The 50,701-nt window shown below is 27.2% G+C and carries 41 protein-coding genes, 7 tRNA genes, 1 other RNA gene and 2 pseudogenes (1 of these 51 running past the window's edge); 13 read left to right on the forward strand and 38 right to left on the reverse strand.

The window, feature by feature from the left end:
* Nucleotides 1-420 carry the 5' portion of a transcriptional regulator Spx gene (gene spx / locus AACP42_RS01775; protein WP_212509188.1) on the reverse strand. Its footprint begins 33 nt before the window's first position, so the window shows 420 of its 453 coding nt (coding positions 1-420); the start codon lies at nucleotides 418-420; its stop codon lies off the left edge, out of view.
* Between the two features lie 614 nt (nucleotides 421-1,034).
* Nucleotides 1,035-2,726 carry a ribonuclease J gene (locus tag AACP42_RS01780; RefSeq protein ID WP_212509187.1) on the reverse strand — a complete coding sequence of 564 codons (1,692 nt, stop codon included), beginning with the start codon at nucleotides 2,724-2,726 and terminating at the stop codon, nucleotides 1,035-1,037.
* Between the two features lie 192 nt (nucleotides 2,727-2,918).
* Here AACP42_RS01780 and AACP42_RS01785 point away from each other — a divergent pair, with 192 nt between their 5' ends.
* The gene (locus AACP42_RS01785; protein ID WP_212509186.1) at nucleotides 2,919-3,725 is read left to right on the forward strand and encodes an HAD-IIB family hydrolase; all 807 of its coding nucleotides are present in this window, start codon (nucleotides 2,919-2,921) and stop codon (nucleotides 3,723-3,725) included.
* A gap of 147 nt (nucleotides 3,726-3,872) precedes the next feature.
* On the opposite strand, the gene AACP42_RS01790 is transcribed toward AACP42_RS01785, so the two are convergent.
* The 11 genes and pseudogenes from AACP42_RS01790 to AACP42_RS01840 form a co-directional block, all read right to left on the reverse strand.
* A tRNA-Gly gene (locus AACP42_RS01790) sits at nucleotides 3,873-3,947 on the reverse strand.
* Nucleotides 3,948-3,967: 20 nt separating this feature from the next.
* Nucleotides 3,968-4,044: transfer RNA gene (locus tag AACP42_RS01795), tRNA-Pro, on the reverse strand.
* A gap of 24 nt (nucleotides 4,045-4,068) precedes the next feature.
* Nucleotides 4,069-4,145, reverse strand: a tRNA-Arg gene (locus AACP42_RS01800).
* 14 nt (nucleotides 4,146-4,159) lie between these two features.
* Nucleotides 4,160-4,235, reverse strand: a tRNA-Glu gene (locus AACP42_RS01805).
* A gap of 322 nt (nucleotides 4,236-4,557) precedes the next feature.
* A complete protein-coding gene (locus AACP42_RS01810) occupies nucleotides 4,558-5,421 on the reverse strand; it encodes a DegV family protein (protein WP_212775274.1) in 864 nt (287 codons plus the stop codon).
* Between the two features lie 351 nt (nucleotides 5,422-5,772).
* A complete protein-coding gene (locus AACP42_RS01815) occupies nucleotides 5,773-7,461 on the reverse strand; it encodes a ribonuclease J (protein WP_249402800.1) in 1,689 nt (562 codons plus the stop codon).
* Nucleotides 7,462-8,761: 1,300 nt separating this feature from the next.
* Nucleotides 8,762-9,529, reverse strand: coding sequence for an ABC transporter permease subunit (locus AACP42_RS01820; RefSeq protein ID WP_212775276.1), 768 nt, complete (start codon nucleotides 9,527-9,529; stop codon nucleotides 8,762-8,764).
* A gap of 38 nt (nucleotides 9,530-9,567) precedes the next feature.
* Entirely contained in the window at nucleotides 9,568-9,783 is a 216-nt protein-coding gene (locus tag AACP42_RS01825) for a hypothetical protein (protein WP_212775277.1), read from the reverse strand.
* Nucleotides 9,784-9,975: 192 nt separating this feature from the next.
* Nucleotides 9,976-10,635, reverse strand: a pseudogene (locus AACP42_RS01830) (substrate-binding periplasmic protein); the annotation flags it as partial.
* 12 nt (nucleotides 10,636-10,647) lie between these two features.
* Nucleotides 10,648-10,989, reverse strand: a complete 342-nt coding sequence (locus tag AACP42_RS01835; protein ID WP_212775278.1) for a hypothetical protein — start codon at nucleotides 10,987-10,989, stop codon at nucleotides 10,648-10,650.
* Nucleotides 10,990-12,099: 1,110 nt separating this feature from the next.
* Nucleotides 12,100-13,863: an AAA family ATPase gene (locus AACP42_RS01840; RefSeq protein ID WP_212775279.1), complete on the reverse strand. Its 1,764-nt coding sequence runs from the start codon at nucleotides 13,861-13,863 to the stop codon at nucleotides 12,100-12,102.
* A gap of 649 nt (nucleotides 13,864-14,512) precedes the next feature.
* Between AACP42_RS01840 and AACP42_RS01845 the strand changes: the two genes are divergently transcribed.
* Genes AACP42_RS01845 through AACP42_RS01860 form a run of 4 tightly spaced genes read left to right on the forward strand, consistent with a single transcriptional unit; the run spans nucleotide 14,513 to nucleotide 18,825 of the window.
* Complete coding sequence (locus AACP42_RS01845) at nucleotides 14,513-15,766, forward strand: ABC transporter ATP-binding protein (RefSeq protein WP_071345666.1); 1,254 nt, start codon at nucleotides 14,513-14,515, stop codon at nucleotides 15,764-15,766.
* The gene (locus AACP42_RS01850) at nucleotides 15,760-16,608 is read left to right on the forward strand and encodes an ABC transporter permease (RefSeq protein ID WP_212775280.1); all 849 of its coding nucleotides are present in this window, start codon (nucleotides 15,760-15,762) and stop codon (nucleotides 16,606-16,608) included. The genes AACP42_RS01845 and AACP42_RS01850 overlap by 7 nt, the downstream gene beginning before the upstream one ends.
* A complete protein-coding gene (locus AACP42_RS01855; protein WP_212775281.1) occupies nucleotides 16,598-17,602 on the forward strand; it encodes an ABC transporter permease in 1,005 nt (334 codons plus the stop codon). The genes AACP42_RS01850 and AACP42_RS01855 overlap by 11 nt, the downstream gene beginning before the upstream one ends.
* The gene (locus AACP42_RS01860; RefSeq protein WP_212775282.1) at nucleotides 17,599-18,825 is read left to right on the forward strand and encodes an ABC transporter substrate-binding protein; all 1,227 of its coding nucleotides are present in this window, start codon (nucleotides 17,599-17,601) and stop codon (nucleotides 18,823-18,825) included. Before AACP42_RS01855 ends, AACP42_RS01860 begins: the two co-directional genes overlap by 4 nt.
* Nucleotides 18,826-18,928: 103 nt before the next feature.
* Here the strand turns inward: AACP42_RS01860 and AACP42_RS01865 are convergent, their stop codons facing one another.
* The 4 genes from AACP42_RS01865 to AACP42_RS01880 form a co-directional block, all read right to left on the reverse strand.
* The gene (locus AACP42_RS01865) at nucleotides 18,929-20,032 is read right to left on the reverse strand and encodes a hypothetical protein (RefSeq protein WP_212775283.1); all 1,104 of its coding nucleotides are present in this window, start codon (nucleotides 20,030-20,032) and stop codon (nucleotides 18,929-18,931) included.
* 286 nt (nucleotides 20,033-20,318) lie between these two features.
* Entirely contained in the window at nucleotides 20,319-20,495 is a 177-nt protein-coding gene (locus AACP42_RS01870) for a hypothetical protein (RefSeq protein WP_212775284.1), read from the reverse strand.
* Nucleotides 20,492-21,031 (reverse strand): AAA family ATPase, encoded by a 540-nt coding sequence (locus tag AACP42_RS01875; RefSeq protein ID WP_212775285.1) that lies wholly within the window; start codon nucleotides 21,029-21,031, stop codon nucleotides 20,492-20,494. The genes AACP42_RS01870 and AACP42_RS01875 overlap by 4 nt, the downstream gene beginning before the upstream one ends.
* A 171-nt stretch (nucleotides 21,032-21,202) precedes the next feature.
* Entirely contained in the window at nucleotides 21,203-21,328 is a 126-nt protein-coding gene (locus AACP42_RS01880; protein WP_265332882.1) for a hypothetical protein, read from the reverse strand.
* A 504-nt stretch (nucleotides 21,329-21,832) separates the two neighbouring features.
* Here AACP42_RS01880 and AACP42_RS01885 point away from each other — a divergent pair.
* Together AACP42_RS01885 and AACP42_RS01890 are read left to right on the forward strand one after the other, a co-directional pair.
* Nucleotides 21,833-23,548, forward strand: coding sequence for a DAK2 domain-containing protein (locus tag AACP42_RS01885; RefSeq protein ID WP_212775286.1), 1,716 nt, complete (start codon nucleotides 21,833-21,835; stop codon nucleotides 23,546-23,548).
* A 28-nt stretch (nucleotides 23,549-23,576) separates the two neighbouring features.
* Nucleotides 23,577-23,662 (forward strand) — tRNA-Leu (locus AACP42_RS01890).
* A gap of 395 nt (nucleotides 23,663-24,057) precedes the next feature.
* On the opposite strand, the gene AACP42_RS01895 is transcribed toward AACP42_RS01890, so the two are convergent.
* The 8 genes from AACP42_RS01895 to AACP42_RS01930 form a co-directional block, all read right to left on the reverse strand.
* Nucleotides 24,058-24,483 (reverse strand): hypothetical protein, encoded by a 426-nt coding sequence (locus AACP42_RS01895; RefSeq protein ID WP_212775287.1) that lies wholly within the window; start codon nucleotides 24,481-24,483, stop codon nucleotides 24,058-24,060.
* A 106-nt stretch (nucleotides 24,484-24,589) separates the two neighbouring features.
* Entirely contained in the window at nucleotides 24,590-24,742 is a 153-nt protein-coding gene (locus AACP42_RS01900) for a hypothetical protein (RefSeq protein ID WP_212775288.1), read from the reverse strand.
* Between the two features lie 569 nt (nucleotides 24,743-25,311).
* Nucleotides 25,312-26,556, reverse strand: a complete 1,245-nt coding sequence (locus AACP42_RS01905; RefSeq protein WP_212775289.1) for an AAA family ATPase — start codon at nucleotides 26,554-26,556, stop codon at nucleotides 25,312-25,314.
* A gap of 70 nt (nucleotides 26,557-26,626) precedes the next feature.
* Complete coding sequence (locus AACP42_RS01910; protein WP_339332263.1) at nucleotides 26,627-27,988, reverse strand: hypothetical protein; 1,362 nt, start codon at nucleotides 27,986-27,988, stop codon at nucleotides 26,627-26,629.
* Nucleotides 27,989-28,117: 129 nt separating this feature from the next.
* On the reverse strand, nucleotides 28,118-29,134 hold the full coding sequence (locus AACP42_RS01915; RefSeq protein ID WP_212775291.1) for a hypothetical protein: 1,017 nt from the start codon (nucleotides 29,132-29,134) through the stop codon (nucleotides 28,118-28,120).
* Between the two features lie 390 nt (nucleotides 29,135-29,524).
* On the reverse strand, nucleotides 29,525-29,779 hold the full coding sequence (locus AACP42_RS01920; protein WP_212775292.1) for a hypothetical protein: 255 nt from the start codon (nucleotides 29,777-29,779) through the stop codon (nucleotides 29,525-29,527).
* Nucleotides 29,745-29,819: transfer RNA gene (locus AACP42_RS01925), tRNA-Gly, on the reverse strand. The genes AACP42_RS01920 and AACP42_RS01925 overlap by 35 nt, the downstream gene beginning before the upstream one ends.
* Before the next feature lie 19 nt (nucleotides 29,820-29,838).
* Nucleotides 29,839-29,912 (reverse strand) — tRNA-Thr (locus tag AACP42_RS01930).
* 190 nt (nucleotides 29,913-30,102) lie between these two features.
* Between AACP42_RS01930 and AACP42_RS01935 the strand changes: the two genes are divergently transcribed.
* Both AACP42_RS01935 and ssrA read left to right on the forward strand, forming a co-directional pair.
* Nucleotides 30,103-30,327, forward strand: coding sequence for a cold-shock protein (locus AACP42_RS01935; RefSeq protein WP_212775293.1), 225 nt, complete (start codon nucleotides 30,103-30,105; stop codon nucleotides 30,325-30,327).
* 276 nt (nucleotides 30,328-30,603) lie between these two features.
* Nucleotides 30,604-31,028, forward strand: a transfer-messenger RNA (tmRNA) gene (gene ssrA / locus AACP42_RS01940).
* Nucleotides 31,029-31,114: 86 nt separating this feature from the next.
* Here ssrA and AACP42_RS01945 read toward each other — a convergent pair.
* The 13 genes and pseudogenes from AACP42_RS01945 to hrcA form a co-directional block, all read right to left on the reverse strand.
* Nucleotides 31,115-31,933 carry an ATP-binding protein gene (locus AACP42_RS01945; protein ID WP_212509227.1) on the reverse strand — a complete coding sequence of 273 codons (819 nt, stop codon included), beginning with the start codon at nucleotides 31,931-31,933 and terminating at the stop codon, nucleotides 31,115-31,117.
* A gap of 82 nt (nucleotides 31,934-32,015) precedes the next feature.
* Nucleotides 32,016-33,209, reverse strand: a complete 1,194-nt coding sequence (locus AACP42_RS01950; RefSeq protein WP_212775294.1) for a DnaD domain protein — start codon at nucleotides 33,207-33,209, stop codon at nucleotides 32,016-32,018.
* 53 nt (nucleotides 33,210-33,262) lie between these two features.
* The gene (gene mutM, locus AACP42_RS01955; protein ID WP_212775295.1) at nucleotides 33,263-34,093 is read right to left on the reverse strand and encodes a DNA-formamidopyrimidine glycosylase; all 831 of its coding nucleotides are present in this window, start codon (nucleotides 34,091-34,093) and stop codon (nucleotides 33,263-33,265) included.
* 131 nt (nucleotides 34,094-34,224) lie between these two features.
* On the reverse strand, nucleotides 34,225-36,732 hold the full coding sequence (locus AACP42_RS01960; RefSeq protein ID WP_249402801.1) for a 5'-3' exonuclease H3TH domain-containing protein: 2,508 nt from the start codon (nucleotides 36,730-36,732) through the stop codon (nucleotides 34,225-34,227).
* A 228-nt stretch (nucleotides 36,733-36,960) separates the two neighbouring features.
* Nucleotides 36,961-37,707: pseudogene (locus tag AACP42_RS01965) on the reverse strand (AAA family ATPase).
* A 534-nt stretch (nucleotides 37,708-38,241) separates the two neighbouring features.
* Nucleotides 38,242-39,609, reverse strand: a complete 1,368-nt coding sequence (gene ffh, locus AACP42_RS01970) for a signal recognition particle protein (RefSeq protein WP_212775297.1) — start codon at nucleotides 39,607-39,609, stop codon at nucleotides 38,242-38,244.
* Between the two features lie 175 nt (nucleotides 39,610-39,784).
* A complete protein-coding gene (ftsY, locus tag AACP42_RS01975; RefSeq protein ID WP_212509221.1) occupies nucleotides 39,785-40,840 on the reverse strand; it encodes a signal recognition particle-docking protein FtsY in 1,056 nt (351 codons plus the stop codon).
* Nucleotides 40,841-41,157: 317 nt separating this feature from the next.
* Nucleotides 41,158-41,799: a hypothetical protein gene (locus tag AACP42_RS01980; RefSeq protein WP_339332558.1), complete on the reverse strand. Its 642-nt coding sequence runs from the start codon at nucleotides 41,797-41,799 to the stop codon at nucleotides 41,158-41,160.
* A 27-nt stretch (nucleotides 41,800-41,826) separates the two neighbouring features.
* Nucleotides 41,827-42,021, reverse strand: a complete 195-nt coding sequence (locus AACP42_RS01985; protein WP_212509219.1) for a hypothetical protein — start codon at nucleotides 42,019-42,021, stop codon at nucleotides 41,827-41,829.
* A gap of 454 nt (nucleotides 42,022-42,475) precedes the next feature.
* The gene (dnaJ, locus tag AACP42_RS01990) at nucleotides 42,476-43,543 is read right to left on the reverse strand and encodes a molecular chaperone DnaJ (protein WP_212775299.1); all 1,068 of its coding nucleotides are present in this window, start codon (nucleotides 43,541-43,543) and stop codon (nucleotides 42,476-42,478) included.
* A 163-nt stretch (nucleotides 43,544-43,706) separates the two neighbouring features.
* On the reverse strand, nucleotides 43,707-45,551 hold the full coding sequence (dnaK, locus tag AACP42_RS01995; protein WP_212775300.1) for a molecular chaperone DnaK: 1,845 nt from the start codon (nucleotides 45,549-45,551) through the stop codon (nucleotides 43,707-43,709).
* Nucleotides 45,535-46,269 (reverse strand): nucleotide exchange factor GrpE, encoded by a 735-nt coding sequence (locus tag AACP42_RS02000; RefSeq protein ID WP_212775301.1) that lies wholly within the window; start codon nucleotides 46,267-46,269, stop codon nucleotides 45,535-45,537. Before AACP42_RS02000 ends, dnaK begins: the two co-directional genes overlap by 17 nt.
* A 195-nt stretch (nucleotides 46,270-46,464) precedes the next feature.
* On the reverse strand, nucleotides 46,465-47,499 hold the full coding sequence (gene hrcA / locus AACP42_RS02005) for a heat-inducible transcriptional repressor HrcA (protein ID WP_212775302.1): 1,035 nt from the start codon (nucleotides 47,497-47,499) through the stop codon (nucleotides 46,465-46,467).
* Nucleotides 47,500-47,924: 425 nt separating this feature from the next.
* On the opposite strand from hrcA, the gene AACP42_RS02010 reads away from it, so the two are divergent.
* The 4 genes from AACP42_RS02010 to AACP42_RS02025 all read left to right on the forward strand — a co-directional run bounded on the left by AACP42_RS02010 (nucleotide 47,925) and on the right by AACP42_RS02025 (nucleotide 50,417).
* Nucleotides 47,925-48,092, forward strand: a complete 168-nt coding sequence (locus AACP42_RS02010; protein ID WP_212775303.1) for a hypothetical protein — start codon at nucleotides 47,925-47,927, stop codon at nucleotides 48,090-48,092.
* 515 nt (nucleotides 48,093-48,607) lie between these two features.
* Nucleotides 48,608-49,129, forward strand: coding sequence for a hypothetical protein (locus AACP42_RS02015; RefSeq protein ID WP_339332559.1), 522 nt, complete (start codon nucleotides 48,608-48,610; stop codon nucleotides 49,127-49,129).
* Nucleotides 49,130-49,281: 152 nt separating this feature from the next.
* Nucleotides 49,282-49,935, forward strand: a complete 654-nt coding sequence (locus AACP42_RS02020; RefSeq protein WP_212775305.1) for a hypothetical protein — start codon at nucleotides 49,282-49,284, stop codon at nucleotides 49,933-49,935.
* Nucleotides 49,936-50,120: 185 nt separating this feature from the next.
* Nucleotides 50,121-50,417, forward strand: a complete 297-nt coding sequence (locus tag AACP42_RS02025) for a hypothetical protein (RefSeq protein ID WP_212775306.1) — start codon at nucleotides 50,121-50,123, stop codon at nucleotides 50,415-50,417.
* Nucleotides 50,418-50,701 lie beyond the last annotated feature (284 nt).

The raw sequence follows: 50,701 nt of genomic DNA on the forward strand, positions 1-50,701 counted from the left end.
TGTTTCATATTGATTATTTTCTTTATCTTTATAAAAATTAACATTATTTTCCATCAAGTAATAACGCAGTTTTTTGGGAATAAAAATACGAATTTTTTCTTCATTATACCCAATTTGAATTTTTTGATCTTTAATAATGATAGGTCTTTTTAAAATTTCAGGATTTTCAATAATAATTTTTTTGATGTTATCGGTGTTGATAGTTTCCAAATCTATTTGTTTTTCTTTAAAAATTTTGGAACGTCGCGAAATAATATCATTAAACCCATAATCACAATTTTTTAAAATTAAATCCAGATCTTGTGGTTGCATTTTATAATTTAACAAATTACGCTCTTCGTATCTTACCCCATGAGCTTTTAACCATTTTTTAACTTTTTTACAAGAAACAAAACTAAAACTCGTATAAACAATTACCATAATTATTTATGTAATTCTCCTTTGATAAAATAAATTAATGAATGAATTTTGGCGTGCAAAAATGCGATATTCATATATTAAAAATATTATATTTTATTTTTAAAATGTAATAGTGCTATTAAAAATTTTAAATTATAATTAATTTGAGTTATAAAATGTAGAAGGTTTTTTATTTTTAGTTAAATAATGGTTAATTTTGAAAAATAATTAAAATCCTAAGGCAAATCCAAAGGCAAAATGTTTTTTACAACATCTGCATATCCTAAAAGGAAAAACAAAAGGAAAAACAAAAGGAAAATCAATGCAAGAAAAGAAAAAAGAATAAAAAGGGTAAAAAGTTATTAAAATGATCACAAAATATTTAAAAAAAAGGTTGTTTTATTTTTTAAAAAAGTTATTTATTGTGGTTCAATAAAAAATTTTAATATTAAAAACGGTGTTAATATAAAAATCGAAATAAATTTTGAATAAAAAAATAATTCGATAAATAATAAAATAAATTTGGTGCACTATTTGCAAAAAAAGATATCATTGTAAAAAATCAAATAGTTTTGAAAATGGTTTTTTAAAATAATGGAAATAAGAAAATAATGAAAAAATGCTATAAACTACTTTTAAACTGTCAAAATAATAGGAATAATAATTGGATTTCTCAAAGTAATTCCGTATATTTTAGAGGCAAGATAATCAACGATAATTTTGTTTAAAGTCTCTTTTTGCACTTCATCTTGTTTAATAGCAGTTTCAATACTATTTTTAATATCATAAGAAATTTGTTTAATCATTTCTTGATTATCTTTCATATAAATAAAGCCACGAGAAACAATTGTTGGTAAATTAAGGACTTTTTTTCTTTTTAAATCAATACTCATAACAACAGAAAATAAGCCTTTTTCACTCAGACTACGACGTTCTTTTAGGATGGCATTGCCCACATCGTCTATTCCAGAAGCATCGATAAAGACGTTGCCTACATTCGTTTTTTGGGTAATGGCAGCTTTTTCAGGAGCTAAGTTTACCATTTGTCCGTTTTCCAAAATAAAAATATTACTTTCTGGAATACCACATTCTAGAGCTAAATTTTTGTGTGCAATTAACATGCGATGTTCGCCGTGAACTGGAATAAAATATTTAGGCTTGGTAAGCGAAAGCATCAATTTCAGGTCATTTTGGTTACCGTGTCCTGATACGTGAGTGTTAATTAAAGGTCCGTGAGTGATGACGTTGACATTTTTTTTGAAAAGTAAATCAAAAATTTTATTAATGTTTTCTTGGTTGCCAGGAATGGGAGAAGAAGAAAAAATGATAGTATCTTTGGGACTTAACTTAATTTGTCTGTGAGTGTTGTTAGCAATTCTGCTTAAAGCTGCTAAGGGCTCTCCTTGTGAGCCGGTGCAAAGCAAGATAATATCGCGATATTTGTGAATGTTATTACTTGTGACAAGGGTGCCTTCAGGAATGTTAAGATAGCCATGTTTTTTGCCAATTTCCAAAGCTTTTTCCATGCTGCGCCCAAACACTGCAACTTTTCTTTTAGTCTGAATAGCAGCTTCTACAATTTGTTTGATGCGGTAAAAATTAGAAGCAAAAGTAACAATAATGATGCGGTCTGCAATATTTACAAAAAGTTCATTAATGGAAGCCCCAATAGTACTTTCGGATTGGACCAACCCAGATTGCTCGGCATTAGTAGAATCAGAAAGCAGGCACAAAACGCCTTCTTGTTTAATCTTGATTAATTTATCATATTGCGCTTCTGGACCTACTGGAGTATAATCAATTTTAAAATCCCCAGTATAAAAAATATTGCCGTATTTGGTGTTAAAAACGATCCCAAAAGTGTCAGGAATAGAGTGGTTAAGTCTGATGAAAGACACATTTACTTGATGGCTAAATTCGTATTTGGTATCATGGCTGTATTTTTCTATTTTGGGCAGGGCGCCAATTTCTTTATGCTCTGCTAATTTATGTTCTAACAAATAATATGCAATCCCTGAGACAAAAATTTTAGGAATACGCACTTTTTTAAGCAAATAAGGAATGCCTCCAATATGATCTTCATGTCCGTGAGTAACAAAAAGCCCTACAATACGCGATTCGTTTTTCAATAAATAATCATAATCGGGAATGACGTAATTGACTCCTAACAAAAAATCATCTGAAAACAAAATCCCTGAATCTACAATAAAAATTTGCTTGTGAATTTCAAAAACATACATGTTTTTCCCAACTTCACCAAGCCCTCCCAAAGCAAAGAAAGAAACATCGGAATTATAGTTATTAATCTTTGGGTCTAAATTATTCATAAAAATTATTCTCCTTTAAATCTCATTAAAATCAATAAAAAACTGTTAAGGTTTCCTATTTTAACGATTATTACTACCTATATTATAGTATAATATAAGCAACAATTGTAATTAATTATTGTATAAAATTAATATTTTTAGCAAAAAAGACATTATAAATTATATTCATAAAGAAAATAGGTAATAAAGTTTATGAAAAAACTAATTTTTTTTGATATTGACGGCACTTTAAGAAGTAATAAAAATAAAGCTATTTTGCCTCAGACAAAAGCGTTAATCAAAGAGCTTTCACAAAGTCCTAATGTAGTTTTAGGAATTGCTACAGGCAGAAGTTATGCTAGATTAGGAGTTTTAAAAGAATTAAGACCTTTATTTAAATATTTAGTTTTGTGCAACGGCGCTCTTACAATGCAAGCACAAAAGACGCAAGAAGAAAAAGTCCTTAATGAGGTTTGTTTTGACCAAAAAGATGTTATGCAAGTTAAAAAAGCAGCTGCTACAAATGGAATTGCTTTAACTCTTTTTACCTTAGACCAAATTTTTGCCATAGATTTACAAAACAACCAAACACTCAACAATATTAGCAGTTTTAAAGGGGAACAAAAACTAGTTCTAAATGATGCTTTTTTTGAGCAACAAAAAGTTTATCAAATGGTATTATTACATGAAAAAGAAAACGATAAAGAAAAGATACAACAATTTTTAAAAGATATGCCCCAATTAAAAGCTTACTTTTGGGATAGTGGTTTTGTTGATATAATGTATCAAAAAATAGACAAATCATACGGAATTAAGCAAATTAAGACTCTTTATCCCGATCATCAATTAATTTGTATGGGAGACGGTCCCAACGACTTTGAAATGCTTAAATTAGCTGATGTGGCAATTACTATGGGAAATACCAAAATAGAAGATTTAAAAAATATTGCTAATTTTGTAAGCCCTCATATTGATGAAGACCGCATGTATGATTTTTTTAAGACTAAAAAAATAATTTAATAGTTTGAAAGAAAAGTTGTAACAATTTGTTGCAGCTTTTTTTGTTGTGTTAATATATAATAAAAGTTAAACCGCTTATTGATGAGATAAGCGGTTTAACTTTTTAGTTTATAGTTTTATTTTATATTTATTATGGGGAATAATAAATGGAGCGGGCGATGGGAATCGAACCCACGTCTTTAGCTTGGAAGGCTAAGGTAATGGCCATTATACGACGCCCGCATAGATAGTTAATTAAGGAATGGTCGGGAAGGCAGGATTTGAACCCGCGACCTCCTGGTCCCAAACCAGGCGCTATACCAAGCTAAGCTACTTCCCGTTAATTGCATTTATGATGTTTTAATGGCACACCCAAGAGGATTTGAACCCCTAGCCTTCTGATCCGTAGTCAGATGCTCTATCCAATTGAGCTATGGGTGCTTTTTTTATCAAATTGGTGACCCGTACGGGATTTGAACCCGTGAATGCATGCGTGAAAGGCATGTGAGTTAACCGTTTCTCCAACGGGCCTAATATTTTTTATTTATACCTTGGAATAAATCATAAAGCACAAATAAAAATAATCTCTTAAAGTGGCATCAAAATAAAATAAGTTATTCAAAAGTTTTTTTAATTTTAACCAATAATTATTATACCAACATTTAGCCAAAAAGTCAAATAATAAAATTGTTTTATGACAAATATTTGCAAAATATGTATTATTGCGATATTTTGGTGTAGAAATACAGTCGTGCAGGAACCCAAAAAATACATTTTGCAAGAATTAAGGAGCAAGAATTAATATTTATACTATTTTTCAATTTTGCAAAAACTATAATAATGGAAAATGGTACTATTTTTGAAATTTAGGTTTTCTAATAATTCCTACTCCAATAGCGCTGTCTCCTACATGACACCCAACAACAGGAGTTAAAGGGATTTGTACTAAATTTTTTAAGCCTAATTGGGTTTCTAAAACTTGTTGAAACTCGTTTTTTAATTCAGGGTGACCTGTAAAAATTAAATGGATTTGATAATCATGATTTTGGATATATTCTTTGATTTTAGAAGTTATGGCTAAAAGTGCTTTGTGGGAACTTAAAGTCTTTTTAATTAAGGCAATTTTGCCATCTTGTTGAACTTGCAAAATGGGATTTATTCTCAAAAGGCGCCCCAAAAAACTTTTTACTCCTACTAAACGTCCATTTTTAATTAATTGTGTAAGCTTTTTGGTCATAAAAAAAATGGTATTATTTTCTTTAATGAAATCTAAATGCTTAACAACTTGTTCTAGGGATTTGCCTTCTGCAAATAAACGATAAGCTTCTAGGGCAAAAAAACCTTCACAAAAACAGACAGTTTTAGTGTCATAACAGTGTACCTCAATTTTATCTGATACCATTTTTCCTGCTTGAATAATAGCATTATAAGTGCCGCTTAAAGCAGAAGATAGCGTAGTTACAAAAACTTTTTGATAACCTTGTAAAGCTAACTTTTCAAAATAAACTACCATTTCGCCAACCGATACTTGCGAAGTTTTAGGCATAAAATCAGGGTTGTTTTTAAACATTTGATAAAATTTATCGTATTTCATGGTTTTACCATCAATATATTCTTGATCGTCGATTAAAATTTTGATTCTAAGAATGTCAATATCACAAGAATGCGAGTAATAATCGAGACAACTAGTAGAAGTGGTTGCAACTTTTATTTTCACATCATTCTCCTTTAATTTGCTTTAGGGATGCCAATTATTTGCCATATAAAGGTTTTTGGTAATGAAAAATATTTGGAATATAATTAAAATATCAAAAGAAATTAGTATTAAAAATAGATGTTAGTGGGTTGTAATTAGGGTTTATTTGGGGTGAAGTAGTGCAAAAATGAAAAATACAAAAATTAAATTGTCAGATTGGTCAAATTGGAAAAACAAAAGAGCAAAAAACAAAAGAGCAAAAAACAAAAGGAAGGCACAACAACAATAAATTAACTTTTTTATATTGAATTATTGTTTTTTGACAACTTTCTTATTATTTTGTATCGTATTTATTTGTATTTATTATTCGTTTTATTCACTTTTAACACTAATGAAAATAGGAATAACAATAGGTCTTTTTTTAGTTTCTTTGAATAAAAATTTAACTAATGATTCTCTAATATTTTTTTTGAAATCATTCCATTTAAGATACTTTTTTTTCAAAAAAATTTCACTTTTTTCATCAAAAATAGCTTTTAACTTAGGAAAAATATGACTAGTTTCAGAATCTGCCAAAAAGCCTTTACTTACTAATTGTGGAGCACCTACTATTTTTTTGTGTTTAGCATTAACATTGGCAACAACAATTACAACTCCATCCGCTGCTAAAAATTCACGGTCTTTCATAATAAAATCTTGCCCACCAATAACGGGAGTACCATCAATTAAAATTTCTGTAAGAACACCAGTATTAGATTCGGCAAAGGCATCTTTTTGTGGGTCACAATGCCAAATACTGCCATTTTCTAACAAGAAAGTTTGGTTGAGTTTGAATCCTAAACTTTGGGCAATTTTTTGCACTTGATATTGATGACGATATTCGCCCATAACAGGAATAATGTATTGAGGTTTTAAAAAATTAAGCATCAATTTGAGGGTTTTTTCATAATCATTGGAACAAGCGTCTAGGTCTTTTACCAAAACATGGGCTTGAATATTGTGGCGTGACAAAAGATCTAGGGTTTGAGATTGCATTTTGGCAATTCCTGCCATTTCTTTGGACATTAACAACACTAAATCTTGGGGCGTTAAATGAATTAAAGTGTCTGTTTTTTGACACATTTTTTGCAAATGAAACAAAGATTCAAAATGTTTACCTAGCACAAAGACAACTAATTTTGGATGTTTTTTGGAGTCTTCTAGTGTTTTTAATTCCACTAAATTGAAGGAAGGCACTTTTAAAAAACCTTTTTTCAAAGCAATATCAATAATTTTTTCACTTTTTCTACCTAAAAAACTTATTTTAAAATTAAGTCTACATGCCAAATCCACTATGGATTGAATTTTTAACAAATCAGGCATCAAAGAAGGAATAACAATAATACCTTCGGATTTAAGCAAGTGATTGCTAAAATAGTTATTCAATTTGTGCTCAAAACTCGATGCATCATTATTATGCGCAGATGTGCTAAAAGCCCCACGACAAGAAGGCAAAAAGGCAAGTACTTTGGGTTGTGCTAATTGAGCTAATCTTGTAAAATTAGTTTGAAAAAATTTATTTTTAGAATGCAATAATTTAAGGTCGCCAGAGTAAACGATGCTACCTCGTTTAGTTTGAAAAACCATTCCCAATGTTTCAGGAATCAATTGCGATGTAGCAAAAAAAGCCACTGCCACATCATCAAAAATAAGTCTTTCATCGCTTTTAACGATTTGTAGATTAAAATTGCGGTAATTAATTTTATGACTTTGAAAATGCGCTTTTAGAACTTGCATCGTAAAATAAGAAGCATAAACAGGGATATCAAAATCTTTCATCAAGTAAGGCAAGGCACCCAAATTGGTTTCAAAAGCTGATGATAAAAAAACGCCTTTAATCTTGTCTTTGATATCTTGTAATTTGTAATAATCAGCAATCATAGAATCGATGCCATAAAGAGCGGTATTGGGATATTTTAGTCCAGCATCAAGTAAAAAATAAGATTCGTTAATTTGCAAGACGTAAAAATTTTTTCCACTTTCGCCCAGTCCTCCTAAAGCAAAAAATTTAATGTCATTCACTTGGAACCTCCAGTTTGTAATTTGAAAATTATTCATAATTAAAGATGAAAATAATTTCTTGAAATATTTTGAAAATTAAAAATTAAAAAAATAAAAATTGGGATTGAATTGGGATTGCAAATCCGGAATTGAGCATTGAAAAATATATTTAGGTTTGGTTTTTGGTTGTTGTTGGCATTGTTGAATTATTTAGTAAATATTTTTTCGTTTTGTCAATTTAGATGTTTTTGCAAAAGCGGGATTGGGATACGATAATGCCGCATTTATTTAATTTATCAATAAAAGACTTGCAAAATGCCCAAAATAAAAATCAAACAGCAATTGCAATTCAATAAATTAAATGCAATAAAAGACTTGCAACAAATGCACGAAAACTTTTAGGAAACTTGCTTGTATTTTATTGTAGCAAAAATGTTATTTATTAGGTTAAAAGTATTTTATAAGAGTCAAAATCAAATTTTGAATAATTAAAAATATTAGCCAGAAAGAAAAAAGAAAAGAAATATAATAAAAAATATTAGGTGGATTATTGATGGTTTTGGGCAATTTGATAATAATTTTAAATCATTAACAAAAAATATTTTTTCAGTTTTCTTTGGTTTTTTCAAATATTGCATTTTTTATTGGATATGAAAATCTCCAAAAGCAATTTTTTATTGATAAATATTTTTAATAATTTTCAAAATCATAAATAATTGAAAAAATAATTGACTTTGGGGTAAAACAGTTTTTTGAATTATTTATAATTTTTAAACTTGGCTTATATTTTTTTTGCCAAAGAAATTGATTTTGAGGCGGATTGTAAAAAATAAATTTTTTGCAAATATTTAGTTTTAGATTTAGATTTGATATTAAAATCTAGATTATAACTTTTTTACAAGTTAATTTTAATATTATTGTTAGTATTAATTTGGTTTTTAAAATAAGCTGAATTATTGCTTTTGATTTGAATCATTATTTTTGATTTAAAAATTTAAACACCCAATCAAAATACTAAATATTATCTAATATACCTATATTATACTAAAAAAATAATTTTTAAAAACGCATTTTTGCCTTAAAGTTGACAAAAGAAATTATTTATGTAGTAAAAACCTAAATAAAGTGCGTAATTACTATTTGGTTATTTGTTACAATTTTGACTCAAATAATGAAGACCCACTAAAAAGCGGGTCTATTTTTTGAAAATTGACAAAAATCTCAATTTTGTAATGATAAGAATAGTTGTTTTGCAACTTGTAATTTTAATATTATTAAATATTATATTTAATTTATAATTATTTTATCATCATTTAAAAATTTAAACACTAATCACAGGTTTAAAAGAAGGGTTTAATTTTTTTTCTAAATATTTAGCCAAAGCATTAGTACACTGAATTAAAACCAAATAAATTATGGAAAGAAGGACAAAAGGAGTTATGACATCAGCAGTAATTCCCATATTTCGGTTAGCAATCCAGCCCATTTCAACAAGCCCAATAAAAGCAAAAAAGGCACAATCTTTAATATTGGTAATAAATTTAGTTCCTTCGGAAGATACTTCTTTTAATGCTTGCGGAAAAATAATATTGTAAAAAGTTTGTCTTTGAGTCATTCCCAAAGAAAAAGCAGCCTCAATTTTTCCTTTATCAACAAATTTAATATTTTGCATTAAAATCATAGTAAGACTTGCACCAGCATTAAGAGTAATTACAAATAATGCAGCATGTATTTGGTTAATTTGGGGAAATCCATCAGGAAATAAATCAGGCATAAAGCCTTTACTAGGCCACCACAAACTAGTAGAAAACCATACTAACATTGCTTGAGCTGCAATTGGCACTCCTTTTAATAACCAAATATAAGTATCAACATATTTAGAAATCATTTTATAACATGTTTTTACAAAAGTGTTATTAGTTCTTGTATTTGTTACTTTAATCTTTGTGCCTACTAAAAATAAAGCTAATAAAAAACCTATTAATAAGGCATCAATACTAATTAATAAGGTATTATATAACCCTTTTTTATAAGATGGGAAATTATAATACATTTTTTGCCACAAACCTAAAATTTTAATATTTCTCATTTTATAAGTAGCATTATAAACTCTATCTTCAAATTCTTTTAATTTGTCTCTAATGCTATTAAGTTTTTTTCTAAACGAATTATTTCGCTTGTTTCTTTTGTATTTTCTTGTTCGTTGCTACTTCTTGTAGTTGTTGCTAAATTATTAAATTCTTTTTCTTCTTCTTGGGTTCTTGTGTTTTTTTCTTGTAATTTTGTGTATCTATCTTTAACATTTTGTAATTTGGTTTGGTCTTTGTCTAAACATTGTTCCAAAGTATCAAATTCTAATTTAATCTCTTTTAATGCATCAAATCTTTCTTGGGCTTCATCAATTTTTTGTAGATTTCCAAGAATAAATTTATCTAAAACTTTAAATAAAGTACTAAATTCTTTTTCTTCTTCTGGTTTTCTTGTATTTTTGCCTTTTAAATCTTTGTATCTAGTTTCTTGGTCATTTGTTCTTTTCTATTTCTTTAATTCATGCAATCTTGTAAGAATATATTTAAGATCTTCAATAACATCTGTATCTTTTCCATCTTTGTCTTTTACATATTCTAAATTAAATATTTTCCTCAAAGCATCATTAACTTCTTTTTGTCTTTTGGTATCGCCTTTTTTAACAACAACTCCTACACCATTAGGACCTGATTGCAATTGAGGATCAGTTGAATCAAGAATAAAATACTTTAAATCTTTGTCTCCTTCAGTATTATAATGTGCTATTACATCATCAACTACAAAAATATCTGCTTTATTATTTCTAATAAATTCTAAATTAGGTCCAATATCATCTGAAGAAGTTTCTTTTTTGATAATATCTCTATTGTTTAATAATTTTTTAATATAACCTTTACCTAAAAAATCTGTATCAGTAGCACTAGCAGTAACAGCTATAAAAGTAAATGATTTTTCTTTGCCTTCCTTTTTGGCATTTTCATATAAATTGTCTAAGTGAGCAAATAAATCTTTATCTTTGACTCTTGCGTTGTGTGCAAAAAGATTAGATTCAAAATCTTTATTGTCCCTTCTTACTACAAATCCATTCATAGGAACATTATATACAATACTAAAATCAACTTTGGCTTTTCTATCCTCAGTAATAGCAAGACATGAAGCAGTTATATCGGCTTTACCTGTTTAAATATCGCCTAATAATCCTGCAAAAGTATTAATTGTTAATTCTAATTCTTTACCTTTTTGTTTGGCAATTTCTTTCAATAACAAAACTTCAAATCCAGTTAAACGTTCATCTTCTAAAGTAAGATGGCTATCTGAAACCGAAGCATCCTCATCAGATTGCACACAAACAGGACCCATTCCTACAAAAATACCTCCTTTAAGAGCATGAGGATTGGAATGTTTCTTAGCAAAAACTTTAATATGCAACCACAATAACAAAAAAATACAAACAGCTACCAAAAAATAATTAAAATACCAAAATACCTTATTTTTAATTAAATATTGCTTTACTTTCGACAAAAAAGATTTTACCTTATTAAAAAAATTAATACAAATATCACTAATATCGCTAATCATAAGTCAAGTTAATTATCTCCTTTTATACGGTTTTATATGTTTTTTTATGTTTTGAAAATATCTTTATATTTTTAAATATACAATCATTTTAAATAACTATTAATAATTTTCTTTTTGCTATATTGCTATGTTGGTTTTCTTTTTTTCTTGTGTTTTTGGGTTGGTATTTATTTATAGATAAAAAAAATAGCATAACAACGACAACAAATAAATGGTTTTGTTAAATAGTTTTTAAAATAAAACTAAAATAGGCAAAATGAAAAATTGGAAAAATAAACAAAAAAGTAAGTTAGGACAAAATATAAAAAATAATTAAAAATCTAATAAATTAAAAATAAAACAGTTGTAAATATAAAAAAGATTGTGAAATGAAATAATAAATGAATAAATATTTAGCTTTCCCAAAATAAGTAAAAAAATGCAAATAATGAAAATCAACATTAAAATAAAAAAATTAAATAAAATAAATTGATATTATAAATAAATGTTATAAAAATAGCCAATTGATAAATGGCTTTTGGGCTTTATTAAAATAGTATCATAATTATAAATAATTACTTACTAAACAAATGAATTTATATAATTATCTAATAATTAATTTATAAGACCGTATAATCGATAATTAATCATTGATAAAAAGATTTTGAATATTAATGTTTTTACGCAATTTATTGCTCCCTAAAGCTTTTTAATATCATATAAGCGATTGTTGGGGGTTTTGTTGTCATAATTATTATAAATGTATCAAAAAAGATAAATATTTTTGAAATTGTTTTTAAAATAAATGATTATTGTTATTTCTACAAATCATCAAAGTATTTATTACTAGATATTATACAATAATTTTTGTCTTTTTGCAAATATTAATTAATTATGCAGTTTTAAGGGATATAAAAAAATAAAAAATATAAAGTAAACAAAATAAAAAACCCATCAATTAAGACGGGTTTATTAGGGTATTAAATTGTAAAAAAGTATATAAAAGATTTGTTTTTTGTAATGTAATTATTGATTATTATCCCTAGAGGAAGTTGGTTGTGGAGTTGAAGTTTCTTATTTAAATTCTAATTTTATTTTGTATTCTTTTTTCTTATTTGATTGTGTTTCTTTAACTTCATTAGTTTCTTTAACTTCATCAATTGAAATTGTTTTTGTATAAAAATATTTACTTTCTGCAACAACAAAAGCATCTTTTCCTAAATTTTGTGTAGCAAGTTTGCCACTTAAAGTTTGCCATTGTGAATTAGGATTTTTGTTATCTTTATCATTTGGTTTTTCTTTATATTTTTCAATAATTTCTTTAGCTGCATTATAACTAGCTTGAATAATTGCATTAATTTCTTTAGCTTGAGTATCATTATCCAAACTAAAATCCATACTTTCCGAACCTAATGACATTCCAAACTCTTTTACCATTTTAGTAGCAATAGTACGCACCTTTTTCAAATCATCACAACAACCAACACTAACGCTAGTTTCAAATACTTCTTCAGCTGCACGTCCTGCCAAAGTAGTAATCATTTGTTTTAATAAATCTTGTTTAGTTAAAAGTTGATCGGCTTGTTCGTCTTCATTACTAGCAGAAAAAAAGATAGTATATCCTGCTGCTTGTCCTCTTGGTTTAGCAGTTACACGATGCACATCAAACCCTAGAGCATGAGCTACTATGGCATGTCCTAATTCATGATTAATAACTCTTTTTTCATCTGCTTTAGAGATACTTTGTTTTAATTCAGGACCCATTAAAATTAAATCCATAGCATCATAGATATGCAAAGGTGTAATTTTGTTTGGGGAATTAGTATCTTTGGAGGCTATCTTTTTAGCTTCTTTCACTAAAGAATTAATATCTGCAGGAGTAAATTTAGATCCGTGCAAAGTTTTTGCCACTTGTTTTAATTCATCATATGAAGGATAATTTGTTTTTTCAATGTTTTCTCGTTTCATAAAAGCTATAAGTAAGGCTTCGGTTGTTGTTAAATCTGGAGTACCTAAATAAATGTGCTTCCCTAAACGCCCTTCTCTAATTAAGGCATCATCTAAAAAATCTTTACGATTAGTTGCTCCAATAACAATAGCTTGCGGAGTTTTTTCATCTGAATCTACTCCATCAAGTTGAGTTAACAAAGCATTAAGAGTACCTGAATGTTCTTGAGCGATTTTTTCTTTGCTTCTTTCAGCTCCAATAGCATCAATTTCATCAATAAAGATAAAATAATAACTCTGTCCACTTTGTTTGGCAGTTTCTTGAGCTACTTTAAACAATCCTCTTACACGAGCTGCTCCAACTCCTATATATTTTTCGACAAAATCAGAGCCAGTAGTAACAAAAAAAGGAGCTTTACCTTTAACAGAACCCGCTAAACATTTAGCTAAATAAGTTTTTCCTGTTCCTGGAGGACCGTACAATAAAACTCCTCTTGGTAAATCTTTACGAGGCAAAGGGTTCACTTTATTTGCATCATCATCATCTACTGCTGAAATATATTCTCTTAACTCGTTTTTGACTTCATCATATCCAGAAAAGCTATCAATATTAAGATTGCCTTTGGGCATGTATTCTTTTTCTTGTGCCCACATAGTATCTTCTTGGGTTTCTTTTCCCATAGTCTTAGAAAAATTTTCAGATCCTTTATCAGATCCTTTAATTAAAACAAACAGAAAGAAAATCACCATAATATTTACAATAATAGTGCTTAAATTAGTAGTAATTGCAAAATAATTTTTAGGTTTTTTGGGCGGAATTGGATAATTTGGCGGATTTTGCGGTTGATTATCTGGTTCAGGATATTCAAATCTTTGCGGTTCCCATTTCATAATATACCTTCCTTTATATTTTTATATATTAATTAGTTAGTTTAATTGGGTTTATTTTTTTAGTGCATTTTTTTAGTAAATTAATTTGAAATGATAAAAAAATTCCAACATAAAATTTTAATGACAATAAACAAATTGACAAATACCAAAAAATAAACATAATAAGAATCTTTATAAGCATTTATCCAACAATTTTTAATTATTTGAATCAATATTTGCAAAAAAATCATTTTACTATAATTTTCTTAACACATTTATTTTAACAAAATTTATAGATATTATAACAATATCAGCAAAAAAAGCACTTTTTATGATTGCAATTTATTAATTTTATGATAAGCTAAAATTAGCAATAAATAAATTTGAAATATTAAGAGATTTTGGTCCTTTTTGATTGTTTATTGTTGTAATTTTAATTACTCCTTTTTTATTTTGTTATAAGTTGATTATTTTGCTTTATAATTATTTTATTGACTAACTTATTACATTTAGTTTATCGACTATTTTTTTATATTTGATAATTGCTAATTAAACAACAATTTACAACTTAAACTTATAAATTATAAACTTAATTACAAATTACAATTGCAATTACGATTATAATTATAATTATTAACTTTATTTCTCCAAAAAAGATAGGTATCAAATCATGAAAACATTAATTATTTTAAAAGATTTAACCAAAGTATTTGACAATCAATTAATTTTAAGAGGCATAAATTTAGAAATTAAACAAAATGAATTTGTCACTTTATTAGGTCCTTCAGGTTGTGGAAAAACTACTATTTTACGTATTTTAGGCGGTTTTGAAAACCCTAGTAGTGGAGAGGTTTTATTTCAAGAAAAAAGCATTTTAAATGTAGCTGCTCACAAAAGACCAATTAATACTGTTTTTCAAAAATACGCTTTATTCCCTCATTTAAATGTCTTTGAAAATGTAGCTTTTGGTTTACGTTTAAAAGATTTTAACTCCAAGATTAAAGCTAATTTAGCTCTTAATAAAACTCATTATCAAACTAACAAAGCCAATTTATCAAAAACTTTTCATCAAGAATTAACCAAAGATTTAACGCAAGAAAAAACTACCCAAATTACACATAACTTTAACAATCAAATTGAAACTTTAACCAAAGATTTTGAAGCAAAACAAACTGCTCTTAAATGCAAAAAAATAAACAAGAAAGAGCAAGAAGAACAAATCCAAAAAGAAGTATTAAAATACCTTAAAATTATGGGTTTACAAGGACTTGAAAAAAGAACCATTGAACAATTATCAGGCGGACAACAACAACGAGTAGCAATTGCAAGAGCTTTAATTAACAAACCCCAAGTTTTATTACTTGATGAGCCTTTATCCAATCTAGATTTAAAATTAAAACAAGAAATGCAATACGAACTTAAAGAAATCCAAAAAAACTCAGGAATTACTTTTTTATTTGTTACTCACGACCAAGAAGAAGCATTTACTATGAGCGATAAAGTAGTTGTCATGAATCATGGCGAAATTCAACAAATAGGAAGTCCTGAAGATATTTACAACGAACCTGCTAATCGTTTTGTAGCTCAATTTGTAGGAGAATCCAACTTAATTAAAGGAGTGATGAAAGATGATTTTTTAGTTCATTTTGACAATCAAACTTTTAATTGTGTAGATAAGGGTTTCCGCAAAGAAGAAAATGTAGATATTGTTATTCGTCCCGAAGACATTGATATTGTCTCCCAAGGAAAAGGCTTAATTACAGGTATAGTACAATCAATTATTTTTAAAGGCGTTCACTGGGAAATTGATGTTAAAACTGCCCAAAGAACCTACACTATTCATACTACTGACCATGTTGAATTAAACAAACAAGTAGATATTACTTTTAATCCTGAAGATATTCATGTAATGGAGATTTGGTAATGAAAAAAACCTATACTTGCAAGGACAATCAAAAACTATACAGACTATTAATTTCGCCTTATTATATTATTTTATTAGGATTAATTATTTTACCTATGGGTTTTATTTTATTTGATTCTTTTCAAGATACTAACCAACAAAACGCATTTTTTGCAACCCGTTTTACTTTACAACACCATCAAGAATTTTTATCCAATCAATCATTTTTATACGTCCTTGCTAGATCAATTGCAATTTCTATTATTGTTACTTTTTGTGTCTTTATCATTGTCTATCCTCTATCCTATATGATTTCTCGCCTCAAAATGAAATGGCAAAGCTTTCTTGTCATTCTCATCAATGGCACTATGTGGATTAATATGATTATCAAAACCCAAGCATTAGTCCAAATATTTCATTTATTACAAAAAACTTTTAATATCAATCTTTTAGAAACTAATTTTGCTATGATTGTAGGACTTATTTATTTATTTTTACCATTTATGTTTTTGCCTATCTACACTGCAATTATCAAAATAAATCCCCAACTTATTCAAGCCTCCCAAGATCTAGGAGCAAACGAATGGCAAATATTGCAAAAAATTATTTGGCCCTTATCACTTTCAGGAGTACTTGCAGGCATTTGTCTTGTCTTTTTACAAACAGCAACTAATATTGTAGCTCCACGTTATCTCGGAGCAACTACCCAAATTACTATTGCTGAATTAATCGAAAACAAAGCTTTATTAAGTGGCGAAATCAAACAAGCTTGTGCAATTGCTATTCATCTTTCTTTAACAATGTTTTTGATTTTTCAAATGTTTAAAAAATTAAGTTTAGGAGAAAGCAAAGATGTCAATTAAATTATCTGGGGCAACCCCCCCCCAAACTGCTTCTACCAAAATCCCAAAAAAACCCAAAAAAACCATTACTAACACCTTATATATCATTTTAGTGTTAAGCTTTATTTATATTCCTATTTTATCTTTAATTATTTTTTCTTTTAACAAAAGCGAAGGCAGAATTGCATCTTTAGTTAATTGGCAAGGTTTTAGTTTTCAATGGTATTCTAAACTTTGGACTGACCAAACAGTTAAAACTGCTATCAAAATAACTTTATACATTGCTTGCCTAACTACTTTAATTTCTACTTTTTTAGGTACTTTTGCAGCTATTAGTCTTGCTCAAAGTCTTAACAAAAAATGGCGCAACATTGTTCTTAATGTAAGTAATTTTTCTATTGTTATTCCTGAAATTATTACTGCTTTAACATTATTTGTTGTCTTTGGTTTTATGGGTTTGGAATCTGGTTTTTGGAAAATGCTTTTAGCCCACATATCTTTTTGCACTCCTTTTGTAGTTATTACTGTCTATCCTAAAGTAATAAATCTTGACCCTCATTCTTTAGAAGCAGCCTATGATTTAGGAGCAACCCCACTCAAAGCTTTAACCAAAGTAATACTACCTCAACTTAAAGGAGCTATGCTTTTAGGATCCACTCTTGCTTTTAGTCTTTCTTTTGATGACTTTATGATTTCTTATTTTGTAGGTGGTTCTGAATGCCAAAATATTTCTGCTTATATCTACAGCCTCAAAGGAACTATTAACCCAACTGTAAATGCTTTATCTACTATTTTAATTATTATTGCTAGTTCTAAAATTATCCTTAATTTCATCAAATACAACAACCAAAAACAAAACCAAAGGAAAAATGCCAAAATAGAAGCAGAGGCAAATAACAATGAAAATGAAAGTACAAATGGAGCTACAACAATAACTACAAACAAAACCACAACCACTAACACAAAAACAAGCGCAAAGACAAACACCAATGAAAACGAATTTAATACCAAATGAAAAAGACAATTAAAACTGTAGCAACAACATTGCTTTTCATTTTAACAACAACTTTTGTTATTCTTATTATTCTTAATCTTAAAAACAAAAATATACTTCCCCAACACCAAGAAGAACAAACATTAACATTATTTAATTGGGGCGAATACTTAGAACCTAGCATTATTGAAAAGTTTGAAAAAGAAACTCACATCAAAGTTAAACAAGTTCTTTTTTCTTCTAACGAACTTGCAGTTACCAAAATTAAAAGTAAAAACCAATATGATCTAGCTATTTTAAGTGAATATGCAATTGATCAATTAAGACAAAGCAAAATGTTAGAAACAATAGATAATGGTAAATTAATAGAAGAGGATACACATTATTATGAATTAAACAAAGCCCTCCAAGACAAACTCCCTTCTGAATTTAACAATTACGCCGTTCCTTATTTTTGGGGCAAAGTAGTTATTCTTTATAATAAAAACAAAATAACTCAAGATCAAATTAATGAACTCAAAGATCCAAATAAAGGTTTTAAATATGTAAAAGACACCAATTTAAAAGTAGCTTTATGCAATAACGCTCGCGACGGTTTAATGGTAGGTCTAAAAGCTACTGAAGGAAAAATTGCAAACCCTTCCCCAGATGAATTAAATGAAGCCAAAAAATGGCTCTTAGAACTAAAAGAACAAAAACCTAACTTAGCTTTTATAAACGACCAATTAATGGACCGCATGAAAAATAAAAATAACGAATACTATAATATAGTTATTGCTTATTCAGGAGATGCTAATTTTTTAAAAGAACAAAATAATAATCTAGATTATTTTTCACCTACAGAAGGAACCAACGTTTGGGTTGATGCTTTGGTAATGCCTAAAGGAAGCAAAAAAACCCTAGCTTATAAGTTCATCAATTTTTTAAGACAAAAAGAAAATTACGAAAACAATTTAGCTTTTACTAAATATAATTCTCCTTATGTTGGATTAAAAACTTTTCCAGGAATTCCCAAAATAGAAATCAAAGATAACGATGAAGTTTACAAATACGACCAAACCACCCAAAAAACCATCAATACTTATTGGAACGACATTATTGCTTTTCCCAGCCAAAAAGATTATTGGCTATTTATCTTAAGTTTTTTCATTTTTTTAGCTATTTTTATCATATATTTCCATCATAAATTCAAAAATAAATTACGTTTAGACCAATTGCCCCAAAAAATAAAAACTTTAATATAATTTGTTCTAACCCCAAATATTAATCAATTAATATTCAAAAAACCAACTTTTAAGTTGGTTTTTCCTTTATAAATGAAACAATTAAAACTAATTTGGTATTCAATTAATTATTTTTTTCCATTTTTTTTATATAAAGATAAATTGCAATAATAAAAACAGCCAACAACAAAATAAATAATATATAGGCAAATATTTTTATATTGTAAATGTGTGTGTCATAAGTTTGAGATTGTAAATCACCCACATCAGCTACTTTATTATTGGTGTGGGGCAAATAAACTTTATTTTTTTGAGTATTTTTATCCACTAAAACATTTGTAAGAGGCAATATTGGTTCTACATTACTACTTTTACCCCAAGTATAACGATGTTGCCAATCAACTACTTTATTATTTTCGGTACTTGTTTCTAAATAATGTCTTTGGGATGTTTGTCTACCATTTTTATCATAAGTAGCATCCCAAGTATCATAATGTTGCCAATCAACTACTTTATTATTTTCGGTACTTGTTTCTAAATAATGTCTTTTAGAAGTTTGTCTACCATTTTTATCATAAGTAGCATCCCAAGTATCATTATTTTTCCAATCCACTAATTTATCTTTTTCAGTACTTCCTTGCAAATAATGCCTTTCTAATAATTGATTATCATTTTTATCATAGGTTTTATCCCAAGTATCATGATGTTTGTAATTAACTAATTTATTATTTTCGGTGCTTTGAGCTAAAAAATATCTTTTAGATGTTTGTCTGCCATTTTTATCATAAGTAGCATCCCAAGTATCAGGATTTTGCCAATCAACTAATTTATTATTTTCGGTGCTTTGAGCTAAAAAATATCTTTTAGATGTTTGTCTACCATTTTTATCATAAGTAGCATCCCAAACATTATAATGCGTCCAATCAACTACTTTATTATCTTGCGTACTTTCTAATTTGTAATGTCTTTGTGCTATTTGATTTCCGTTGGTATCATAAATTGCATCATAAGTATCAGGATTTTGCCAATCAACTACTTTATTATCTTGCGTGCTTTCTTCTAAATATTTTCTTTTTTCTATAACTCCAGTAGCTAAATTTTCTTTTAATGGATTATTTGCCCAAACTGTAATTATATTTCCTAATAATAAAATAAAAATCCATAATGCCAATAACAACAAGCACACCTTAACCAATAAAAAATGCTTGGGTTTTTCTAAATTATTCACTTTGTAAAAAAACTCTTTTCTAATATGGCAATTATAAATAATTCCAACTTGAAAAAATTGCTATTATTTATTTTAATTATACAATTATCTCTTATTTTGTTTTTTATAATTGTAATAGTATTAAATACTATGTAAAATTATTATATCGCAAAATAGATAAAAATATACTTAATTTTTATTAATATTTCTTTGATGTAATGCTTTATAAATTATTATATATATTATTTTATTGTGGGATAAAGCCTAAAACTGATAAACAAACTTCTTTTAAGTCTTGAACTTCAATTTATGTGTGTTTGTTTCTACACATATTAATACAAGCATCATTAACAAGTGTTTCGATGGTACGATTAGAACGCTTCATAATGTCATTTTCAATTGCATCATTAACATTTTGGGTGAGATAATTTAGTGCATCATCAGAAATTGGGTTTTTACAGATATTTTTAACTAAGAATTTCATAAAGTCTTTGTGTGGTTCTTTTTCGAGGGTTTAACTTCAATTTTGTAAGTAAATCTTGATTTAATGGCATCTTCCATTTTATCTAAATAATTTGTAGCTGCAATTAAAAATATGGGCTTAGTTGGGTTATTTTTTTCGCTAGTTAATTCTTCTTTGAAAGCCGTAACAGCTTCACTTTGTCCTTTATGATGCTCACGTATTTGTGTAAGATCAACAAAAACCTCTTCACATTCATCAACAAAAATGATAGCACCACCGTGTTTATCAGCAATTTTTCTTTCACTATCAAATAAAGAATGTACTGCCTTTAAACTTTCTCCTACATATTTTTGAGCAAAATCAGCACCAGTACATTTAGCAACATATTTAAAATGAGTATCTTTCATAAAACAATTAGCAAAAAAAGTTTTTCCAGTGCCAGGAACTCCATATAATAACATTCCTTTGGGAGGATCTATTTTACCTTTACCTTCAAACATTTTGGCATTTGTAACAAAATCTAGTACTTTTTGAGCTGCCAATTTTTCTTCTTTCATTCCAAATAAATCATCCATATATTTTTTGTTAGGATTAAAATTGTTTAATTCAAATTGAACTGGCGCATGGAATGCATCTATAACACTCCATTTGGGAGTTGAAGGTGATTTTTCAGATAAAGATGGAGTTTGTGTTATGGTAGGTGGAGTTGTTGTTGGTTGTGGTTGAAATTAAGGTCTAAAAGCTAAAATTAAAGCTATTGCAACTAAAGAAAAAGCAATTAAAGTAATAGCAGTTTCGATTTTAAATGATTTATTCAAAAAATTTAAATTGAGATCTTTTTCTTGATTATCCATAAGATAATTTCTCACTTTCGTTTTATTTTGTTATTTTTAAAAGTTAGTTGGTTGTCAATAAATCAAACAATTATATTGTTATATCAAATTTATAAATCACTATTTTTATAACTTGCCTAAAACTTTATAAATGAATTAGTTTTTATTTTAATGAATTGATTATCACAAACAAAACTTTTTTAACAATTAATAATTATTTGATTATCTCTATTATATCTCTTTCAAAAAAAATAAAACAAATTTAAATAAAACAAATAACAAACTAAATAATTCTATCAATAATCTCATAATTTTACTTATAAGTCATAAAAAACTAAATTTTTGCTCCCTTAACTTCTTTGTTTTATAAGAGAAAAATTAAAATATGTTATAATTAAAATAGGTTTTTATTTACCTTAAATAAAAAATCTTTCCTAATCATACCAAATTACGAAAAAAAAATATTCCATTCCTTATTATTATCTAATTATATTAAAGAAATTTTTTCGAAGAAAGGCAACCAAAATGAACAAAGATAAAGTTATTCAATTTATTGACGGACAATTATTTAAAAACATGATTGCTAACGGAGCTATCAATTTACAAAACAACTACCAAACCATTGATAATTTAAATGTTTTTCCCGTACCAGATAGAGATACAGGAACTAATATGAAAATTACTATGATGTCAGGCGTTAAAGAAATTAGTAATTTAGAAACTCGTTCCATAGTAGAAGTATCCCAAGTTTTATCAAAAGCATTATTAATGGGTGCCAAAGGCAATTCAGGAGTTATTTTATCCCAATTTTTTGCAGGAATGGCACAAACTTACCAAAAACTCAATAAAGAAACTATCAATATTAATGATTTTATCCATTCACTTGAAGGAGGCTACCAAAAAGCTTACCAAGCTATTATAGAACCTCAAGAAGGCACTATTTTAACTGTTTTTCGTGAAGCTGTTAAACAAACTCTCAAAGCTAAATCCCAATTTAGTACTATTGAAGATGTTTTATCCAATTTCTTACAAAACGCCCAAAAAACTCTTTCCCAAACAACTGAATTATTAGAAGTCTTAAAACAAGCAGGAGTAGTTGATAGTGGAGGGGCTGGATTTGTTGAAATCCTTAAAGGAATGTTATTATTTTTACAAGACCAAAAACTACTTCAAGTAAACCCAAATCCCCAAACACACACAAATCCTGATAAAATACAAACGTTGGGACAAGTTAATATTAAATATACTTATTGCACTGAATACATTTTTCAAATCAAAGCATCCCAAGAAAAAAACCTTGATATGAAACAACTTAAACAAGCTTTATTACAAATAGGAGATTCTTTAGTTTTAGTTAAAGACCAAGAAATTCTAAAAATACATATCCATACCAACAAACCAGGACAAGTTTTAGAAAAACTCTTAACTTATGGCACATTAAAGGTAAGCAAAATTGACAACATGAAAGAACAACATCAATCAATTTTAGATCAAAAACACGACACATTTACAATACAACAAGAACCTACCCCAGACCCAAAGTCACCTTCAAACTTACCTAACTCAAATAAAGATCAAAAATATTTTTTTATTGCATTTGTAAATGATACCAAAAGCCAAAAAGTCTTTGCTGACCTTAAAGTAAATCACATTATAAAACAATCTACTTTTAACCCTACTACTTTTGAAAAACTTCTCCAAACAAATACTTCCCAAAACATCATTATCCTACCTAATGACACATCTCTTTTAGAAAAGCTTACAACCCAACTAAAACAATTACAAGGAACCAATCAAGAAATTGTCCTTTTACAAACTAAAAACATCGCTCAAGGATACAGTGCTCTTTTAGCTTTTGATAAATCATTGGATTTAGTACAAAACAAAACTATCATGGAAGAAACTATCAAAAACATCCAAACAGGAAAAATTATCTATGCTGATAAAAAAGATGCTAAAAACATATCCAATCAAACTCTTTTAGAAAAAGAATATTTATCTGTTTGGGAAGAAAAAATAATAGCTACTAATAAAGATAAATATCAAGCATTAAAAACATTACTCCAAAAAATGATTAAACCTCATCAAACCTTTTTAACTGTTTTTTATAATCCTTCATGTACTGATGAAAAAGAATTAGAAAAACTAGAAAATTTCTTAGAAACTAATTACGACCACATTGAATTAGAAACCTTAGAAAGCCAAAATAACAACATTCCTTACATTGTTTCATTAGAATAACAAAAGTGATCTATAAGATCATTTTTAAGCGGATATGACGGAACGGTAGACGTGCATGCTTGAGGGGCATGTAAGAAATATCTTGTGTGAGTTCAAATCTCACTATCCGCACCATTAATTTATTTATTTTAATTAAAATCATTATATTATAATATTATATTAAAAACCCCCTTTTTATTAAGGGGGTTTTCTTATTAGATTTCATGTTATTAAGAAATATAAAAACAATAATAAAAGATACAATAATTACAGTAATATAGATAAAATGTTTGTTTATTTTTTTCATTTTAAAATCAACTTTCTTATGTATTTAAAATATTTAATATCATTTTATTATTGTTATCTAAAATTACATAACTTGCCTATATTATACATAATTTTAATAAAAAACAATTGCAAAGATATTTTATTATATTTATATTTTATACTGAAATTATTCCCACAATAAAACAAAAAGCAAGCTTTAATTAAAGCTTGCTTTTATGATATCTATAATATGTTATATTAATTTATTGGTTTTCCATGTCTTTACGTTGGTTTTGGTATTGTTCAATTTGGATATTTTGTTCTCTTGTATAACCTGTTTTTTTAACAAAATCTAATTCCGCTTTGGTGTTTATCAATTCCTGTTGCTGCTGAAAATATTTTACTTTATCCGTATTTTTAGCTTGAATAATTGCCAAAATAAGTGTTTGTAATTGCCTAAATAAATCTTTTTTTTCTTGATCACATTTCGTTCTTATTTCTCTGTTTGCCTGCATTGCTTCGTCTATCTGCTTTTTAAGATCCTCTAAAATTTTATTTTGAGCGCGAATTTGACCTTCTAATTGACTAATTTTATCATTTAAATTATTATTTTGTCTTTTGAATTCGTTTTTTCTGTCACGTTCTAGTTTTAGTTCTAGATTTCCTTGGATATTTGCGCTCTCGATCATGCGCTCTTCCAATAACTTTGATTGTTGTTGAAATTTAGTTAGCCATTCATTTAATGCAGTTTGTTTTTGGTGAAATATTTCATGATTTTTTGTATTTTGGTCAATATTATCTAGAGGTCAAAGTTAAAAATAATAAAAACAAAGTTTTAAATGCAATACCTTGACGAGAAACAGCTTTTTCTTTAATTAAAGTACTATTAATAATGCGTGTGCCATTATCAATAATATGGGAAAAAATAATATTTGAATTTTTTTTCATATTCAATTACTCCTTAATTATTTTAAATATAATTAACAAATTAAAAATCTTAATTTTTGTCTAGGAAATAATATATATCCCAAAAAATTTAAATTGCTAAAAATGATATAATTTCAATCAATGTTCATTATATCAAATAAAGTAATTAAATAATATAACTCATATAAAGATAACTATATATTATCTTTTCAAAAATTAACTAAATCACATTTCAACAATATTAAAACATAAAACAAATCTTTTGTCAAACATTTAAATCAGATTAACAGGTTTACACCACTTTTTGGGACTGTTAAAAAAACAAGTTTTAGTTTCAAAAATATTAAAAAAACTATTATTAATCTAATAATAACATAAAAAAATGATTGTTAATAAAAAAATTAAAGCTATTTTTAAGCAAAACACCAAAGAAAATAAGCAAATTGATAATTGATTGAAAATCATAGATATAATGAGACATGTTAAATTTCTCTTTTTTACTATTTAGATATAAAAAAATACCCCCACTATGTTTAATAATAGTTGGGGGATTTTGTTGCTTTATTGGTTTCACTTTTTTTTGGAGCAGATCAAGAATGATTTTTTATTTTATTAGCTGTTAAACCCATAAAATTATTAGCAGTGATTTTTGCTTGAAAAGTAGTTAAAAAACTTTCTTCAATATCTTTTATTTCTATATGCTCATGTTTATTAAGAATAGCTCTTCTGACAATAGCATCTAAAAATTTATCTAAAATTCTATTACTTTGTTTTTCTTCAGGAAAATCATTAATTTTATCATTAACTTGGTTGAAGAGAAAATCTTTTGCTGCTTGAGTATAATGGGGTAAATTTTTTCTCTGTTTAAGGCGTAAGTTGAAAAAATCTTCGCGCTCTTGTTGATTAAAAACTTTAACTTCAATATGATAATCAAAGCGTGATTTAATAGCTTCATCTAATTTGTTAAAATGGTTAGTCGCCCCCACAATTAAAATAGGTTTTTTGGGGTCATTGTCTGAACTAGTTAATTCTGTTTTAAATTGATTAACAATATTAGGTAAATCTTTAGAAGTGTTATCACCTAAAGTGGCTAAATTTTTAAAAATTTCTTCACATTCATCTATAAAAACAATAGATGCATCAATATTGGTTCTTTTATTATTAATGCGTACATCCCGAAATAAATCACGCACTTTTTGGGGAGCTTCGCCTACCAAACCACAAGAAAATTCAGGTGATGCTATTTCATAAAAAGAAACTCTTTCACCGGCTTCTTCTGCTAAACTTCTTGTAAGTAAAGTTTTGCCTGTTCCTGGTACACCATAAAAAAGAACACCACGTAATGGAGATAATTCACCAAATTTATCGTATTCTTTAGAATTTTTTAATAAATATAAAAATTCTTTTAATATTTCTTTTTCTTTTTTCATGCCAATAAGTTTCTCAAAAGGAATACCACCTTTTTCCTTACGAGGATGAAATACGGTATTTGAGGGAGGTTTATAATTATCTTGATTTTCGTCTTTTGCATTTTTTTCGTCAGAAACTATCTTTTTTTCTGTATTATCATTATTTTTTTGATCTATTTTTTGATCTATTTTTTGATTTATGTCAGCTAATTTCTCATCTATTATCTTTTTGATATCTTTATCAATGATATCTTTAATATCTTTATCAATATTAATCTCTCGTTGTTCATCAATATTATTAATATCTTCTTTCAATTCTGTTAACTTATTTAACAAAAGATAAACAATAAAAACAATCACCAATAACAAAGTAGAAAACATCGTAAAAATGGCAATAAAAATGTTTTTCGGAAAAATATTTTTCATTTTTCTTTTATTAGCGAAATAACCACCTCTTTTTTTATTATTTGGTAATATTCAAACAATTCTGGTGAACTTAATTAATTATTTGCTCCTGGTTTTGTATTTTTTTCTGATATATCTTAATATCTAATAGTATAGGTTTTATATTTTCTTGAATTTTAATTGCATCAACCAAATCATCAGCAACATAATTATCTAAATCAATATAAGATGACTCCCAATCAAGGCGTTTTTTATTCAAATAATCGTCCCCATAATCTACTAATGTTTTTGGCTGGGGTAATTTAGCCCGAGCAATCGGGAAGGTTATACGATGATGGATAAAAGAATATGTATTTTCTATATCATTGTCATATATAGTTTTTTCGCAAAACAAAAAAATTTTTGAAAAAAGATTTTGATCAAATAATGTATTGATATAACCTGATAATAATTCATCCTGTTCTTGTCGGCTCGATTTAGATTTAAGATTATTTAACTGAATAATCACAAAATTTTGTTCTAATGTCTTATAAGATATTAAATAATCAGATTGTAAATCATAAGAATTATCTTTAGGAAGTTCAATATTAATATTTTTTTCAATTTCTTGAAACTTTTTTAACAATTCGTTTAAGTTTAAAGAAGAATTTGATTGATATAATTTGTCAAAAGGAGCCGCATGTAAAGAAAAAAATTTTTGATTAAATCGTTTTTGATTAAATCGAGAAATAGGAAAATTAAATGATTTACTTAAAAGAGTTGTTGGAGTTAAAATTTCATTATTTTTATTGGTTAAATCAAAATCTATTACTAACGATATTTCATCAAGTTCTGCTATATTTACTTTGTTCTCAGCGGTTTTTTCCAAGAGATTTTTTTCATCTGATGATATCTCAATAATAATTTCTTGGTTAGATTTCGTTTTTAAAACACGTGATAATGTTATTGCTTTCTTCGATTTAGAAAATTGAATTGCTATAGGTTTTTTTTTGTTAAATGAGGATGAATTTGGATTGAAAAATTTTTGTGGGTCGTTTGTGAAAAATTGTTCAAGTTTATTATCTTTCTTTTCATAATAAATTACAACAAATTTTTGAGTAATTTCTATATTATTCATCATTATTTTAGCCAATACATGAATATAGTTATCATGATTTTGATCTTTAGTATCTGCAGAAACTAAAAAATGATATCTTTTAATAATTTTTCCTTTTTCTGAACAATCTTCTACTTTGTTATATTTAACTTTTAAATTATTTTTGGCCATTTGTAACCTTAAAAAACCACCATTAATCAATGGCACTTGTTGAGAGGTAGTTAAATATTTTTTTAAAATATTATCACTTTTAACAAATAATGTATTAGCATTAGTTGCATCTTCGTTAGGCAAACCGGAAGCATTAAGCTTTAACAAAAAACCAAAAACAAAAAAAATAACACAAACAAACCGCATAAAAAATAATATATATCTAAAGATAATATTATTTTTTTGCAGAAATATTGTCGTCTGGCTTAATTTTTGATTCATAAAATAACCTTTATTTATTCATCATGTGATGAATAATCATTTAGGTGTTGTATGTTAGTTACTTATTTTTTGTGAATTTTGATCTGTAATACGAACATTTACTTTGACTGGCGATCTAGAGGCTGATGAAGCATTATCTTTTGATTTTGCTAATCTAGGAGATTTTTTACCTGATAAGTCTGTTGATGTAATACCACCAATTTGACCGTCTTTATTCATTAAAGCATAATCGACTATAATTTTAAATCGACCTTCTGAATAATCATCACTATTAACTGAATCTTTTGAATTTAATGATTCGACAATTTGTTTTAACAATTCTTTATCTAAATCAGCGTTTTGTTGTATATTGATAAAAATATCATAGTATTGCAATGAAATATTACCTTTATCTTCTATCATCAATACTGGTCTGTCTTTTGTGTAATCTGTTGATGTTGATGGTTGCTCATATAGTTTTAATAAATCTGGTTCTTTATGATTTAAAAAAGTTAATGGGTCGTCTAGTTTTTGTTTTTTCTTATATTCAAAATTTACCAAAAAAAGATCATCTTCCTTTGTATCGCTTTTTAGTATTACAAATGTTTCGTCTTTAGAATCCATAATTTTTAGATCATCTGACAAAATATTATCACTAGAAATAACACCTGTATCTGGGACTTTTTGATTATTTTTTACTAAATATATTTTATACTGAATATCTAAATATTTATTTTTAAAAAAATCTTTTTTTTGGTTGGTAGTAAAGGTATTCCATTTTTCTGGGTCAATACTTACTCGATGTGGCACGGTTATTAAATCTGATTCATCTTCTTTTGGTGAGTAATTCATATCTTTATATTGTATAGAAAATAATTTTTTAGTAGTAATTTCATTTTTAAGATCCGGGTGCGTTGTTATTTTTAATAATGGTTCTATTTTTGGTATCGTGGATTTAATAACATGTCCTTTAGAAGATGTCCACATTTTCTGAAGAGCTATAGCTGCAAAAATTACCGTTGCGCACGATAAAGCAATAAACAGTAATGTTAACAAAAAAACTAAATGATTACGTTTGGTTAATTTTTTCAATACTCAAAAACACCACCTTTTTTTAAATTTATATTTCCAAACTAAAAAATCTAGAAAATCAAGCTGATAATAAGATTTAATAAAAATAAAATCAACTATTAAATAATAAAAAATAGTAATTATTTATTCTACTATATTTTTTATTAAAAAACAAATTTTTTAAAATTTTTTTTAATTAGTAAATAATAATTCCGACTAATATGCAAAAAAATCAAATTTTAGTATATACAATTTGATTTTTTTGCCGTTTAAATGAATAATTTGATACTAAAAAGTAACTAATAATTTATGTTTGGGAAAATAATTTAAATGAAAGTAGATTTGATTAATCATCAATCAAATGACTAATCCACCAAAAACAATCATTAATTAAACAAAATAAAAACTATTTTATTTTGGGGTTGATAAATGATAATGGTTTGATAATTCTTGAATTTGTTGTGATCTTTTTTGGGCTAAAAGATAAAAATGGGTAATTAATTTATTTTGGATTTGACTAATTTCTTGTTGTTGTGTTTGATAACAATTAAACGCTGTTATTGGGGCAAAAAAAGCTAAATAATAAAGTTTTTTAATAAACAAATATAATACATCTAAATTATATAATGTATGGAGCGGGCGAGGGGAATCGAACCCCCGTCTCATGCTTGGCAAGCACGTATAATAACCACTATACGACGCCCACATCATCTTAATTTTGGTTTTGGTGCCCTTAACAAGAATTGAACTTGTATTTCAGCATTACCATTGCTACGTTCTGCCGTTAAACTATAAGGGCTTAACATATTTTATTATATCAAAAAAAATATCAAAATGCAAATTTTTGACGAAAAAAATGAAAATTTTACCAAAAAACGTCAAAAAAGTAAAAAAAGTGTGTAAAAATGTTTGACTCTAAAAATAAATGAGTTATAATAGATAATAGGTTATGAAACCAAAATAATTTAAAAGAAGGAGTATTATTAATAATGCAAGACAAAAAACAACAGGGAAAATGTAGATGGTTTTCTAAAGACAAAGGCTACGGATTTATCCTTTCAGCTGATGGGAAAGATATTTTCGTACATTACAGTTCTATTCAAACTGAAGTCTTTGGAAGAAAAACACTTAATGAAAACGACAAGGTGGAATTCACTGTTAAAGAAGGCGACCGCGGAGCTCAAGCTGTAGATGTTGTTGTAGTTAACGAATAATTTCATTAATAATCGAACAAAGGAAGGGATGCAAATCCCTTTTTTGTTATATATATTGAGCTTTTTGTTTGCTTGTGTAATTTTGATTTGAGTTTAGTTTAAATTTAGATAATTTTATCTTTGGCGCTTTTACAAAATTTTAAATTTATTGGTTATAATTTTTGAGTGGACAAAAAGAATAAATTAATCAAAAATATGATCCATTCCAAAAACACAAATAACAAATCTAAAAATAACTTGATTTAAAAAAGGTTTTTTGAGTTAAAATAAAAATATGGGGATGTTTTGGATTTGCCAAGGTCAACGAAATTTATATAGCATATCTTGGTTACGCAAGTAAAAACGTCGAGGTTATAATAACCGGAAATAACAAACAAACTGTAACAAATACACAAGATTTTGCTGGACAAACTCCAGTTTATCAAATGAATTTTGCAAACAGTTTTTCTTCACAATTAGCTTTTGCTTAAATAAATAAGCAAAACCCGCACTTAAATTAACTTACGATTTAAGGAAGGCAATAAGGTAAGTTTTACTAATTGGGTTTGTCTTTGCTCTTTTAGCAAATATCAAAAAGACTAGTAATTTATGGATTTTGTTTGTTTTTTCATAAATTGCGAACTTACAAAATAAACTAAATATGTAGAATATATAAATTAAAGTGATTTTGTACATGGGTTCGACTCCCATCATCTCCACCAAAATAAATTATAAATTATTTGCTTGTGTTATTACGTTTTTCCCAAAAAGAATATTTTTAATCCTTGACCAAGTTAAAACTGTCTTATTAGGAATCTTGTTTTTCGGAAAAATCATAAAAGTGAGTAATGGTACGAATTTTTTCAATAATTTTGTATACCTTAACTTCACTATTAGCATTTTCAGCTCCATGCAAATGCAATAAATAATTGTGCAGTTCATTAAAGGGCAAATTACTACTAATAAAAAGGGGCAACTTTTTTTCAGCTCTATCATACAACAAAGGAAGCAAAATTTCATCACGAAACCAAGGTGTCATATTTTCTGAACCTAGGTCATCCAAAATCAAACACTTAACATTTTTTAATTGTTGCAACCTTGTTTCTAAAGTATTATTATACAAAAAATTTCTAAATTTTCTAGTTATATCAGGCATAAAAAGAAAAATAACAGAAATTTGTTTTTGAATTAATTCATAAGCTATTTTTTTCAAAAAAATAGTTTTTCCAGTATTAAAAGAACCCGACAAATAAAAACCTTTGGTAGATTTTTCAAAATGTTTAATAATTTGTTTCATCTCTTTTAACGCTTTTTGCTTAGAATCATTATCCACTACAAATTGCCTCACTAAATGAGCATCAAAATTAATGCTACTATCAAACAATTCATTTTGCGATTGCCAATGTTCCTTAAAATAAAGAGCTTGAGATTTAACAGTAGGAACCCAAACAACTCTTAAAGGATTAGTTTTTATTTCTTGGCGATTCCCATATTCATTTTCTTGATCTTTGGTGAGCAAATAATGATAAATAACTGGCAGTTCATCATCAGAGATATCTAAATTTTTGGTTTCTTCGCACTGTGCAATCATTTTCCTAATTTTTATTTTTATATCTGAAAATTCCATAAATTAATTTTTCACCTCTTTTGCTTTTGTAAAATGTTATCAAATTGAATTGATTCCTTGTAATAATAAATCATCCAAAAAATTATGACTGTTTTTTCTTTTTAAAATCTTCTAACCATTTAGGAGAAATTTGTGGTTTTTTTAAATTAGATCTAAACTTAGTTTGGGATTGGTTTTTTTCTTGTTCCATATAAAAATCATATGCTGTTTCAGTATCAAAAATCCCTTTTTGCTCCCAAGATTTTAAGATTTTTTCCAAATAAACCACTGAGGGCACAAAGCCTTTTCGTTCCAAAATATAAGTTAAAAGCACATTGACTAGCCCCGGTTCTAAATTGTTTCTTTCCATAAATTGAAAAACAGTATCAGCCGCAGTGGCTTGCATATTTTTAGGACAATGATTTATAATAATTCTTTGAGTAGAATCTTTACGTTTTAGCAAAGCAATCGTATCTTGTTCATTATCTTGCGTTTTTTTCGCAAAAAACAAATTTTGATTTTGAGTATGCATCTGATAATATCTTTTTACACCTAGGCTTAATTTGGATAGTTCGATTTCGCTGGGCTTTGGAAAAGTTTTTTGATATATTTCCGAAAGTGTAGCTTCATCTAAATTATAAACTAAGCTTAATTTTTGAATAAAATCACTTGTTTGATTGCAAGTTAAAGATGGTTTTTTGAAACGTTGGGGCAATTTTTGCAAAAATAATTTATAATCAAAAGCGTTATTTAAAAACTGTCTTGGAGAAGAATTTGTTTGGTTATTGGGACAAGTAAAATCATTTGGTAAATCCATTTTTTGCACTTGAAACAAATCATCAAATTTTTTACTAATGTCTTGAAAAGCGTCCCAATTATTTTTTTTAGTGGAAGCTTCTTTACTAAAATGATTTTGCAAACTCAAAAAAGTAGCCTCTCCCACTTCACTTAATAAAAAATTACTAAAAAGAGGGTCTTTAAAAAACTCTTGAGATCTGCATGGCAAATTAAGCCAATAAATTCTTTCTTGGGTTTCGGAATTGCAAAAAGTTTGGAGCAAATTAAGAGCTTCTAATTTTTCTTGTGCTTCTAAAAAATCATTTTTTGAAACCGCACTCAAATCAAATAAAAATTGATGTTGATAAAAAATATTAGGTTTTAGAGTTGCTAAAATATGATAAATACCAAGCGCATGAGTGCCTATTAGTGGTTGATAAAGCAAACTTAGGCTTTGATGGTCTTCAAGCGACAAAAAAACTGAATTTTTGATTTGAAATAAATTTAGATGACTAAGCATAAAAACCTCTTTTTTAAAAATATTGATCTATTTTATAGTTGAAAATAAATCAATTATAATTCTTTATTAGAATTATGATTTTGACAAACAGGACAAAGATAAGTACCTCTGCCGCCAACTTTGATTTTGATAATTTTAGTTTGACAGTTAATACAAGGCTTATTAACTTTGCCATGCACTTGTAATTTGTTTTGAAAATAGCCTATAATGCCTGGTTGAGATTCAAAAGTACTTACAGTAGTTCCGCCCAGTTTAATGGCTTTGGTAAGTACTTTTTGGGAAATTGTTACAATTTCTTGCACTTGTTCCAAAGACAGTTCGCAAGCTTTAGTTTCAGGATGCAATTTTACTAAAAACAAAACTTCATTAACATAAATATTGCCTAATCCAGAAATTATTTTTTGATTTAATAAAACTTTTTTCAAAGCGCTTTTGGTCTTTAATATTTTTTGATACAAAACAACTGGATTGATTTCAAAAGGATCTAAGGCTAGTTGATGCAAGGTAGTTTGGGTTAAAAAAATGTTCTGATTCTTAACTTCAAATCTACCAAATTTCCTAAAATCATAATATCTTAAAGAACTTTTATCCTCCAAAATAATTGCAAAATGTTCGTATTTGTGTTTAGGCTCATCGCAAGGTTTGATAAATAATTTTCCTTCCATTCTCAAATGCCCTATTAAAACTAATTCTTGAGTTAAAAAAAATAATAAAAATTTACCTTTTCTTTGAATATCCAAAATGGTAGTTTGTTCAATTTTTTGAAATTCTTTGGTATTTTTAACAACAGGCTCATAAAATACCTTAGTTGCAACAATTTTTTTTCCTATTAACTGTGTTTTTAAAAAATCTACAATAATTTGGACTTCAGGTAATTCTGGCATGCATTTGCTCCTTTTTTATCTTTGTTTTTGGATTGCAATTGTTCTTATGTTTTTTCTTTTGCTTTTTTATTGATTTGGATATTTAACATTTCTATTTTATAAATAAATTATAAATAATAAGATTTGTCCAATTAAATATTACCATTATCTAAAATAAAAAAATAATTCAAATGTTTAGAAATTAAATCTATGTTTTGTTGCAAATAATCATTTAAAGCAAAATAAGTAATTTTGGCAGTTTCATTGTTTCGTTCTAAATGGCGCAATAATTGCAATATGACAATTTTTTTCATATCTAAAATATTTTCTTGTAAAAAAACATATAATGTTTCTAAATCAAAATTCGGAGTTAATTTTTGATTACCAAAAAAAACTTTTCTTTTCAATAAAGTTAATGCATATTTTTTTTCTTTGATTTGTTGTAATAAACTTTGATAATAATTTATAATTTCATCATCCAAACTTAAATATTGATGGATAAAATCTTGGGCACAATTCGAAGAAATATTTAATTCAGGGATAATTGCTTTTGCCCACGCATCCACATCAAAATTCGTTGTTTCAGAAAGTTTTTGAGAGCCCTTTTTGATTTCTGATTTGGGAGCATTTACAAAAAATTGTAAGGTTTGTTCATCATTTAAAAGATGATTGTTTTCAATTTTAAAGTAATTTTTAATTTTTTGAATATTTCCTAAAGTAGCTAAAATTTTTAACGAAAAGCAAAAAAAATTATCATTAATTAAATAATTATAAGATTTTTTATTGTTTATTATATTTAAAAAACAACTATTTTGATACCCAAAAACATCTTTGAATGATTTTAATTGGTTGATGTGAGTTTCTTGTTCTTGTTCTTGCCCTTGATTTGTTTTTGGTATTTTTTCTTGTTGTGTCTCTATTTTTTCATCCGTATTTTTTTCTATTGGCTGTGATTCTATTATTTGTTTTTGTTGTACTAAATTAGTTTCATATTCTAATTGGGCTAAAATATTTGATAAGGGAAGTTCTATTTCTTGAAACAAAAATAATTGGTTTTGAACTTTTAAATGATTCAAAACGCTATTTTTGATGGCGTGTAATAAAAAAGCTTTAAAAGCTACTTTTTGCTCTAAAATAAAAATGTTTTGAGATAATTGGCTTACATAATTTGTGTTATTCAAAATATCTATTTTGGCTATAATATGACTAAATTCAAGATTTTTCAAAGGAAATAAAAGATAAGAAGCACAAACTAAATCAAAGATAACTCCGTTGAGTTCTTGATGTTTTGTTTTTAAAAAAAGTTGTGTTGCTTGATTGTGAAAAACAATTTTATAAAAATTAGCATCTTTTAGATAATTGCAAAAGTTATTATTATCAAAAGCCAAATTAGCATCTATAAAAAAATGTGTATTTTCATTGGAAAAACCAATTCCTTGCAAAAAAGTATTTGAGTCATTTTCTTTTTCTAACTCAAAAAAACAAGCCCAAATTTGGTGTGGTTGGATTTGAGCCAAAAAAGCATTTAGAGAGTTTTGGTCTTTGATAATTTGAAAATGAAAATTGTTTTGAGGTGGGTTGGCGCCTTGTTCTTGAACTTTTGGAGCGTTATTGTCATTATTGTTAGTGGTGGTGTTGTTGATAGGTCTGTTTTGATTTGTTTGGTTTAAATTATTATCATTTTCTAAATTGCTATCTTTTTCTACTTCTTGCACTTCTTTGGATTTGGGGGACGCTTCCTTATTATTATAATTTGCATTTGTATTTGTGGTATTTGGTTCTTTTTCAATTCTTGCATATTTGGTAATAGTTAAGCGTCTAAAATCCATTTCTTCATAAAAATTTTTAAGGTTTTGCGCCAAACGTATTTGTATTTCTGTTTGCATACAATCAAAGGGCAAGGGAACTTTAAGGTCAATTGCGGTAAGTATTTTGCTAAGTTCTAAATCAGCTTGGGAATTTTGGATTTTGGTTTTTAAAATAGGTTTAATGTTGTCTAAATTTTGCATCAAATTATCTAGGGAATCGTATTCTTGTAATAACTTTTGAGCAGTTTTAGGTCCTATTCCCAATACTCCTTTAATGTTATCAGAAGGATCACCAATTAAACTTTTATAATCAATCATTTGATATTCTTTAAGACCGTATTCTTCAAACAAAGTAGGAGGTGTATAGCATTTAATTTCACGCAATCCTTTTTTAAGCAAACAAACAGTAATTTTTTCATCTACTAATTGCAATAAATCCTGATCACTTGAATAAATAGATACTGTCTTATTTTGATTGCTTGCTTCTTTGGCTAAAGTACCTATAATATCATCGGCTTCGTATTCGTCTTGGACATGATATTTAACACCGATTAGGTCTAAATATTGTTTAATCAAAGGAATTTGACTAATCAATGCAGAAGGTGTTTCTGGTCTTCCTTGTTTGTAAGCATCGTATAATTGGTGTCTTTTGGTAGGTTTATGAGTATCAAAAGCTACTAAAATATAGCCTTTCGTTTCTTCTAAAATTTTTTCAAACATTCTAATAAAAGACAAAAGAGCATTAGTGTAGATACCTTTTTTATTTTGCAAAAGGGGTTTATATTTGCTTGCAGTTGCGTGATATGCTCGAAATAAAAGCGAATTGCCATCAACTAAAACTAAATGTTTCATTGTTTCTCCTATTTATTTTATCGTTTAGCTAATAGCCAAAATTGGATTATAAGTTAATAATGATTGTGTTATTTATAAGGTACAAAAGGAAAATAATTAATATAATATTAAAAAAAGAAAGTTTGGAAAAACTTTCTTAGAATACAAGGTTTTGTTTGAGTTTTTATTTTATTGCGTTTATAAAAAGATTTTATAATTTTAATTATAATGAGTTTTTTAATGAAGTCTTTAAGGCAAATCAAATCCATAAATAACTTTAAAAGATTTTTTTAAGTCTTCAATTCTAATGTCACTTTGCCCTTGGGTTTCGTAGCGAGCATTGATAATTGCATCATCTAAAAGATATTCCATAGTGCGTTGTCCTGTTTTGGATTTATCAGTTAATTTTTCCAATGCATCATTAATTGTTGTTAATAAATATTCTTTTGCAGTTGAGGTGATTGGTGTTTTTCTTTTTTCAATTAAGAATTCTAAGAATTTTTTTCTACCATTTGTATCTAAGAGTTTAACTTCTATGTGGTAGTTGAGGCGTGATTTGATGGCATCGTCTATTTGATCTAAGTGATTAGTGGCTCCAATTACGAAAATAAAAGCATCAGGGTTGTGGGGGCAGTGGTTTCTTAATGAAGTAATTTCGGCTTTGAAGGCGTTTAAGATGTCTTTCATTTTTTGGTCTTCTTGGTTGATAAGTTCCATTTTTTCCCATACTTGGTCGCATTCATCGATGAAAATTACTCCCATACCATTATTTTTGTTTAGATGCCATTCAGCTCTAATGAAATCAAACATCGCTCTTATAATTTCGATTCCTTATTCGCGGGTTTTGGTGATAAAGTCGTAGGGGGTAAATTCAAAACAGCCTGCATCGGTGGAAGGGGAGGCTTGTCTTGCTTGTGACATAAATGCTCTTGCTAATAATGTTTTACCTGTTCCTGGGACTCCGTGTAGTAGGAGTCTTCTTTTGGGTTTATTGATTTTTCCTGCGTTTTGGAATCATTAAGGATGAGATACCATTGCTAAAATGCGATTACAAGTTTCTTTTTCAGTTTCCATGCCAATTATGTTTGCAAAACTTATATTGTTTACTATATATAATCATTTGTTTCTTTACAACGTTGGGATACTAAAGGATGTGCGCTAAATTTAGTAGGAGGTTTATTGGCATCATATTGTTCCATTTGTTTTTGATATTCTTTAAATTTTTGTTGTTTGTATTGATGATATAAAGTTATATGAAAAATAAATTGTTAAAGTGGTTGTTAAAATAAATAATAAAGTGCCAATAAAAATTTTAAAAAGTTTTCTTTACTTTTAGTTAATAGGTTCATATTTGTATTCCTTTTGGATTTTATAAAAATGCAGCAATTTTTAATAAAAAATGTAATTTATTTATTATTTAATATAACACAAATAATTATTCATTTTGTTTTAATTAATGATAAATTAAAGTTGATTTTAAAAATATTAAAGGGTACAAAAATACTTAATAAAAAGATTTTATAATTTTAATTATTTATTATTCATATCACGAAAAAAAGCCATCGGATCATTTTGTAATTTATCAAGATCTTGATCATCAAAATGTTGCATTTGCTTAGCTAATTTTTTTTGTTGTTCTAAAAGGGTAATTAGCTTGTTAACATCACTTAATTGATTACCAGAACCTTTGGCAATTCTTTGTCTACGTCTACTGCTCAAAGCAATTAATTGAGGTTTTTTCTTTTCTTGTTTAGTCATACTTTGAATTAAAACTTCAAATTTATTAAATCCATCATCACCTAAACTGGCAGAAAGTTGTTTCATCTTACCACCTAATCCAGGAATAAAACTTAACAATTTGCTGAAAGAACCCATTTTTTTTAATGTTTTTAATTGTTTTTGAAAATCATAATAATTATAACTATCATCAAATAATTTTTCCATCATTTGTTTACTTTGATGAGGATCAATTTTATCGGTAACTGTCTCAATTAAAGTTAAAATATCTCCCATTCCTAAAAGACGAGATGCCATTCTATCAGGATTAAAGGGCTCTAAACTGTCAATTGTCTCTGAAGAAGAAACAAATTTTAAAGGCAGATCTGTCATTGCTCTTACTGATAAAGCAGCTCCTCCTTTAGTATCTGCATCCATTTTGGTCAAAATAACTCCAGTTGCTCCTACTTGATTATGAAACGACTGAGCAATATTAGCAGATTGTTGTCCTGAAAGACAATCAACAACTAACAAAATTTCTGAAGGATTGGCTTTGGCTTTAATTTGTTGCAATTCTTGCATCATTGTCTCATCAATATCAAGGCGCCCCGCAGTATCAATAATTACTGCATCATATCCTTCTTGCAAAGCATGTTTTAATCCTGCATCTACAATATCTAAAACAGCAGTGTCAGGTTTAGAAAAAACATCGATATTGATTTGTTTACCAATAACTTTTAATTGTTCTACTGCTCCTGGACGATAAATATCACAAGCTACAAGCAAAACTTTTTTACTATTTTTTTTACGCAACCAAAGAGCTAATTTTCCTACAGTAGTCGTTTTACCACTTCCTTGCAACCCAATTAACATTAAAGTATCCAAATTAAAATTAGGCTTAAAAGTAAGATCTGCACGAGTAGAGCCCAAAATTTGAATTAGGGTTTCGTTTACGATTTTAATAATATGTTCTTTGGGGTTCAGCCCTTTTAAAACTTCTTGTTTCAAAGTCTTTTTTTCAATAATTTCATTAAACTTATCAATAACTTGTAAATGAACATCAGCTTCTACCAAAGAAACTTTAATATCTTGCATAATGTTTTGAATGTCTTGTTGTTCTAGGATTTTTTTTCCTCTAATTTTGTTAATAACTTTTTGTAAGCCTTCACCTAATATACTCATATTTTTATCTCCTTTTTGATGTTGTGAAATTTGTTTTTGTGGGATTTAATTTTTTGTTGGGGCAATGTTTTTTAAATATTTTTGAATTCGTTATTTTTGATATAATAATTTTTATGTTTTTTTGTGTTTGTTTTTCGTTATTTGTTATTTGTTATTTTTTCTTTATAATTAGCAATTATAAAATATCTTCAGAAGTAAAAAAACCTTCAAATAAATTAAAAAGATAATTTTTAACATCAAAAGTAATTAAATCTTGGGATTTTTCGCCTACACCAATATATTTAGTGGGCAAATTGTATAAATATTTAATTGCAAAAACAATCCCTCCTTTGGAAGTGCCGTCAAGCTTGGTTAAAATGGCTCCTGAAAGTGGAGTTGCTTGATTGAACAAATCAACTTGATTAATAGCATTTTGCCCTGTAGTAGCATCCAAAACTAAAAAAGTTTGTAAATTGGAGGCGGGCAAATGTTTGCAAATAACACGATTAATTTTGGCTAATTCTTGCATTAAATTGGTTTTGTTTTGTAATCTTCCAGCAGTATCACACAAAATAATATCATAATTTTGACTTTTAGCAAGTTCGATGCCTTCAAAAATAACACTTGCAGGATGAGCTGGCAAAGGGTTGCAAAAAACTTCAACACCTACTCTTTTTGCCCAAATTTGGAGTTGTTCTACTGCACCTGCACGAAAAGTATCAGCAGCAATCAATAATACTTTTTTGCCTTCTTGTTTCAATGCTTCAGCCATTTTTCCAATAGTAGTTGTTTTTCCTACTCCGTTAACTCCTGTAAACAAATACATTTGAGGCAAGTTATTTTGAGATTGAAAAGTGTCTTCGGGATTTGTTGGATTGGAATCTTGATTTTGTTTTTCTTGTTCTTTTTCTTGTTCTTGCGGACTTTCTAATATGCCTTTCATACCTTTCATATTTTGATACAAATCAAACATTTTAGAAACAACAACAGAAGGAAGCTTTTGAGGATTTTTAATTTGAAATTGATTAATTTCATCTTTGATAGCTTGCATCAAAAAAAGAGTGGTTTTAGTACCAAAATCAGCTTGAATTAACAAACTTTCTAATGCTTGTAATAGGGTTTTTTCGATATTGTTAGATTGTTTCAAAAGAGTTTGAAAATCTAGAAAACTAGCTTTGGTTTTTTTAAGACCTATTTGATATTTATCATTATTTTTATTTTTAAAAAATTTACTTTTCAACCATTTAAACATTTATAAACTCTCCTTTTTGAAAGTAATTAAGGTATCAAAATAAAAAACTTATACCCAATTATTATAACTAAAATACTTGCTTGTTGATTGAGTTTTTTAGGGTTTGGGGATTTTGTTATCATAAAATATTTAAGGATAAATTAAAAAAACCAAAACAAACAATAAAAAGAATTTTATTATAACCCCAATTAACAAATTTTATTTCAAATTCCAAAATTGACTAATCACAACATTATAAATAATAAATACTTCATAAAAACAAAAAAACAGAAATTAAAAATTAATTCCTGTTCTAAATTTATAAATAATATTAATTATTAATCCTCCTTTTTACAAAAATTCCATAAAGTTTTAATAAGAGGCCAAAAAACTAACAGACATAAAGCAAAAGCCATAGATGCTTCATATTTTTTATCTACTTGTTTTTCAATAATATAATCAAAGACAACTAAAGCTCCTGCAATATAAACAGACGCCCATGAAATAAATAGACTTACAAATAGGAGCACTAACATAAAATAAGGGTCAAATAAGGATGAAAGTTGACTTAATTGCGAAACTGATGCCAACCAAAGGAAAGCAACCCCATAAAATAAAACAACATAAAACATAGTAATTACAAAGAAATTAAAAACTACAAAAGCAAATTTATTAATTAATTGTTGATTATTTTGTTTTTTAAACTTTTTATAATAAAGTAAAATAGTAATTGCAAAATTACTCATCAAAATAAAAATAAACGAAAGCAACATAGTTAGGCATAAATGTTTATGTATTAGTAATTTATCAGTCAAATCGAATGTATGTGATATATTCAAACAAACATATAAATAACCCATAAACATCCCTAAAAATATCCCCAAAGCAATAAGACAAACAGGAGCTGTTAATCGTGTTATACTTGAAGAAAAACAAACAAATACAAAAGCAATAATACTTATAATAGCAGGCAGATACAAATATTTAAAAATAATTGTTTTTTTATTTCACCTAAATTTGGGCAAAAAAACTAATTCATGCCATACAACTGCATAAGAAAGTGCCAAAAATAAAAGCATTAAACTAATCCATAATAAAGTTTTTTGCATAACTCTTTTATGGTTTGCTCTACGATAAACTGCAACCGAACTTAATTTTTTATTATCTTTAATTTTTTCTTTAAGATTATCTAATAAAAACATGTTATTTCACCTCTTTATTAAATTGAATTATCAAATTAAATTTGTTAAAGTTCTAAAGCCTCTAACTTAAATATAATAAAAGACTTTATGCCTTTATTATAACTCAAATATTTAATGAGTAGTTAATTTAATATGATAAATATTAATAAAATAGCAAATAACAAAACTATTTATCTACTATTAATTATAATATAACATAAAAACTATATTACAATTCAACATTTATATTAAAAAATATTAATTTATTATTCATCATAATACAATTAAAATTAACTATGTAAAACTCTAAAAACTTAAACATTAAATTGCTACATAACAAAAAAACCAACTTTTAAGTTGGTCTCCTTATTATTTTATTATTTACTATTAATATTGTATTATTTGTATTAATATTTATTTACTTATATTATTACTTATATTATTACTTATATTATTACTTATATTATTACTTATATTAACTACGATATTGCAAATCTAATAATTTTTGATATAATCTTTTTTCTTCTAAACTTAATTGGTTAGGAGTTTTAATATGAACAACAACATACTGATCACCTTTACGATAAGAAGAATTAAGATGTGCAACTCCTTTATTTTTCATTCTTAATTTATTGCCTGATTGAATCCCTGCAGGAATTTTTAAAGCTACTTCACCATAAATAGTAGGAATCAAAATATTAGTTCCTAAAACAGCTTCTGGAAAAGTAATAAAGATTTCTAAAATAATATCATATTCACGTCTTACAAAAGATTCATGAGGACGCACTTTAAAAGTAATATATAGATCTCCTGCTTTTTGATTATTGCTTAAAGGAATAAAATTTCCTTTCCCAGGAACTTGCAAAGACATTCCTTCTTGAATCCCTGCAGGAATATTAAAGGTAGCTGATTGCTTAACTTTTTGACGTTTTTGTCCGTGACAAGCATAACATTTATTTTTAATTTCTTGTCCTTTACCACTACAATTAGGACAAACTTGACGAGAACGAATATTACCTAAAAAAGTTCTTTGCTCAGTAATAATTTGTCCAGTTCCGCCACAACGTTTACAAGTAATAACATCTTGATTGGAAGCTGCTCCTTTACCATGACAAACTCTACAATCAGCTTCTACAGTAATTTCAATAGTTTTGTTAGCTCCTAAAACAGCATCCATAAAACTTATAGTCATTTCTACTTTTTTATCATAAGAAGGTTTTTTAGTTTGTTGATTACCAAAAATATCTCCAAAGGAACTAAAAAAAGAATCCTCAAAAGAATCAAAACCATCAAAACCACCGCCACCAAAGCCAGAAAAACCCTTATCAGAAGCATCACCAAAACGATCATAATTACTTTTTTTAGAAGCATCTCCTAAAACACTATAAGCTTCTTGAACTTCTTTAAATTTGCTCTCGGCGTTAGCTTCTTTGGAAATATCAGGATGATATTTTTTAGCAAGACTACGATAAGCTTTTTTGATGTCCTCAGGACTTGCGTCTTTATCTAGACCCAAAATATGATAATAATCTTTTTTTGTCATTGTAGCTAACTTCTCCTAATAATAAAACTAAGGGGGCTTTTCCTTTGATTTCATTATTCTTTATAGTTTGTTTTTTGTGGTTGTTTTTGTATTTGTATATTTTTTTGTATATTTTTTGTTTGTTTTTATGGTTGTTTTTGTTTAGTTTTGTTTTTATTATTGATTATTTTTGTTCTTCAAAATCAGCGTCTACTACTTCGTCTTGAGGTTTTTCATTTTTAGCAGTAGTGTTTTCTTGCGTACCTTTTTCTTGTGCTTGTTTTTCTTGAGCTTTTTGATAAGCTTTCATTGCAATTCCTTGAGATTCTTTAGTAAGACTTGCAGTTTTTTCTTTAATTAAAGCAGTATCGTCTCCTTTTAGAGATTCTTCTAATTCTTTAATTTGAGTCTCAACTTTGTCTTTTTCTTCTGGTGTAACGTCAGCTTTTAGATCTTCTAAAGATTTTTTAGTGTGGAAAATCATATTTTCTGCTTCATTACGCGCATCAATACTTTCTTTTTTCACACGATCTACCTCAGCATTTTCTTCAGCTTCTCTAATCATTCTTTGAATTTCTTCTTCTTTAAGGGCGCCACTTCCTGAAATAGTAATTTTTTGTTCTTTGTTAGTACCTAAATCTTTGGCTTTAACTGATACAATTCCGTTTGCATCAAGGTCAAAAGTAACTTCAATTTGAGGAATTCCGCGCGGTGCTGGTGGAATATCTGTTAATTGGAATCTTCCCAAAGTTTTATTATCAGCTGCTAAAGGGCGTTCTCCTTGTAAAACATGAATATCTACTGCTGGTTGATTGTCTGCGGCAGTTGAAAAGACTTGTTTTTTGGAAGTTGGAATGGTAGTGTTTCTTTCAATTAATTTAGTAAAGACATTACCCAAAGTCTCAATTCCTAAAGAAAGCGGAGTTACGTCTAACAGTAAAATATCTTTAACGTCTCCTGATAGAATTCCTCCTTGAATAGCAGCTCCAATAGCAACTACTTCATCAGGATTAATACTCTTATTAGGAGTTTTTTTCAATTCATTTTTAACTAAATCTTGTACTGCAGGAATGCGAGTAGAACCACCCACTAAAAGCACTTGATCAATTTTTTCAATATCTAATTTGGCATCACTTAAAGCACGTTTTACAGGAGCCAAACAACGATCAATTAAATTTTTAGTAAGTTCATTGAATTTAGCACGAGTCATATTGTATTCTAAATGAAGTGGACCTGCTTCGCTCATTGTTAAGAAAGGCAAAGAAATTTGTGAAGAAGTAACACCACTTAATTCTTTTTTAGCTTTTTCAGCAGCATCTTTTAATCTTTGCATTGCCATTTTATCTTTGGAAAGATCAACACTATTTTCTTTTTTGAATTCTTGCACTAAGAAATCTACTATACGTAAGTCAAAATCATCGCCTCCCAAAGCATTGTCTCCAGAAGTAGAAAGCACTTCAAAAGTACCATCAACCAAAGTTAGAATAGAAACATCAAAAGTTCCTCCTCCTAAGTCAAAAACTAAAATGGTCTGTTCTTTATCACCTTTGTCAACGCCATAAGAAAGAGCAGCTGCAGTTGGTTCATTAATAATACGTTTAACATTTAAGCCTGCAATTTTACCTGCATCTTTGGTAGCTTGTCTTTGAGCGTCATTAAAATAAGCGGGAACAGTAATTACTGCCTCACTTACTTGAGCTCCTAAATAATCTTCAGCAGTTTTTTTCAAATTTGCCAAAATCATTGCACTAATTTCTTGCGGAGTGTATTTTTTACCGCCCACATTAACAGTATAATTAGATTCTCCCATGTGTCTTTTGATAGAACTAATAGTATTAGGATTAGTAATTACTTGACGTTTGGCAATTTCTCCTACCATAATTTCATCACCTTTAAAAGAAACTACAGACGGAGTTGTTCTTCCACCTTCAGCATTAGGAATAACTTTTGCCTCGCCACCTTCCATTACAGCAACACAAGAGTTAGTTGTTCCTAAATCAATACCTATAATTTTATTCGTTTTTGTCATTTTTATCACTCCATTCATTTACTTTAACCAATGTTGGTCTTAAAATTCTTTTTTTATATAAATAACCTTTTTGTAAAACTGCTAAATTAGTTTTATCAGGTTTTTTAGGATCGCACACTGTTTCTAAAGCGTGGTGCAAAGCAGGATCAAAAGACTTATTAAGAGCCTCAATTTCTTCTACTCCTTCATCCTGCAACACTTTTTTTATTTGTTGTTGTAACAACTTAAATCCTAATAAATATTTTTGCAACAATTCATTTTGTGTAGGCATATCAATGACTTTTTCTAATTGTTCCAAGGGCATTAATAAATTAGTAATAAAATTACTTGATGCATATTTTAATTCATTTGCTTTTTGAGTTTGGGCTCTTTTCTTAAAGTTAATCAATTCTGCTTGATTTTTTAACAACTCTTCATCAAAGGCTTTTTTTTGTTGGGTAAGTTGTTGTTTTAATTCTTTAATTTGAGTTTGTAATTTAGTAATTTGCAGATGACTGTTTTCTTTTGATTGATGTTTTTGTTGTTTGGTATTTGTTTGTTTAGTTTGATTTGATTGATTTGATTGATTTTTAACAGTTTCATCTTCCTTTTGGTTGTCTTTATTTGTTGTTTTAGTTTCTTCTTTTTGACAATTTTTGCATTCTTTACAATTTTTATGCAATTCTTTTGCTTGTGTTTCTAAATTATCTAAGTTATCTTGGTCTTTTTCTAAAAACATCTTAAAACCTCTTTTCTTGATATAATTATGTTTTTATTACGTTACTTACAAGTATTTTGGCAGCCTGTTTAGTTATTTTTTTAATAAATTATAAATTATTTCATTATTACTTATTATTTGTTATTTGTTGTAATTGTAATTATTACTTATATTTTATCTTACAATTATTTATTGTATTATTTATTCTTTTATTTGTTATTCTTGATCGTTTAATTTAGATAAATGAACTGCCAAATATTCCAAAATAGGAATAACTTTAGGATATTTCATCCACGAAGGTCCTACAACTGCAATTCTTCCTTTCTCATTAGGATTTACATCAAAAGGAATAGAAAGAATCATACAATCTTTTAAAGGGGTAAGTTGCAAGCCATCAGAAAATTTAAAAGACAAACTATCTTGATTTAACATAATTTTTAATAATTCTTTACGCTCTAAAAGACCCATAAATTTTTTAATAATTTCAGGATTACTTAATTCAGGTTTTTCAAGCATTTTAGAAACCCCCGAAAAATAAAGATTCTCTGAGGCAAAACTACTAAAAGCTTCCATAAACAAAGCAATTAATTGTTCTTGAAAACAAATATATTTAGTAATAGTTTGTTTAAAAAAATCACTTTGAATAATATTGGCTGCTTCTGATAAAAACTTATCTGTCAACAAATCATTTACTACTTGCACTACATCTTTAAGGTCATAAATGCTAATTTCTTTTGTTTGATCCAAAGAAATATTTTGATGTTGTACATTTCCTTTATCAGTAATAATCAAAATAACAGCTTGAGTACTATTTAAAGGAATAAAATCAATTTTAGTAATTTTACTATTATTAAAAATATCAGAACCAATTGCCATAGCAGTATAATTAGTTAAATTATTTAACAAATTAAGAGCTTCTTTAATTACTTGTCCTTTACAAAAACGCTTTTTTTGAATCAATTTGTCAATGCTTTCAAACATACAAGCAACATCATGATCACGTGTTAATAAATGGTTTAGATAGTAAGTCAAGCCTTTAAAAGAAGGCACTCTACCACTAGAAGTATGATTTTTTTGTAAAAACCCTTCTTTTTCTAATTGCACCATATCATAACGAATAGTAGCACTTGCAAATTTAAGATAAGGCAAATGAGTAAGCAGTTTAGAACCTACGGGTTGTCCTTTTTGTGAATAGTTTTCCACTACAGCCTTTAAGATTAATTTTTTTCTATCTGAAAGCATATTAATCACCTCTTGGCACTCACATTAACGATTGCCAATAATATTGTATTACTTTTTTTGTTGAATGTCAACCCTATATTTTCATTTTGTTATATTTTTATTAATTTTATATTAATAATTATGTATTTTGTATTAATTTTAATGTGATTATAAATAATTAATAATAATAATAATATAAAAAAGAAAAAAACATCCTTAAATGGGGGTAAGTTTTAGTTTTATTTAATCAAAACACTAAACCTGATGACAAACCAACATCCCCCAAACCCACACAATCTTACAAACCTGATTACAGTAATAACGAAGGAATTTATACAGGAAGTCAAAGCAACCAAAATCCTTACTTACCTTCTCAAACATTTACACCCACATCACAACCACAAACAAAAAACGAAAAGAAATACGAATACGAAGGGGAACTTTATGATTTAGAAATGGTCCTTAACTTTAAAACCACTATTGAAGCAAGTATTAAAACCACCCAAGATTCAATTAAAAATTATCAAACTGAAAAAGAAAAAATCACCCAAATAAAACCACAACAACAAAGAGATGAAAAAACAACACGTTTAAACAAACATAAAACCAAACTAACAAAATAACAAACACAAAAAAGCAAACCAAACCTAACCCCCGAAAAAAAACGGAAATTGAATTACAACTTGCCGAATCCAAAATTGAAATTGAAAGTTTAGAACGCGAAATTGGTATATTAGATGGGCAAATTAAATCAGTTGAAATGTTTGAAACACAATTTAATAGAATAATAGACCGTCTCCAAAATCCCTTTCCGACTACCAAAACAAACTATCCAAAATAAACGAACTACTCAAAAACTAAAACATACCCAAAATATTTTACCCTCCCAACATATTTTAAGCATAAAACCCACCCCCCAACCAACCAATATACCTAAAATATAAAAGAAAGGGGGTATAACAATGAATTTAAACACAATCTCCCATCCCAAACTAACAAAAAATTACTTAAACAATATTAAGATTATCTTAAATGATAGTCTTTTTTTGTTTATATAATGACTTTTTACATAATAATAGTTATAATATAAATGTGGGGGAACACTTGTCCCTTCAATATATAAAAGAAAATAAATAATTTGAAAATAAATAATTTGAAAATAAATATTAAAGTTTTATTATTCTTAGTAATTATAAGTATATTGTTATTAGGTTTAATTCTATATCCACATATACAACAAGAAATAACATTAGAAATAAACCAAGAAGAACCAAAAACACTCAATTTACAACTATCCAAAGAAAAAGAACTAAAATATCATCCTCAAATAAATTCTAATATTTTAATAAAGACAACAAGAAACAATTATGACTTAATAAAAAATGAAATACTCCATGATTTATTAACTAAAACTTGGAAAGATTGTAAAAGCAAATATAGTAATTATCCTACAACTCCACTTTTTGAAAAACAAGGATTAGGCTCTATTTATAATAGTTATTTAAATATCCAAAAAAACCAAAAACACACAATAGATAAAATCCATTATACTCAACAATTTCAAGAAAAAATGTTAGAAATATACACCAAAGAACTAAATTTTATACTCAATTTACAATTATCAGACATTTATTTAATTACTGACAACCCCATATTTTAAAACATTAACTCATCTTTTTACAACCCGAAAAACTTTATAATATAAAAAAACTTTTAAAATAATAAATTATTAAAATAATAAAAAAATGATAAAATAAAATTAAGAACCAAAGATAAACACAATAGCACTTTTTAAAATAGAAAGCAAACTAAATGACCCGCAACAAAAAATATATCCTTATTACAACTATCTTTTTAATTTTAATTGGAATTACAACTTTTTATTTCTTTGTAACACCTCAATTATTCACTTCTGATGCGATGTTATTAAAAACCTCATCACAAAATAACAATAAAACTGAAATAAATAATAAAATAGAAGTCTCACAAGAAAATTTTAACAAAAGACTAAAATATATTACCAATAATGAACTTAAAGAACTACCAAAAATTCTACCTATAAAAGCAAAAGAAAAAGAACTACGCAAACAATACCAACAACAACAAATGTCTTTCATGTCTAAAGACGAAAAAGAATCATACGAAAATATTTTAAAAATAAATAGCAAAATGGATGACATATCATTGAGCAGCAAAAAAATAAATAAAGATATAAAAGTTTTAGAAAGACAATACGAAGCAGCAAACGAAAAAGAAAAACGAAAAATAGAAGATAAAATTAATCGCATTGGTGATACATTACAACAATTAAGTCAACAAAACAAACAATTAGAAAATGATCAAACTTTAGCAATTACAAGGCATAACAATTTATTTCAAAATTTACAAACTAAAAATAAATTTAGTCAAATAGACATCCAACCTTACCAAAATGCTTTAAAAGAAATATACAATATTAAAAATTAATTTAAATCAATAAGACTCTCAATAAATGAGAGTCTTATTTTTATTATATAATTGAAATCACCTCCTTTAATATGGCAAAAAGTATCTTTTTTTTCACTTTTTTAACTGTTTTTGAGCGATTTTTACGCAAAAAAAGAGTAAAATAAAGGTAAGGAGGTAAATTTATAATGAAAGGTAACTAAAAAATGAAAACCCTAAATAAAAAAAATATTACTATTACAATATCCATAATTACTGTTTTATCTATTTTAATAATTATTTGGACATATTTGGACGCAAAACACAAAATAAAAATCAAAGAAGAAAATCAAAAATTAGAAAATAAAAATGAACTTGCATTTAATTCTTTTTTTGAAAAACCTCCAAATATAAAAGAACAAATTATAAATTCTGAAATGCCGAAACAAAATCCATCGCAATTAAAAAAATATAATATTAATAAAATAACTGTTACCCCTTATTTAATTTATCCAGATTTATAAAACAATATCATAAGAGAGTATTGTTTTTTTGAAGGAATGAAACCCACTCAAAAAGATATTAATGGAAAAATAAATTTCTTTGAAAAAAAGATTTTGAAACATTAAGTAAAATTTTGCCATCATATTATATCATTTGGACTGAAGGTAAAAATAATTTATATAATTTAGAATACGAAAATGCAAAACCTAAAGAAAAATATGGTTGTCAAATTTCTAAAGCTGACTATTCATTAATACAAACTAGCAAACCAGATACCACTGATGAATTATTAAATACAATGAAC

This window comes from Hydrangea phyllody phytoplasma, assembly GCF_036985185.1.
Classification (GTDB): Bacteria; Bacillota_I; Bacilli_A; order Acholeplasmatales; family Acholeplasmataceae; genus Phytoplasma; species Phytoplasma asteris.

Bases quoted from the DNA above. Each gene is read 5' to 3' on its own strand.
- AACP42_RS02010 (WP_212775303.1), top strand. From the start codon at position 47,925: ATGGTCCTTAACTTTAAAACCACTATTGAAGCAAGTATTAAAACCACC.
- AACP42_RS01945 (WP_212509227.1), bottom strand. From the start codon at position 31,933: ATGGAATTTTCAGATATAAAAATAAAAATTAGGAAAATGATTGCACAG.
- AACP42_RS02000 (WP_212775301.1), bottom strand. From the start codon at position 46,269: ATGTTTTTAGAAAAAGACCAAGATAACTTAGATAATTTAGAAACACAA.
- AACP42_RS01895 (WP_212775287.1), bottom strand. From the start codon at position 24,483: ATGATCGAGAGCGCAAATATCCAAGGAAATCTAGAACTAAAACTAGAA.
- AACP42_RS01820 (WP_212775276.1), bottom strand. From the start codon at position 9,529: ATGAGAAATATTAAAATTTTAGGTTTGTGGCAAAAAATGTATTATAAT.
- AACP42_RS01780 (WP_212509187.1), bottom strand. From the start codon at position 2,726: ATGAATAATTTAGACCCAAAGATTAATAACTATAATTCCGATGTTTCT.
- AACP42_RS01960 (WP_249402801.1), bottom strand. From the start codon at position 36,732: ATGAAACATTTAGTTTTAGTTGATGGCAATTCGCTTTTATTTCGAGCA.
- AACP42_RS02020 (WP_212775305.1), top strand. From the start codon at position 49,282: ATGACCCGCAACAAAAAATATATCCTTATTACAACTATCTTTTTAATT.
- ffh (WP_212775297.1), bottom strand. From the start codon at position 39,609: ATGAGTATATTAGGTGAAGGCTTACAAAAAGTTATTAACAAAATTAGA.
- AACP42_RS01840 (WP_212775279.1), bottom strand. From the start codon at position 13,863: ATGAAATGGGAACCGCAAAGATTTGAATATCCTGAACCAGATAATCAA.
- AACP42_RS01885 (WP_212775286.1), top strand. From the start codon at position 21,833: ATGAACAAAGATAAAGTTATTCAATTTATTGACGGACAATTATTTAAA.
- AACP42_RS01855 (WP_212775281.1), top strand. From the start codon at position 16,598: ATGTCAATTAAATTATCTGGGGCAACCCCCCCCCAAACTGCTTCTACC.
- AACP42_RS01985 (WP_212509219.1), bottom strand. From the start codon at position 42,021: ATGTTTTTATTAGATAATCTTAAAGAAAAAATTAAAGATAATAAAAAA.
- AACP42_RS01935 (WP_212775293.1), top strand. From the start codon at position 30,103: ATGCAAGACAAAAAACAACAGGGAAAATGTAGATGGTTTTCTAAAGAC.
- AACP42_RS02025 (WP_212775306.1), top strand. From the start codon at position 50,121: ATGAAAACCCTAAATAAAAAAAATATTACTATTACAATATCCATAATT.
- AACP42_RS01905 (WP_212775289.1), bottom strand. From the start codon at position 26,556: ATGAAAAATATTTTTCCGAAAAACATTTTTATTGCCATTTTTACGATG.
- mutM (WP_212775295.1), bottom strand. From the start codon at position 34,093: ATGCCAGAATTACCTGAAGTCCAAATTATTGTAGATTTTTTAAAAACA.
- AACP42_RS01920 (WP_212775292.1), bottom strand. From the start codon at position 29,779: ATGAGACGGGGGTTCGATTCCCCTCGCCCGCTCCATACATTATATAAT.
- AACP42_RS01870 (WP_212775284.1), bottom strand. From the start codon at position 20,495: ATGAAATTCTTAGTTAAAAATATCTGTAAAAACCCAATTTCTGATGAT.
- AACP42_RS01880 (WP_265332882.1), bottom strand. From the start codon at position 21,328: ATGGATAATCAAGAAAAAGATCTCAATTTAAATTTTTTGAATAAATCA.
- ftsY (WP_212509221.1), bottom strand. From the start codon at position 40,840: ATGTTTAAATGGTTGAAAAGTAAATTTTTTAAAAATAAAAATAATGAT.
- AACP42_RS01910 (WP_339332263.1), bottom strand. From the start codon at position 27,988: ATGCGGTTTGTTTGTGTTATTTTTTTTGTTTTTGGTTTTTTGTTAAAG.
- dnaK (WP_212775300.1), bottom strand. From the start codon at position 45,551: ATGACAAAAACGAATAAAATTATAGGTATTGATTTAGGAACAACTAAC.
- AACP42_RS01845 (WP_071345666.1), top strand. From the start codon at position 14,513: ATGAAAACATTAATTATTTTAAAAGATTTAACCAAAGTATTTGACAAT.
- AACP42_RS01875 (WP_212775285.1), bottom strand. From the start codon at position 21,031: ATGAAAGAAGAAAAATTGGCAGCTCAAAAAGTACTAGATTTTGTTACA.
- AACP42_RS01860 (WP_212775282.1), top strand. From the start codon at position 17,599: ATGAAAAAGACAATTAAAACTGTAGCAACAACATTGCTTTTCATTTTA.
- AACP42_RS01950 (WP_212775294.1), bottom strand. From the start codon at position 33,209: ATGCTTAGTCATCTAAATTTATTTCAAATCAAAAATTCAGTTTTTTTG.
- dnaJ (WP_212775299.1), bottom strand. From the start codon at position 43,543: ATGACAAAAAAAGATTATTATCATATTTTGGGTCTAGATAAAGACGCA.
- AACP42_RS01900 (WP_212775288.1), bottom strand. From the start codon at position 24,742: ATGAAAAAAAATTCAAATATTATTTTTTCCCATATTATTGATAATGGC.
- AACP42_RS01785 (WP_212509186.1), top strand. From the start codon at position 2,919: ATGAAAAAACTAATTTTTTTTGATATTGACGGCACTTTAAGAAGTAAT.